This window comes from Synechocystis sp. FACHB-383, assembly GCF_014698605.1.
GTDB classification, from domain to species: domain Bacteria; phylum Cyanobacteriota; class Cyanobacteriia; order Cyanobacteriales; family Microcystaceae; genus Synechocystis; species Synechocystis salina.
In genome coordinates this window covers 1-57,367 of sequence record NZ_JACJTJ010000058.1, presented here as the reverse complement: position 1 = coordinate 57,367, position 57,367 = coordinate 1, and the positions used below count along the sequence as shown (strand labels likewise).

The following is a 57,367-nucleotide window of genomic DNA, read 5'->3' as shown; positions in this document are numbered from 1 at the left end:
GGAGACCTTAGCCCTGTTGGAATGGCCGAGGCTCTGTCAGCATTTGTCCACTTTTACCCAAACTCCCCTGGGGGCGATCGCCGCCCGCTATTTGTTGCCTCCCGACCAATGGCAAGAAAGTCAGGCCTTGCTGGCCCAGACCCAGGCGGTGGAGCTGATTGAAAATTCCCCGGAGAGCAACTGGCATTTTAAAGGCATTGCCGATATCACTGAACCGTTAGCCCGAGTAGAACGGGGCGGCTTGACCACGGGGCTGGAACTGTTGGCGATCGCCAGCACCTTGGCCGGGGTGAGAAGATTGCGACGGGTCATTGAAGAACGGGATGACCTGGAAATTTTGCAAACCTTGGTGGCAGAAGTAAGAACCCTGCCGGAGTTGGAACAGGCCATCCACCATTGCCTTGGGGAAGATGGCAAAGTGGCGGAGCGGGCCAGCCCTAAATTAGGGGAAATTCGTCAAAAATTAAAAGCCATACGGGAGCAAATCCAGCAAAAACTGCAAAAAATTATCCAGCGCCAGGGCAATGCCCTCCAGGAGGCGGTGATTACCCAACGGGGGGACAGATTTGTTTTACCCATCAAAGCGGGTTACAAAGAACAAATGCCCGGTATTGTCCACGATAGTTCCGCCAGTGGTAACACCCTTTATGTGGAGCCTCAAGCCATTGTGGAATTGGGCAATAAGCTACGGCAAACCCGTCGCCAAGAGCAAACGGAAGAAGAACGGATTTTAAGGCAACTCAGTGACCAAGTGCTGGAAGTGTTGCCGGATTTGGAACATCTGTTGGCGATCGCCACCCGCTTGGATTTAGCTACGGCCAGGGTTCGTTATAGTTTCTGGCTGGGGGCCCATCCCCCCCAATGGTTAACTCCAGGGGATAACAAACCAATTACATTACGACAGTTACGCCATCCCCTGCTCCATTGGCAAGCGGAAAAGGAAGGGGGACCAGCGGTGGTCCCTATCACGTTGACCATTGATGCCCAAATTCGGGTCATTGCCATTACGGGGCCCAATACGGGGGGAAAAACCGTTACTCTCAAAACCCTGGGCTTAATTGCCCTGATGGCCAAAGTGGGGCTATATATTCCCGCCAAGGAGCCGGTGGAATTACCTTGGTTTGCCCAGATATTGGCAGATATTGGGGATGAGCAGTCTTTGCAACAGAATCTTTCCACCTTTTCGGGGCATATTTGCCGCATTATCCGCATTTTGCAGGCTCTTCCCCATCAATCGGATGATGTTGACCAGGCAATTGAATCCCCAGCCCAGGTTGTGTCCCCTTCCTTAGTTTTGCTGGATGAAGTGGGGGCCGGCACCGATCCCACCGAAGGCAGTGCCCTGGCGATCGCCCTATTGCGTCACTTGGCCGACCAGCCCTGTTTAACGGTGGCCACCACCCATTACGGGGAACTGAAGGCGCTGAAATATCAAGATGCCCGCTTTGAAAATGCGTCGGTGGAATTTGATGACCAAAGTCTTAGCCCCACCTACCGTTTACTTTGGGGCATTCCCGGCCGCTCCAATGCCCTGGCGATCGCCCAACGTTTGGGATTGCCCCTGGCCATAGTTGAAGAGGCTAAGGACAAATTAGGCGGTTTTTCTGAAGACATTAACCAAGTCATTGCCGGGTTGGAAAGTCAGCGGCGGGAACAGGAACAAAAGGCGGCCAATGCCCAAAAATTACTCCAAGAAACGGAAATCTTTTATGAACAGGTTTCCCAAAAAGCGGCTAGTCTGCAGGCCAGGGAAAGGGAATTAAAGTCCTACCAAGACCAGGAAGTGCAACAGGCGATCGCCGCTGCCAAGGAAGAAATCGCCAAAGTTATCCGCCAACTACAACGGGGTAAACCCAGCGCCCAAAAGGCCCAACGAGCCACAGAGGCCCTGGGGGAAATCCAAGCTGAGCAAAAGGCCATGGTGGCCATTAAACCCTTGGGTTATCAGCCCATGGTGGGGGAAAGAATTCGTATTCCCAGCTTTGGCCAAACTGCGGAAGTGACCCAGGTCAATGGCGCTGCCCAAACCGTTAACGTCACCCTCGGTCTGATGAAAATGACTGTGCCCATGGCAGACATTGAATCCCTCGACGGCAAAAAGGTGGAACCTCCCCCCAAGCCGGAACCGACACCGAAAAAAGTTAAAGCTGGGCCCCAAGCAACGGAAGCTAAATCCCCCCTGGCGGTGGTGCGGACAGAAAAAAATACCCTAGATTGCCGTGGCGATCGCCTAGAACGAGCCGAATCTCGGGTGGAAAAGGCCCTGAACCAAGCCTTAGATTCCGGAGTATTGTGGATTATCCATGGCAAAGGCACCGGCAAATTACGCCAAGGGGTGCAGGAATACTTGTCACACCATCCCCTGGTGAAAAGTTATGCCCTAGCGCCCCAGAATGAAGGGGGATCGGGAGTAACCATTGCCTATTTGCGGTAGTGGGTTTTGAGAAACTCAGTAAAGAGTTTAACTTTGGTGGCCAGGTGGCGGTTAACCGGATAAACCATGGAAACAGTTAATTCCCGTAGGCAATAGTCCGGCAAGATGACCTGCATTTTTCCCGCTTCCAAATAGGGTTGGACAATAAACTGGGGCAACAGCGCAATGCCCAAACCCTGGGCCACGGCGATCGCCAAAGCCTCCCCATTATTGGAGCAAAAACTACCGGAGACCGATACGATTTCTTCCCCCCCTTGATTGAGCAACCGCCACTGACTGCCCGTGCTGAAATAACCATAGAGCAAGCAATTATGGTTTTTCAAATCCCCCGGAGTTTCAGGCATACCTGATCGAGCTAAATATTCCGGTGACGCACAAAGCAGTAACTTAGTCTGGCACAAGGGCTGGGAAATCAAACTAGCCGATGCCATCGGTTGGGCAATGCGAATTAAGAGGTCGTATCCCTCGGCAATCGCATCCACAAATCGATCCTCCAAAGTTAACTGGACTTCTACTTGGGAATGTAAAGCCATAAACTTCGCCACCAGCGGCGCAACGTACATAGTGCCAAAGGTCATGGGCGCATTAATCCGCAACAGACCCTTCGGTTCCCCATGGAGTTGGGACACTGACAATTCCGCCTCCTCCAAATCTGCCAAAATTTGCACCGATTTTTCATAAAAGGCTAGCCCTGTGGGAGTAAGGGTAACTTTACGGGTACTGCGGTGGAGAAGCTGTATTTTAAGTTCATTTTCTAGGGCAATTACCATCTTATTCACTGCCGATCGCCCCAAATTCATTTTCCTCGCCGCCGCCGCAAAACTGCCCTCCCGCACCACCTGGGTAAAGGCATAAATACTTTCAAGTTTGTCCATTGATTTCCTTATTGTCCCTATTCTAGATACAATCTGCATTTAAATTAGCATATTGTCTTTATTGGAGATGCAAACTAGAATGGGAACCAAGGTCACAAACCTCAACCGACAAAAATAACGGAGGTCACCATGATCACACTCCGCCCCTCCGAAGCCCGGGGTCGTGGCAAACTCGACTGGCTAGATAGTTATTTCAGCTTTTCCTTTTCCCATTACTATGACCCCGCCCACATAAATTTCTCTAACCTGCGGGTCATTAACGAAGACTACATCGCCCCTGGTAAGGGTTTTGCCACCCATGGCCATCAAGACATGGAAATTATTACCTATGTCTTGGAAGGGGAACTAAAACATCAGGACAGCATTGGCAATGGTTCAATTATCCGTCATGGGGATGTGCAGCGCATGAGTGCCGGCACCGGTATTCTCCATAGCGAATTTAATCCCTCCCCCGACCAGTCTGTTCATCTATTGCAAATTTGGATCACTCCCAACCAATTGGGGGTGGAACCCAGTTATGAGCAAAAGTTTTTTTCCACCGAGGACAAACAGGGCAAATTACGACTAGTGGCATCCCCCGATGGCCGAGATGGTTCCGTCACCATCCACCAAGATGCTTACGTTTACGCCTCGGTCCTAGGAAAGGGGGAAACGATTAGCTACAGCCTATCGAACCGTCAGGCTTGGCTACAGATTGTCCGAGGTCATCTGACATTAAATGGGAAAACCTTCAAAACCGGGGATGGAGCAGGCATTAGCGGAGAGCAAACCATCACCTTTACTGGCCAAGAAGGGGCAACGGAATTTTTGCTGTTTGACTTACCTTAGTTTTGTCAACTTTAGCCAATTTCACTAACATCCTGAGAGGAGAAAATAATGACTGAACCAACAGTTGCAGATACAAAACCCATCGTTATGGAGCTTGAAGCAGGAGACTATTATTGGTGTGCCTGTGGCAAGTCTGCCAATCAACCTTTCTGCGATGGCAGCCATAAAGGTACGGGTTTTACTCCGAAAAAGTTCACCCTGGAGGAATCCCAAAAAGTCACTCTCTGCCTTTGTAAACACACAGATAATCCCCCCTACTGTGATGGTAGCCATACCAAACTTTAACCATTGATCAATTGACCTAGCCACTAATTTTTTTGGTACATCTTCTATTTTTGAGAATTAACCTTGCAAGGGGAAGATGTGCCCCGGCGGGTCGTCAAGGTTATTGTAATATTGACTATGCTGCTCGATTCTTCTCTGTCTAGATTAGCAACGATGGCTAGTTTCCGTCCAATAGGATATTGAAATATTTCTGCGATGGTGAGCCCTAGAATTATGATTTGAATGGAGCAGATTTTTTCTGCTTGTTCCTGACGTAAATTGCCCTATTTTTGCGCTCAATTTCAAATAGGTCGATCGCTTCAAACAAACTACTTAGTTTGGCGTAACCATAGTTGCGGGAGTCAAAGGATGCCTGATTTTTAATGTGGCCACCGATTTCCGCTAAGCTTGACCAGCCATCGTCATCAATGGTGCTGGAAATAGCACTCCTGAGTAAACTAATTAATTTTGCGTCCTGTTTCAATTCCTTCCCAGTTTTTTTAACACTGGTGGAATTTTGGAGGGCCCCTTCAGAATTTTCAATTTGATCAATACTTTCTAGGTATAAAAATGTTGAACAAGCATAAACAAAGGGCAAAGGCGTTTTTTTCTCACCAAATCCATAAACCTTGAGTCCATTGGTCAAAATTCGCATCACTAAGGGGGTAAAGTCACAATCACTTGATACAATGGCAAAAGCATCTAACCGCTGGGTATAGAGTAAATCCATGGCATCAATAATCATGGCAGCATCAGTGGCATTTTTACCCTTGGTGTAATCAAACTGTTGCACGGGACGAATGGCATATTCATGTAAACACTCTTCCCAGGCTTTTAGGTTAGGGCTTTTCCAGTTGCCATAGGCTTTACGAATATTGGCCACTCCATACTTGGCAATTTCCGATACGATCGCCTCAATTTTGGACGCAGGGGCATTATCCGCATCAATTAGCAGGGCAATGTTTGATTCCGATTGCGGCATACTTCTCCAAAAAGGGACAATTACCTAGGAATTCTAACTCTAATAATAGTCAAGCAATTAATGGAATTATCTGAAAGCCTATGTTTTTGTCGTCCTGGAGAGGTTTAGAGCAAAAGTGTCTGGGCGGGCGGTATGTCCTACAGTCTTTACTGGGCACTGGCGGCTTTGGGGCAGTGTTTCTGGCGGAATGCGTTGACGATCCGGCGATCGCCTGCAACACCCTCAATGCAACGGTGGTAATCCACGGTGCCATCAAATATAGACCCCACAGAAAGCCGGGCTTTAGCCGGTTATACTTTCCCGCCAATCAGCACCCATAATGCGCAGCCGGTTATCGTCATACCGAATTACTGGATCTTTTTCTCCAATGGCGATCGCCAGTAAAATTTCGGTATGTTTGATAATCTCTGTAAATTCCTCGCCGAATCATTTTCCGAAGACTATGCCGCGTGGTTGTTGGGACGACCAATCAAATTGACCAAGCTCAGTCCGACGGAACTATCTTTGGAGCCAATTCGGGCTGATTCCCTGATTTTGGAGCAATCGGAAGACTTAGTGTTACATCTGGAATTCCAAACGGAGCCTGACCCCACCATGGGTTTTCGGATGCTGGACTATCGGGTGAGGGTATATCGTCGTTTTCCCCAGAAGACGATGCACCAATTTGTCATCTACCTAAAACGTAGTAGTAATGACTTGGTTTATCAGGATAGTTTTCAGGTAGGGGAGACTTTGCACCGTTATCAATCGATTCGGCTCTGGGAGCAGCCATCGGAAGCATTTCTCCAAAGTCCAGGACTATTGCCCCTAGCGGTATTGACCCAGACCTCTGACCCCGCATTAAAATTAAGGGAAGTGGCGACTGCACTGGATCAGATTGAGGATAATCGAGTTAAGGCAAATCTTATGGCAGCAACCTCGGTTTTTGGAGGAATTCTGCTGGCCCCTGAGCTTATTAGAACAATTTTAAGGAGTGAAATCATGAAGGAATCTGCTGTCTATCAAGAAATCTTACGGGAAGGGGAACAACGAGGCTTACTCAAAGGCAAATTAGAGGGCAAACTGGAAGGGAAACTAGAAGGTCGGCTGGAAGCAAAACTGGAAACCATACCCTTGCTGAAGAAATTAGGCCTGACGATCGCCGAAATTGCCAAGGAATTAGATATTGATGTTGAACTGGTTAATAAATTCGTTGCTAACCAAAATAATTAAGGGTTGAAATGGTCATTCGCCGGAATATGGCTTATTTATCTTTTGGCGATCGCCTTTTCAATGGGGAACTCAGAAAGACTATTCCTTAGTTTTGGCCACAAAAAGCCATACCTTCCCCCATTCCCCTTGTTCGACTACCATGATGCAGACAGTCAACTAAACCAATCCATCGTCCCTGCCCCTAATGTCCCTGTTAGTCCAGAAACCCGAAATTCCTTCCTGCGCTTGGCAACGACCCATTGGTAAGGATTGGGAAAAGCCCTACACTGTCCGCTACGCTAGTAACCTTGACGATGGCCCGGACCATGGCATGCCCCTAGGGGGGTTTGGGGCCGGTTGCATTGGGCGATCGCCGACGGGCAAGTTTAACCTCTGGCATCTGGACGGGGGTAACCACGTTTTTAAAAATTTGCCTGCCTGTCAGTTTAGTATTTACGAACAGGTGGCAGGGGAAGAAGCCCAAGCCTATGCCATGGCCACCGAAGCCCCGGAGGATGGGAGTCTAGGCCGTTGGCAATGGTATCCCAACGAGAAAGGGCGATACAGCGCCCTCTATCCCCGCAGTTGGAACGAGTATCAGGGCGTTTTTAAAAGTGAATTAATCTGTGAACAGTTTTCCCCGGTGTGGGGCGGCAATTACCAAGAAAGTAGCTATCCCCTCGCCATTTTTGACTGGACTGTCCATAACCCCACCGATAAAACCATCACCCTGAGCATTATGCTCACCTGGCAGAACACCGTGGGTTGGTTTACCAATGCCATCAAATCCCCCACTGTCAAACTGCGGGACGATGGTAGCCCTGAGTATGAATATCAACCCCGCTGGGGCGACAGTACGGGCAATTTTAACCAGTGGATCCAGGATGGTTTCCGGGTCGGCTGTTTATTTAATCGGGTGCAACCCCACGACGCTCTCCGGGAAGGGGAAGGGCAAATGTGCATTGCCAGTGTCAGCAATCCCAGCGTGGAAGTGTTTTATCACAATCGTTGGAATCCCAGTGGGGACGGAGCGGACGTGTGGGACTGGTTTGCGGGCAATGGTTCCTTACCGGATATCCAGGATGAAACGGCGGCGGAACCGGGGGAACAAATTGCGGGGGCCCTTTGTTTACGGTTCACTGTGCGACCGGGAAAAACCAAAAAAATTCCCTTCCTGTTGGCTTGGGACTTACCCATTACCGAATTTGCAGAGGGGGTGACCTATTACCGTCGCTATACGGATTTCTATGGCCGCAACGGCAAAAATGTTTGGTCCGTGATCCGCACTGCCCTGAAACATAGCGACACTTGGCGGCAAAAAATCGAGGCTTGGCAGGGCCCTATTCTGGACAACCCCCAGTTACCCAATTGGCTCAAAATGGCCCTTTTTAACGAATTATACCTGTTAACCCAGGGGGGAACTCTGTGGACAGCGGCAACGGAAAATGATCCGGTGGGACAGTTTGGGGTCTGTGAATGCATGGACTACCGCTGGTATGAAAGCCTAGATGTGCGACTCTATGGCTCCTTTGGGCTATTGATGCATTGGCCTAAGTTGGAGCAGGCGGTCATGCTGGCCTTTGCCCGGGCCATTCCCACCGCAGATCCGAAGGAACGGGTAATTGGTTATAACCTTTCCCTCGCTCCCCGCAAAGTGAAAAATGCTACTCCCCACGACCTGGGGGCTCCCAACGAGCATCCTTGGGAAAGGAGTAATTATACTGCTTACCAGGACTGTAACCTCTGGAAGGATTTGGGCAGTGACTTTGTTTTACTGGTCTACCGAGATTTTTTACTTTTGCCCGATGCGGATGGGGAGTTTTTGGGGGAATGTTGGCCTAGTGTCACAGCGGCGTTGGATTATTTGAAGGAATTTGATCTGGATAACGATGGCATCCCGGAAAATTCCGGCGCCCCGGATCAAACCTTTGATGATTGGCGTTTACAGGGCATTAGTGCCTACTGTGGTGGTTTATGGATTGCGGCCCTGGAAGCGGCTTTGGTGATGGGTAAATATCTGTTGGCAAATCCTCCCCAACAAACGAGTTTGGACACCGGAGCAATGGCAACGGCGATCGCCAGGTATGAAACTTGGTTAGCCCAAGCCCGTAGTTTGTATCACGACACCCTTTGGAATGGCGAATACTACAACCTGGATAGTCAAAGCGGTTCCAAGGTGGTGATGGCGGATCAACTCTGTGGGCAATTTTATGCTCGGTTATTAAATCTGCCGGATGTGGTGGAAAATAAGTACGCTGAGAAAGCTTTGGCCAAAGTGTACGACACCTGTTTCCTCAAATTTTCCCATGGGGAACTAGGGGCCGCCAATGGTCTTTTGCCCGACGGTTCCCCCCAAAATCCCAACGATACCCATCCCCTGGAAGTATGGACGGGCATTAACTTCGGTTTAGCGGCCTTTTTGATCCAAATGGGCAAAAAAGAAGAAGCTTTAAAAATGACCGAGACGGTGGTTAACCAGGTGTATAGCAATGGTTTGCAGTTCCGCACTCCAGAGGCAATCACTGCGGTGGGGACTTTCCGGGCTAGTCATTATCTGCGGGCCATGGCAATCTGGGCTGTGTACGGTTTGCTGGAGGGTTTTGCCAATTTACCCATTGCTCCAGCCGATGACGAGGTGCCCACTAGCGATTTTTATTGAAATCCGCAGGCAAAAGTCCAGTAATTAACCCCGCCCTTGTCATTTAATTCCATGGAAAAATCCCGTCAGTTTGACCTCGCCCCCTACATCGACCACGCGGCCCTAGACCCCGCCACCACCAGTGAGGCGATCGCCGCCTGTTGTGCCCAAGCTCTGCACCATAAATTTGTTGCGGTTTGTCTTTACCCCAGTGCCCTACCCAAGGCAGTGGAATTGTTGCGGGGCAAAAAAGTGGAAATTTGTGCGGTGATTGGTTTTCCCTCCGGGGCTAGCACCAGCAGCAGTAAACTTTATGAAGCCCAGGAAGCAACGGAATTGGGGGCCACCGAATTGGATGTGGCAATTAATTTGGGGCTATTGAAAGACGGCAATATGGAAGCCGTTTACAACGACATTGCCCCCATTGTGGAATCCACAGGGCTAACGGTGAAAGCCATTCTAGAAATGGGTAGGCTAACGGAATCGGAAAAAAGAGTAGCGGCGGAAATTTGTTTGGATGCGGGGGTGCAATATCTCAAAACCAGCACCGGCTGGGGTAAAGGGGCTACCGTTGCCGATGTGCGATTGTTACATCAAATCAGCCAAGGACGGGTCGGAATTAAAGCGTCCGGAGGGATTCGCACGGTGGAGCAAGCCATAGACTTAATCGAGGCTGGTGCCACCCGCTTGGGCACTTCCCGGGGAGTGGATTTGATTCAGCAGCAACGACAATTATGGGAACAAAGTTAACTAAACCTAGCCCTCCAGGAATGCTACCAACTGTTGTAGTTTGTCCCAGCCGGCCCCTTGCTTCAAAATATCTTTGGCCAAATCAATACCTTGGCCATGGTCGCCCCAGGGCACAGCATTGCCCACCTGGAAAGCTAAAGAAGCATTGAGGGCCACCGCATCAATCTGGGCCTGGGTTCCTTTGCCTTGCAAAACCTGGCTGAGGATGGCCTCATTTTCAGCCAATTCCCCTCCCTTTAAGGCGGTCAAAGGAGCCGGAGTTAAACCAAAATCCTGGGGATCCAGCACTTGGGTGGTTACTTCCCCCTGGTTGAAACTAGCTATGTCTGTGGGAGCCCCCAAGCCGGCTTCATCTAATTTCTCCCGACCATGGATCACCAAGGCCCTAGCAGTACCCAAATTTTTTAAGGCGATCGCCATCACGGAGAGAAAATCCGGAGAATAAACCCCAATTACCTGGCCGGTGGGACGGAGAGGATTAACTAACGGCCCCAACAAATTAAATACGGTGCGAACTTTAAGCGTTTTACGAATGGGAGCCACACTTTTAAGGGCCGGATGCCAACCCGGCGCAAACAGAAAAGTAATACCCACCGCCGACACCGCTGCCGCCACCTGCTCGGGCCCAGCTTGGAGGTTGAGACCTAACGCTTCTAAGACATCGGCAGAGCCAACTTTGCTAGAGGCGGAACGGTTACCATGTTTGGCTACTTTTACTCCTCCAGCGGCCACTACAAAAGCCACCGCCGTGGAAATGTTAAAGGTTGAAGAACCATCTCCCCCGGTGCCACAGGTATCCACCAATGGATCTACCATCTCCGGTCTTTGGGCCCCCTGGGACTGTCCCTGGAGTACCTGGGCCATGCCCGTTAACTCTTCAGGATCTAACCCCTTAGCTTGGATCGCCGCTAGTATGGCTCCGGAAAGGGCCGGGGGAATAGCATCGTCAAGCCAACCCTCCATTAATTGCACTGCCTGTTGGCGGGTGAGGGACTGCCGGTCCAACAACTGCTGGAGAAAGAGGGGCCAATGGGGGGAAGCCGTGGTGTTCACAACAATGAAAAAAATACGAGAAAACTAATTGCCACCCATTTTACGGGGTTAGGCGGCCTTTACTGTGGGAGTGGCAGAATTTCCAGGTGACTTCCAGGTAAATGACAGCCATTGTCCATACCTTCCGCAAAAAAATTTACCTATGCTGAAACAATTAACCGGTCAAACCTACATTCCGCACGTAGTACACCTTCGTCTGAAGTCGAGTACGACGGCAAGCCTATTTCGGAGTTTGCCTCTTGACCCCCAGTCAGCCAATACGCAAAAACTACGCTATCTGTAGTGTTTTTCCGAAAATTTAGTAACTATTGGTAGAGCCTGCGGAATGTAGGGTCAAAAGGACAGGATAGACCCCAAAGTATCTGCTTGCTTCAGACCGTTGCGCTAGTTTTATTTATTAATTGATGGAATCCCATGAACAATAGTTTATTTATCATCTAACCCTATTGGTTAGGCCATACTTGGCTTTTTGATGCACCGGAGGTTGGGCTTTGGGCAGAACCATTTGTGGCTGGAGCTTATGCAGTTTTAACTCAGTTAGCCAAAGCTCGTCTCGGCCTTGAATCAAGGGATAGCTCAACGTTTCAGTTGATTTTTAGTGCCCAGGGTTTTCCTGGTTATCATCTGCAGTTTGAAAATCGAGAAGAGGAATATGGAGGCTATTGGTACACCAGCAAAGATAAGGATTGGGGCTGGCTTTGTCTGGCGACTCTACATTTTTTTACCAATGGGCATTCGGAAAATTTATACATTAGGGTTTGTCCCATTTTTGATAGCCGCAAAATTGATGCTGTTTCTGCCAAAAAAAAGCTTGATTTCCTGTATTTAAAATACGTTCTGTAAATTTAAAGGTGGCCATCTATGCTTCTGATTTTATAACTTATTAGGGAGATGATTTAAAATCAAAATTTAATCAGTAATAAACAGAGGGAGGCCACTACAATAAACACCAGACCACCAACAAATAATTGCCCAGCACGGAACCTTGCCAATTGAAATACTTCAGCCTGCTGAACTTCCACCAGTAAGGCAAAGCGATAAGTTGGCAACCAACGGTAAACTCCCAAAACAGGAATTTGTTCATAGTTTAAATACAAGCCTTGACCACTTTCCATTCCTAAAGCATTATTAATACCATCGCTTTTCAAGGTGGGAATTGAGATAGTATTTTCAGCAAAATTAATTTGATTTCCCTCTCGATGAATATTATGGCTGACGAAGGTGTTAGTAGTTAAAGACAATTTTCCCACTAAGTAACTATCTATTTTTCCTAATAATTCGCCGACATTTTTCTTCGGTTTTATAGGTTGGCGAATCCACCGGTCAAGATCAGATAAATTTAAATCTATGGTCAACACTCCAATTCTTGTTTCTGACTGGTCTAATAATGGACTTGCCAGGGTTATCATTGGCAGTTGGTCGGTGGCAGACTGGTAAAAATTTGGTGTCAAATCATCAATATTTTCCAGCTTAAAATAGGTTGTAGTATTTTGTAGGGGACGATATTGTCCTTCCTGATTAGGGTCAGTGGAAAAAATCACTATGCCACTATTGGTAATTAAGGAGGTAGCTAGGCGTTGCTGATATTTTTCACTAAAGCGTTTATGTAGGTAGTGGTAAGCTTGTTGATAGTCTGGACTAATATTCAGTCTTTCAGTTAATAAAACAATGGCATTTTCTCTGACTTGAGTATCTGTTAAATCTATTTTAAAATCAGTTTTTAATTGACCAAACCAATGATTTGATTGCTCAATTTTGGCTTCTGTTACCTGTGCTAAAAATTCAAAAGTGGGTTGAATTACAGCTTGGCGTAGACTAATGTAGGTAATGAAAGCAGTAAAACTAATGCAGGATAAACAGGCTAGAAGCATATAACTTAGGAACCTGCGTCGCCAGCTTTGCATAGGGAAATTATTTCCATTGACTAAAAATATCAGTTATTTTTTCTATGGCTTGGTCAGCTCCTTTTTCAGGCGTTATTTGATTGGTAGCAATGGCATGGATAACTTCTCCCCAGACGTTTTGGGCTAAGACTTCACTGTAGGCCGGGTTAAGCACGACATAAGAACTACGGGCGTTGTCGAATTGGGTGATGGCCACTGCAATATGGGGATCTTTTCCACTAGACCAAAATTCATTAGCGGCGATCGCCGGCATGACAGGTAAAAATCGTCCCTGGGCTCCCTGCAAATATGCTTCCAAATTTTCTGTTTCGACCAAGAACCCCACCAAACTTTTTGCTTCCTCTAGGCGATCGGTCTCGGCTAGGATAGCAATTTGTTTAATAGAGGTGACATAGCGCATGGGGGTATTGTCCGGCTTATTAGGCCAGGGAATTGTCCGCATTCTTCGGAAATAATTAATTGGATCTCCCTTTTGAGAGCCAGGAATTGAGAGGGAACCGTTGGCAGTCATCAAGGTACCATTGCTCAGAAAATTAATATTATTGTCCGGGTCTCCCCATTCTATGGCATTGGGAGGAACAAAATTTTCTAAATAGGGATTAGTATAGGCTTGCAATGCTTTAATAATGCCTTGACGGACTTGGGGATCATCAAAGCGGAGCTTGCCTTGATCATCTAAAAGTTGCACATTGTAGGCTTCTAAAAACTGTTCAAATACCGTAAAAGTATCGGTTGCCACCGCGGACATAGGCAAACCAATCGCGTAAATGTTGTTAATATTCTGCTTAGTCAAATTTGTTTGAGCAACTTCCCAGAGGCGCCAAAAACTATCCCACTCCTTAGGAAGCTTATCATTACTAACTCCTGCCTGGTCTAGTAAATCTTGCCAATAATGGATGTAGGTTGTTTGTTGAGAAATGGGGACAGCGTAATAGGAACGCTTTTGAATTTGATTATTGAAATAATTGACGTTTTTAAGCGCTTCTGGATCATAGGATTGTTTAATCGGCTCAATGATGCTAGAAACGTCTGCCAATTTTCCCTCCCAGGCTAGCCGGGGTAAGAGCACCAGATCAATACTGTAACTATAGATAATATCCGGTGCATTGCCTGCTTTAATAGCATTTTCTACCTGTTGCACTAAATCTTTTTCACTGAAAAAAGTTATTTGAACATCAACATTATTTTTAGTTTGCCAGGCATTAATTGAAGATTGAATTGCTTCCGTTTCTTCTGGATAATAACCTTCACTCCACCATACATTTAATACGTTATCATCAACAGGGGTTAAAACCGTGTTAACTGAATTAGAATCACAGCCAAATAAAACGAAAGAACTGAAAGTTACCAGGCAAATGGTAATAGGAAAGGATAAAAATCTTGGTAAAGTTTTATGCAAAATGTTGATACCAGTCAGTGATTAATGGAGAGTTTTAGGTAACCAAACTTACCAAGTGGTAAAACCCCATAGCCAGAAAGGCAGGGTGAAAAACAACATCAACGAGCTTAGCCCCAAGCACGTTACTACCAAATCCCGGTCTAGATCATAAGCTTCTGCTAATATGAGGCTGGCAAAAGCAGAGGGCATGGCGGATTGCAACACCAGGACTAGGCGAGGCGGTCCACTCAGTCCAGCGGTGGTCAGGGCCATGGCTATAACTAGGGGAACTAAAAGCATTTTAATCGAGACGGCGCTGAAAGCGATCTTAATGTTGCTCCATGAGTCAAGTTGTTGTAGTCTCATACCCATTAATATTAGGGAAAGCATGATTATTGACCATGCAAACCATCCTAGGGAAATATCTAGCCAGGGGGGAAAGACTATAGAACGCAAGGTTAAGCCGAGAATAAAAGCAATTAGAGTAGGATTTTTAACTAAGATGACTAGGTTATTTTGTAACCAGCGAACAATTTGCAATATAGATGATTTGATGGAATGGAATATAGTGGTTTGATCAATGGAAACTATTGATAATCCAGAGCCAAAGTTTATTACTTTATTGCGGGTAAGTAAATTGCGACTTGCTAAAATCGTCCCCAAACCATAAGCTGCCAAGAAGGTTCCCAAAAGATCATATAAAATTGCCCAACCAAAATAATCTGGTCCCAGTTGGGGAAGCAATAAAATAATGGGAAAGCCGATGTAGCCAGTATTGCCTACTGTGCTAACGAGAGTAAAACTAGTTTGGGAAGCAAGGGAAGGTTTTGGGAAAAGGGTTTGGATCCAGAGCCAGCTTAAAAAGAGTCCCAGTAAAACCGCGCACCACGCCACGATGGGAGAGAGCCAAATTCCTCCAGATAAATTTGCTTTGTGAATGAAATTGATTACCCCGAGGGGAACTCCAAACCAAAACAGGAACTTACCTAAATAATTAGGAATAATTAAAGAAAGATGATTATTTTTGAAAATTTTTACCTGTGATTTTTTAAGCAAAAAACTCAGTAAAATACCAATTAAAATTGCCACACCGATGGGTAGATAGAGACGGAAAATAATAATCAATAATGAATTCATTAGTTAACCATAACTAGTGGTAAACAATTAATGGTTCTTGCAAGAAAGCAATACGTAAATCTTGAGACTGGTGATTATAATATTGCCCATAGCTGATTGCTAACTCCAAACATTGTTGGGGTGAGTAAACCTTTAAATCAATGCCCCAAATACCTAGTAAATTTAGATGAATTTTGTGTTCACTTAATTTTTTTCTTAACGCTGAAGGAAGATAGTTGTCCAAATTTGGATCAAGCTTTGCTAAATAATTTAATACGGTTTGATTATCTGTGGCCAGCAAGAACGTTTCAAATTTATGCAGTAGCTTTAAACACCGCAAAGCCCTTTGCCCCCCTTCTCCTAAACCCTCAGAAAATTGATAATACTCTTGGAATTGATCAATTTTAGCAATCACTGCCATTAAATTTTGCTGGTTAAGATAAATATCAAGTAATTCTTGAACACATTTTCCTTCTTCACTGTAGTCACTGGCATAATTTGCCAAAGTTGCCTGCAGAAATTCCCTAGTATTAATTTGATGTTTAGATAAGCTGGATAGTTCTTGGATTATCAACACTAGATTCTTGACCATTACAAGAAAATCATCAAATTCACTAATCAATTGTAAATGGTGATGCCAAGCGGTCAAAACTTGTCGACGGTAACTTTTTATAATACCGATAGCATCGTCTAAATCTTTACAAATCTGTAACTGTTTATCAAGCAAATTTATTTTATTGCAAACTATTTTTTGTAAAATATCTAATTGTTTTTTTGTCCCCTGATTACCAATGCCGCCATGGTTTTGCTGTTCTCGACAAGGGTTAAATAGTAGGGCAACTCTTTGACGTGGAGTATCCGCTAACAGACAATTTTCCTCACTATCCCACTCGCAGAAGTATTGTAGAGCCCTAGCCCCAGCTAAAATATCCGTACCTTTCTTCTCGTCTGTATCCGCCACCAAAAGATGAATTTTTTCAGGTAAGTGAACAGTGTTACTTTCTTTGGCGATCGCCGTGAGAGCTTGCCGATTTTTATCCTTTTGACCGAACCAAAAACCGTTAATATGCTGATTTTGCAAGGAAACAATGGAAAAACCAAGGGGATAGGTACGGGCAAGGGAAGGAGTATGGGTTAATAGCGATTGATTAAAACACTCCACTAAATGATCCAAGGTATGAACGAAGGCATTTTCTGCTGTGTTGAGGTTGATTGGCGCACTAAGCAAAACTTTAGTGCTGTGACTACGGCGAATGGCCTGAATATTGGCTAAACCCACCACCAACATTTTATTCAAGCCGCCACTTCCGCTCCTTCTTTCGTAGGGGTGTAGCTCTGTGTCTCCTGCCACAATGGTGAGATGGTGTTGCCATAATTCTTCAGGCAAGGAAAGATAATACTCTTGGGATAGACTTAAATTGTCAAATAAATCTGTGGTGATTGGTTGAGATTCTTTATTTAATTCATTCGCTTGATTAGTGAATTCAAATTGATTTTTTATTAATAAATTTTCATCTAAATCCGATAAGTTAACTGTATTTAAATGAGCTATCGTTTGATGTAATTGTTGTTGTAATTGGGTAGTGTTCCTATTCAAACTGGCAAAGCTATAATCAGAAACTTCGTCCAGCTTTAACTGGTCTTGCACCTTAATTTCAACTTGAGGTTTCACTGGAGAAATTGTAGTTTGTTGACGAATAGCAACCCCTAGATCAATCAGTTTTTGATAACGCTCCTCTCCCAAATATTGGCTGACACTTTCGTCTCTCATAGGGGGATGGGTACCTAAACCAAAAAGTATAGTAAATTTTAAATGGTTATAGGTTTCTTTGAAGTAAAAAATAACGTCTAAAAGTAGACGGGTGGCAATGGCAGTGCGGGTGTGGTCAGGAAAAACTAGCAGTAATTTAGCTGAAGTATTGCTGTCTAACAGTCCTAATTTTTCTAAGGCTTTTGCCAGATAATCAATGCAAGCATTAAATACTTGATTATGGTTAAACTGTTCATACAAATATTTTCTAGCCGTTAAATAATAGCCTCCTTCAGGCAAACTTAAACTAAGTCCTGGAAAACTTTGCAAAGTAATAGGCCGCTGGCTATGACATTCTTGCAATGGCTCTGGTTGGCGGGGGGCAATTCGGCAATAGTTTGGCAGAGGTAACATCGCCATGGGTAGGGGCGCAATAACAAGGGAAGGACTACAGTGGCCAAATCAAATATTCAAATGTTAGGAATTTTTGTAATTATTCAATTAATTTGCTTCCCATTGCAATATTAGCCATTGCCTGGGGAGTCTAGGTTCATCACCAAACAACTAATATTTTTATCATCCCTCGCTTCATAGGTAAATTCATCTACGCTTTGCAGGGCCAAAAAAATTCCTAATCCACCAATGGGTCGGTCCTCGGCCTCCAAGCTCAGAATTGATTGATCAAATTGGCGATCACGGGGATCATAGGCGAGACCAGTATCCACCATAGTGACCTTTAATTTACGCTCATCCGCTTCTACTTGGATACTAATTTGATTGTGTCCCGGTGCATTAGCATAGCCATAATTAATAATATTAGTTGCCAATTCATCCACTGCCAATCTCAACTTATAAGCTCTTTTTTTTGGTAATCCTACCACTTGAGCTTGATCTAAAATATGTTTTCCAATACTATTTAAAGCGTCTAAATCAGCGGGAAAATTTAAAATAGTCATGGCACTTAATTACGATAAACAGCAATCATAGTAATGTCATCGAACTGAATGGAATCATCAATATGACTGATTAATTCTTGTTTGACTATGTCTAGAATTTTTGTTCCTGTCGAAAAATTTGTTGTTAACGTTTCCGCTAGTCTTTTGCGTCCAAAAAATTCCTTAGTTGGCGATCGGGCATCGGTAACACCATCAGTATAGCCAATTAATATTTCTCCAGGGTCGATTGTTAGACTATCAATTGTGAAAGTGGAGTCGGGCATCATCCCCACAGCGGGACTAGTGGATTTTAATTTGTGCTTAATACCCTCAGAATTTAAAATAAAAACTGGTTCATGACCAGCATTGATATAACTTAGATTGCCATTACTAATATCAATTACACCAAAAAATAAAGTGGCAAACATGGCCATGTCTCCATGTTCAGTGGCAATGTAATCATTAGTAAGTCGCACTGCATTTAAAAATTGTATAATAACCTTTTTTTTGTCATCACTATCACTGACACTACATTTATAGTTAACGTCACGAATACAGGTATCTCCTGGCATGGTTTCTCCAGAAAATACCCTTAATAAACTACGGAATAGACCCATAAACATGGCGGCTCCTACTCCTTTGTCGCATACGTCACCAATGACGATCGCCAAATAGCCATTGCCTAGCAAAAAAGCGTCATAAAAATCGCCAGAGACGGTTCGAGCCGGTTCAAAAACAGCATTTATTTGCCATTGGGGTAACTGGGGTAAGCTAATGGGCAAAAAGTTCTGTTGGATTTGTCGGCCTTTTTCCAGCTCCAAGCGGTTCATACCATCTTTAATTTCCTGGGCAATCAAGGTTTTAATTTGATTTCTCATATGGATGAAGCTGTTACCCAAAATGCCTATTTCATCCTTGCCCTGAACTGTGATGGGATAGTCCAAATTTCCTTCGGCGATCGCCTGGGAGGCCTTAGTAAGTTCTAAAATAGGAATTGTGCTGTGGTGGACGACACTCCAGGAAGCATAGGCCACAATCACCCCAATTACTAAAAGCAACAGATAGCCAATTCTATTAACATTCAAAATAGCTGTTTGAATATCAGATTCTGAATTTTCTACAATTAGCCCCCAGGTTTTTGTTCCACGTAAATGAACGGGAGAAAGATAAGAAAACCGGCCTTGGCTATAAACAAATCCACCTTGGTTATTGAGCAATTGATTAACAAGAAGAGAGTTTTTTCTGTTTTCTAGTACGCTATAGTTTTTGATGTCGGTATCGGCATAAACATATCCTTGGTAATTGACTAACAAGATACGCTCAAGCTCAGCATCCTTTAGAATTTTTTGAACAAAATCAGCAATAATTGGTAGGGGAACACAGCCCACAACAATGCCAATTTGAGTTTGATCATTTTTGTTGTGGATAGGCACAATTAAACAATCCTTACTCTCTGCATAGGTCTTTCCAGGAAATAAACGGTTTACATGCCGCTTTGCTTCTTTTACCTCTTCAAACCAACGTTTCAGAGGCAATTCTTTTTCTTGATTGGCACCATCACTGCCGGCAACTAACTCTCCCTCTTGGTTAGCAACGACGAAGAAGCCATTCCATTGATGAAATTTAACGAACTCGTTTAAAAAATACCGGGATTCTTCGACATTGAATTCAGTTATTACTGGTTCGGAAGCAACAAAAGCAGTACTTTGTTGCCGCTCCCGATCTGCACGGGAAATTAATTGGGTAATCAACCTTGCACGGCTTTGAAGATCTTTTTCTGCAATTTTTTTTAATTGTCTTCCCGTATAGGAATCGATGAGAAAAATCCCTCCCAGTGTAGGAGGAATCAGACAAAGTAGTAGAAGCCCAACAATGCGAAACCGAATTGATTGCATGAACGGTTGAATCAGTTTCATGGGGTGCTGTACCAAGAATAATTTAGGTTTCTACCAATGCGGTTTCTACTTTATTGTTAGGCAATTAGGTCCTCTCTCCCCGAGTTAATAAAAGGATTATGGGTATTTAGCGGCCTCAGACTGCAAAATCGTAACTATCTACCATGTGAAAGCTTTGATGTAACCCTGTTTGCTCAATGGTATCGTTAACCATTTCCTGGGTTCCCACCAAAAAAATCTCTACCCCCATTCCCATTTTTTGTTTGGCGAACACCAAAACCCTTAAACCGGCGCTAGACATGTATTCTAACTGATCCATCATCAAAACTAATCTGGTGATATCAGCTTGGGCCGCTGTTTCGATTTGTTCTTTAAACAAGGGAGCCGTACCCCCATCTAGTTCGCCGATGAGGGTTAATTTTGCCTGACCATTAATGGTTTCCAATTCAATGCTAAATGCCATGGTTAATAAGAAAAGAATAATTGAATAAAAGTAGATTTGCCTTGGCAATTTACTTCGCCAATAAAATTACTACACTCCGATCGCCAATGAGCATGGACGACTGGCATTCCAGAGGGGGTTCCTGGCCAGGGGGATGAATATCTTCCGGGGGCATAGCTCCGGTGTTGGCAAAAACGTGCCAAGTAGTGCCCACCGGGGGGGCTGGCAGTTCAAACCAAAGACTTTCGTAGTGCATATTCATGGCCACATAAATTTGATTGTCCTTAACTTTGCCTCCTTTAGCATGTTGACCACAGAGCATAAAAGCTAAAACCCGGCTATCGGCGGACCAATCAGCATGCCAAGCACTTACTCCATGCCAACTGATATCAGGAAAACCCGCCCCTAGGTAATCGCAGTTTTGGAAATGTTCACTGTTGCGCAGCACAGGATGGGCCAAACGGAAGGCAATACAGTGTTTAACAAACCGGAACCAGTCCTGATTTTGTTGGAGTAAATTCCAATTGAGCCAATTCAAGGGGGAATCATGGCAGTAGGTATTATTATTGCCCCCCTGGGTTTTGCCCATTTCGTCCCCCATCAGTAACATGGGCACTCCCTGACTCACCAACAAAATGGCGATCGCGTTACGCATTTGGCGCGCCCGCAGTGCGAGAATTCCCTGGTCATCCGTGGGGCCTTCTACGCCGCAGTTCCAACTGTAATTATCGTTGGCTCCGTCATTGTTATTTTCCCCGTTGGCGTAGTTATGTTTGTAGTTATAGGCCACCAAATCCGCTAGGGTAAAACCGTCGTGGGCCGTAACAAAATTGATGGAAGTGGAAGGAGGTCGCCCTGCCCCTTGGTAAAGATCGGGGGACCCCTGGAGCCGTTGGGCCATTTCCCCAATGACCCCTACATCCCCTTTGATAAATTTCCGCACCGTATCCCGGTATTTGCCGTTCCATTCCGCCCAGCGGCCATAACTAGGAAAACAACCCACTTGGTATAGTCCCCCTGCGTCCCAGGCTTCGGCAATTAATTTAGACCGGGCCAAAATGGGATCAAAAGCCAGGGTTTCCAATAGGGGCGGATTGGCCAAAGGATAGCCCCAGGGATCGCGACCCAAAATGGAGGCTAAATCAAAGCGAAAACCATCAATGTGAAATTCCGCTGTCCAGTAACGCAGACAGTCCAATACCATGCCCCGCACAATGGGGTTATTGCAATTGAGGGTATTGCCGGTGCCACTGAAATTGAAATAGTAACCCTCCGGAGTGAGCATGTAATAGGTTTTGTTATCTAATCCCCGAAAGGAAATGGTGGGGCCCCGTTCATTGCCTTCCGCCGTGTGGTTAAATACCACATCTAAAATCACGGAAATGCCCACTTTATGCAGTTCTTTGACTAGGTTTTTCAGCTCGTCAATCTGCATGCCAAATTTGCCTGTGGCCGCGTAGCCTGCTTTGGGGGCGAAAAAATTAACGGTGCTATAGCCCCAGTAGTTAACCAAAAACTCCCCTGTTTCTGGGTGGTAACGGCTATGTTCAAACTCGTCAAACTCAAACACCGGCATCAATTCGATGGTGTTGATGCCTAATTCCTGCAGGTAGGGAATTTTGGCCAGAATGCCAGCAAAGGTCCCCCGATGGTTTTCCTTAACTCCGGAGGAAGGGTCTTTGGTGAAGCCCCGCACATGCATTTCATAGATGACCATGTCTTCCAGGGGAACCTCTAGGGGAGAGTCATTTTCCCAATCAAAATCGTCAAAGCTTAGGCGTCCCCGGTGTTGGTAAACGTCATCCCAATTGGGTTGGGTGCCCCAGACGTCCCGGCCGCTGACTACTTTGGCGTAGGGATCAAGCAAAATTTTACTGGTATCGAACCAATGGCCTTGCTGGAAGTTGTTGGGGCCGTCCATGCGGTAACCGTATTCCAGATTTTCGAAATCCAGGTCAAATACCACCATGCAGTAGACATTGCCAATGCGAAAAGATTCTGGAAAGGGAATTTCCACAAAGGGTTGGGAGCCCTGTTTCTCGAATAGCACGAGGGTACAGTCGGTACTATGGCTGGAATAGATGGAAAAGTTAACTCCCCCCGGCACAATGGTGGCCCCAAAGGGGAAAGGCTGGCCACAGCGGAGCTGATAACCGTTAATGGTGTGGGTCGGATGGACATCAATGCGTTCCATGGTGGCCTAAGAAAATGCGTTCTTGCCTTCAGCAAGGGTGGGACAAATCGAAAAAAAGTCGAGAAAACCAGTTACGGCCATGGTGTCCAGCAGTTCCTCCGACAGGCCGACTAGAACCAATTGGGCGGAGTTACCTTTTGTTTGGCGATAGAGGTAGAGCAAAAGCCTTAACCCGGCGCTGGACATGTAGGGCACCCCGGTCATATCCAAGAGAATTTTTGCCCCTGGCTGGGCATGGGGAAGAATGGCTTGGTGGATTTGAGGCGCAGTGTTGGCGTCTACTTCCCCCCCTAAGGTGACAAGGACAATGTCTTCCTGTTGGTCAATCTGAATGTCCATGGATTTCGGTTAGTTGGTGGGAATTAAACGGACTTTTACTTTGACCCTTTCCTGGGTGTCGGGAAGCTGGACTGTCAGCTGTTGGGCATCAAAATTTTCGTATGGTTGGCCGTCAATTTCCACACCGGCGATCGCCACACTGCCTGGAGGAAGGATATCGGGGGAGACCCTCAAAATTCCGTCGGGGAAACCATTGGGTAGGGGCTTAAAGTAAAAGTCCATGGGGTGCTTGGCGATCAAGAAATTGGTGTACACCGCCGCCAGATAGCACAATTCAAAGGAGTGGTAACCACTCATGGAATGACTCCCCTTAGCCCGTTCGTTACCACCAGCTAGGTAGGGAATGCCGTTGGCGAGAACGTTAAAATAAATGCCCCCATCTTCCAAATCTAGGAACCAAGCATTGTAAAAAGCCGCCGCTTCCCGACCATGGCGATGGTATTCGTCGCTATCCAAAGCTCCCCCCATGATCAGGTAAGCCAAAATGGCCTGTTCCTGCTGCCACCAGGCCTTGCGGTCATGCCAAACAAATTGATGGTAACCACTGTTGTTGTCCAGGAGGCGCTCCACTACGTCATACCAGCCGCCCCGCTGTTGGTCACTGCCCACCCCCGGCATAAGGTCAGAAATTTTCTTGGCCAACTCCACATATTTTTCCTTGGGTTTGAGGCTATTCATGCGCATCAAATTCCAGGCAATTTTGAGATTATGGCCCACCACGGCCCGATTTTGCTGCCACCCCCAGGTAGTGTCATGGCTCCAGTCCTCGTAAAATCTTTCCTGCACAAAGGGGCTGTTGTCGTAGTCGGGAAAGTACTTTTCAATGGTGTCGAAGGTATATTCCAACATGTCTGCATATTTTTGTTCACCCGTGGCCAGCCAAAGGTTAATCAAATAAGCCGGAGCATGGTCCCCGACGGAATTCCAGTTTTTTCTGGCTTGGTTGCGCCCCAAGGATTCACTGCGGGGATCTAACATTAACGGGTCGAGGTGGGAGAAGTAACCACCATATTCACTTTGATCGAGGAAAAATTTATCGAACAATTTGATGGTCTGTTCGGCATCGTGGAGAATGCGGCGATCGCCAGTGCAACGGTAGGTTTGGATTGGCCCAGCCAAAGCATAGATTTGTTCGTAGGCGGGAATGGCATCGTAGTCATCACCAAATTCCGAAGCAAAGATTTTCTGTTCCTTTTCCCCCTGCACATCAATGGCATGGTACCAATAAATAATATCTTCGTCCTTATCGACAAAGCGCATATGCTCCCGCAAATATTCCGTCCCTTTCTCCGCCGCTTCGAGGAATTGGTCTTCACCGGTCATCATAAACGCCGTGGCAAAACCATAGACTAGGCGAGAAATGGTATCGGTTTCCTGGCGAAAATTAACGCTGGATCGTTGCCCACTGACGGAAAGATCAGTGCGGTAATAACGATAATCAATGGCATCTTCGCCAAATTGAGCCTTGATATAAAACTTACCCAGGGCATAAACCTGTTTAATCCACCAATCTTGTTTTTCAAAAACATATTCCTCGGCTTTTTTCCCTGCAAAAACCACCTGTTTACCGTCAAAAACATCGCTGTCTGGATAAAAAACACCGTAAACAAACAGAAATCTGCCGGGAGTTAACCATGCCCCCATGGTCCCCGTCGCATCAATATAGGCCTCATCAAAGTTTTGGATTACTTTGGCATAGGCCATGGGACTGAGCTTAACTTTGAATTCCCGGCGATCGGAGGTGTGGAGGACAAAAATGCCATCCTCGGCGTCATAGCTCACCACATAACCAGCAATCAGATCAGAAACGGGGAAATTAATTTGAGCATTCATGGGGATTCAGTACCGATTTAAAATCTAAGCTTCGATTTGCTCAACAAAAACTTTGACAAATTGTTCAATCATGCCGGGATGTTTGCCGGTAATTAGATCGCCGTCAATCACTAATTCGGAGGTTTGGTCTCCTTCGTACACCACATCAGCCCCAGCATTTTCCACGTCACAAATAATGTTATGGGCACAGGTAACCTTTTTCCCCTTGAGTAAATCGGGATCAGCACAAAATAGCCACAAACTATGGCAAATGGTGCCTAATTTCAAACCTTTAGTGCCCACCGCTTTGCGTAGAAAAACCACCCCTGGGGCCTGATTTTTTTCTCCTTTTTTTACCGTGGCTTGGTAACGCAGGCGGTCCATGGCATAGGCCCCAATGGCAATGATGCCTTTGTAATCTTTGGGGTCTATATCATTGACTTCCGTTGTGACGGTGACATGGTATTCCACTTGATCATTTTCTGGGTTAGAACCAAATTTAAGTTCTGGTTGACCCCAAAGGTGGCTGATGTATTCAACTTCATAACCATGGGCGGGAAAATATTCGTTGAACCAGCGGTATTCAGTGCCGTCAAAGTGTTCTTCGATCAAGACACCAATTTTGCCTTTTACTGTGGTCATAATTATTGTTTTTCTATGAGCTAATAAGCTAATTAATTTAGTTAGGAATCCGTTTCAAAGATCGCCTTTAAAGCAGCAAAAGCACCGGCGGCTTTATTAAATCCACCATAGACACACATCAATAAAAGCACCTCTTCAATTTCCTCTTTGGTTGCCCCTTGTTTAAGGGCCATATCCACATGGGCTGGGAAGGGAACATCAAGGGTCTGATTTGCCACATCCACCGCAATCAAAATCAAAGCTTTGGTCTTTTGATCAATTAAAGGCAATCCCCAGGCTTCTCCAGCAACCCTGGTGCAGAAGTCACCAAATTTAGGATTAATGCCGCTTAAACCTGCCTGTAAATCCTGATCGTCCAACACGGCATTTTTAAACTTGCTCATTGGGTCCAACTCCTATCCTAGGTGGTAATAAGTTTCAGCAAATTATCCGGAGCAAACACATCCCGGTAAAAGGTCAGTTGCTCGGTTTTTAAATAACAACCGCCCCGGTGACCTCGACGCACCCAGGTGACATTCCCCTTCGCAATGGTTTCATGGGTTTCGTCGTCCACACACTTCCACTCAAAAAAAGTATGCTCGCCATAGAACATGACAATGGGCCAGACCATAGTTACCCCGGGCTGGGCTATGAGGGCCCACCAGTGCTTTTCCCGTTCCTGTTGTTGTTCCAAACCGGAGTAAGGGCCGTCCTGGCAAAAATACACCAAATCCTCTCGATACTCCCCGGTGAGAATATCTCCCCGGCCCTGGCGGAGAGCTTCACAGTGGGTAGGCCACCAGTCTTTATTTTCCTGCTCAATGATTCCTAAGGTGTAATTGGCATCAATGGCGGGCAAGGTGGCTTCTTTCATGGCCACATATTTGAGCCCTTCTTCGATTAACTCCTGCCGCAGACTTTCTGGCACCAGCCCTGGTTGGGAATAGTTAGCCTTCAGGTTTAAATAGTAATTTCTTCTTGCTGGCATAGATGACATAAAGATAACCCAAAAGAAATCTAATGACGCGAACAATAGGGCAGAAACAGGATTTTGTCTTCCCTGTCAGCCGATGGTTTGTTGAAAAGCATACCATGGCTTTTTACTATGTGCTCCACTGTGACAAAATGTTACCAAAGCTTCCCCTGAACTGAGTTCATTTACCTTGGATTTCTTCTGCTCAGCCCTACGCCGCAGTCCCATTAGTCAGGAAAGTTTGACTTTGGCGATCGCCGAAACACTTACCTCCAGGACAAGAATTATGGCTAACTCTTGAAATAACAATAAGCTATGCTGATTAATGTGAAAAAATGTTAAAAAAATAATGCCTGTTTAAAGTTTTTCTTATAATGGCTGGGGACAGCCAAGCGTGTTATTGTTTTTGTCAAAGCTCTACGCAGGGTGCCCTAACCCTAGAATTTAAGGGGACGCGGGAAATCCTGAGTTTTCCCGCACTATTTATGTTACTTGTTTTCCGACTGACCTTTAACTACTTTTGCAATTATCGATGCCATGAAAACTAGAGCTTTATTCCGTGGTCAGGGGATGTTGGTCGGGGTACTTTTGACCCTAGTAATTCCACTGTTTTTTTTATTAAGTATCCTTTTTCTTCCCTTGCCGACTTTAGCGGATGGTGATGGCGGAGCCAATCAGTCTATTATTGTGGCGGGTAACATCAAGGTAAAACCGGAGAAAAGGGAAGAATTTATCGCCCTATCCCAGACTTTTATTGGACCTTCTCGGTCGGAACCCGGTTGTATATCCTACAGCTTTTATGAGGATGAAACAGAGAATAACACGTTTCTTTTTTTTGAGGTATGGCGAAATCGTGCGGCCTTAGAATATCATTTTCAGACCCCTTACTTTCACGAATTTGTGGAAAAATCTCCAGATTTACTGGCTAAGGCAGCAGAAATTAAAATTTATAAAATAGCCGAATTTGAAACATTATAAATTTCTGTCAACCTCCATAAAAACATGAAAAGCTTTCCTCTGTTGTTGTCCCAATTATTGCTGGTACTATTGATAGCTCTGGGGAGCCTGACCATAATTTGCCCCAAAGCATTGGCGATCGCCACGTTGGATAATTTTCCTAGCCCTAACATCGAAAAGCCAGAAAAAATATTAGGGCCAGCGGGGGAAATTTTTGAGTTTTCCACCTGTAATGCCGAGGGAATTGGCTTTACCATTGCCAATGCCCAAATTCCAGCGGGGGCTGGCCCATTGCCCCACATTCACCACTACACCAATGAGTGGTTTTGGACTCCCCAGGGGGGCTTGGAATTATTTCAAAGCACAAAAGAATACCCCGATCTAGACAATCCCGCCACTGTGACCCAGGGGGGAAATGCCACCATTTACACAGTGCAAACCGAGCCTAATCAGATTGTCTATGGTCCCAAATATCGAGTGCATGGTTTCGTCAATATCACCTCGGAAACCCGTCCCCTTACTTTCATCTGGCGACAGGATCCCACTTCTCCAGAATATGAATTCCACGACGGTGGTATTCGTGAATATTTCAAAGATGTGGGTATTCCAATTAAAAATATGAAAAAATTGCCGAAAATCACCGACCAAGCCAGGGAAAAATTCGTTACCCATGCCCCTGACTACGGCATTAACCAAAGCTATTATTTTCTTCAATATGTTAATAAGCTTGATAATCAACCACCGGCGGCACTAGCAAACCTCAAAGATGATCAAAGTTTAAACGAGATTATCGAGACAATTAATGCCTATAATCAAGGCGATACTTCTGTTACTTGTTTTTAGCCTTTCGAGAATTTCTAGGGAAAATTTATGAATAAGGAATTAGGGTTTGCTATTCTTGGTGGTTGGATTTTGGGAGTGATTTTTGGTTTTTTCAAATTACCCTTACCCGTTCCTCCTTTTGAAGGTTTGGTGGCGGCGGCGGCCTGTCTTTTGGGTCAAGTTACTTACACCTTAATCAAGCAGAAATTTGGATTTTAGAGATATATTTCTTGACAACTTATCTTTAATTTAAAGGAAATCAACTATGTTCAAACTTAGGAGTTGGGGTTGGGCTCTGGTGTTGGCGATCGCCGTGGGAGGAGTAGTCTTTAGCCAAAGCTTGGCGCTATCCAAAGATTCACTGACCCATAGCATTGAAAATATTCCCATGCCGAAGTTGGAGAATCCATTGCGAATCCTAACCCCCGCCAACGAAATTTTTGAAATTGCCTCCTGCTCCACCAAAGACTTTGGCTTTGCCATTACCAATGCCCAAATTCCCCCCGGTGCGGGCCCTTTGCCCCATGTCCACTACTACATCAACGAATTTTTCTGGCCTCCTCAGGGGGGGATCGAAATTTTCCATAGTGAACGTAAGTTTCCCGACATGGGCAAGCCTCCCACCATGGAAGCCGCTGGCCGAGCTTCGCTTTATGCCATTACCCCCCAACCCAAGCAGGTGATTTATTCTCCCCATACTTTTATGCACGGCTTTGTGAATCCCACCGATGAAACCTTGCCAATTACGATGATTTGGGTGCGGGATGCAATTGCTCCAGACTTTGAATATCACGATGGCGGTATGCGGGAGTATTTCTCCGCAGTGGGGGCCCATATTGAAGACTTGAATAATTTACCCACATTGACCGAGGCACAACGCAATGCTTTTGTCACTGAAGCCCCCAAGTTTGGCATTAATCAAAGCTCCTATATGATGCAGTATGTTTCTGCCATTAGTGACGAATTTCCGAGCAATTTGGCCAAACTAGAAAATACACAAGCCTTGACTAAAGTGATTGAAACAATTGAGGCTTTTAACCGTGGCGATAAATCGGTAACTTGCTCATGATTGCCCCTCCCCAAATCAAATTTGGAGTTCATACCTTTATCTGGAAAAAAGAATTCCTTGGTCAAGAAGAATATATTTTTCGAGATGCTAAGGCCTGGCAGTTTGATGGGGTTGAAATCGCCAGCCATTTCTTTGATCAAATTGATCCTGGACTGCTGAAGGATTTTGCCCACCAATCGGGTTTGGAGTTAACTTTTTGTACTAGTTTGCCTCAGGGCCTATCCCTGACCACCGAGGATGAGGCCCGTTGGCGGGATTCCATTGCCTATCTACAAAGGGCAATTGTATTCTGTCAGCAATGTGGCATCACCCAACTGTCGGGGCCGTTTCCCCATCCCGTGGGTTATCTCAGTGGGGAAGCTCTACAAAAAAAGGAAGCCATCCGCATGCAGGACGCATTTAAGTTGGTGGCAGAAACCCTAGTGAAAACCGATCTTAAATTGGCGATCGAGCCGTTGAATCGTTTCCAGGGTTATGCTCTCAATACCGTTGAGCAGGGTTTGGCGCTACTTGATGCGGTCAATTGTGACCAAGTGGGGCTTTTACTGGATTTATTCCACATGAATATTGAGGAAAAGGACGTACTCCAAGCCTTTCGGCGAGCAGGCAACAAATGCTTTCATATCCATGCCTGTGCTAAAGACCGGGGCACACCAGGTAGTGATTCCTTTGCTTGGAGTGATTGGTTTAAGGTTTTGGAGGAAATTAATTATCAAGGCTGGGTAACCATTGAAAGTTTTAATTTTGAAGATCAAGAATTAGCTTCTGGAGCCCGTCTTTGGCGGCCCCTCGCCCCCACCAGTGCAGATATTGCTAGGGATGGAGTGAAATTTCTGCGGCAAACTTACCAAAACCAATAAATTTATCAAGTACATCACCATGAATCAGCCCTATATTCCCATTACTTTGCCCTCTGGTTTTGACCACACTTATACCACCGTTGGGGATGTCACTCTCCATGCCATAGAAGGGGGAAGGGGAGAACCTTTATTATTATTGGGGGGCTGGCCCCAAACTTGTTACGTCTGGCGACTTTTGTGGGAACAATTGGGGCAACATTTCCACGTTATTGCCTTGGACATGAGGGGTCAAGGGGATTCAGACATTCCTGATGGCCCTTACGACTGTGGCACTGCGGCGAAGGAAATCAAAGATTTTTTAGCAAAAAAGGAGATTAATTCTTTTTACTTAGTAGGTCATGACGTAGGGGCTTGGGTTGCCTTTACTGTGTTGAAACTTTTTCCCGATGCAGTACTGGGGGCTGGGCTCATTGATGCGGCAATTCCTGGCCTGGTCAGTAATGATTTCTTTTCTGTGGTTAATGCCCCCAAGGTATGGCAATTTTATTTCCATATGGTGCCGGATTTAGCCAGTAGCTTGGTAACGGGAAAAGAGAGGGAATATCTCAGTTGGTACTTCACCAACAAGTCTAAACGAAAGGAGAATCTTACCCCGGAAGTGATGGATTACTATGCCCGTTACTATAGTCGTCCTGGGGCAATGAGAGCTGGGTTTCTGTGGTATGCCGCTTTGGAGGAAACAACTAAAGCTAATACGCCGACGGCAGATACCCATTTCAGCCAGCCTATTTTTGCTATGGGGGGAGAGTTTGCCACTAAATCTTTAATTTATAACGGTATTTCTCCCTATTGTGATGACATTACAAGTTATGTAATTGAACAATGTGGTCATTACATTCCTGAGGAGGCACCGGAGGAGATTTTGAAAGCTATTGTCAACACCTTCAAACCCTAAAAAATTAACTTTATTATTAACACAATTTAGTACTAACTATGAGACATTCACGGAGAAATTTTTTAGCTTTGGCTGGGGCCAGTTCCCTGTTGGCGATCGCCGCTCCGAAGTTGTTAGCCCAGGGCATCCCCCAGGAAATTTTAAATAAAATCCTGCCCCTTCCTGGGAAATATGGAGAATATTATGGTCAAGCAAAAATTAGGGCTTTCCACCTCCATAACCAACCCGATACTAGCCCCTTACATAAAGCTTTGGAAGAGTTATGGCTGGAAGTATTTAAGCAAACCGATGGAGAACTATTTGTCTCCCCCCTGCCCGAGGATGCTTCCCTTCCGGCGGGCGATCCCCAAGCAGTGCAATTTATTACTGGCGGACGTTTTGAAATTGTTAGTGTAGCTGGCCCCATTATTGACAAAGTCTGTCCCGATGTTATTGGCATTCAAAATATTGGACTTTTTTATCAATCACCCCAAGAAGTTTTTGAAATTATTAATCAGCCCTTATTTGCTGAAATTCTTAATCAATCCGTCTCCCAATACAATCTCACCTATTTGCCCAATGGCACCTTTGACAATGGCATGAGAAGTGTTACGTCCATAGAGAGCAAACCAATTTATCAACTAGAGGACTTTCAAGGCCTGATAATTCGTACTCCTCCTTCCGCTGATATGATGGCGACCATGGAAGCTTTAGGTGCGGTCCCTAAGCAATTTACCATGAATCAAGTTTTCGAAGTTCTTAAAAATGGTAATGTCCAAGCTCAGGAAAATCCCATGTCTGTAGCCCTAGGCTTTAAGTTATATGAAGTAACCAAATATTTAAACATAACCAACCATGCCTGGTCGGGGTATAACACATTTTTCAATACCAACTTTTGGAACTCTCTCTCTGCTTCGACCCAAGGCGTAATAAAAGAACTGCTCCCCATCTATCAAGCTAAACAAATCAAAGCCCAGGAAGAATATAATCAACAGGCGTATGAACAATTGACTAAAAAATTAGGCATGGTGGCAACTAATCCGGATTTATCCCAGGGCACTGAGAAATTAATGAAAGTTTATCAGTCCCTTTATAGTCGCTTAAATCCCCAAGCCCAATCATTGATCCGAAATAAATTAGAGGAAAAAACTGGCATCAAATTCAGCTAATTTCTGTAACTTTATAAAATTCAAAAATATGAACGAAATATTGAACGTTCTTCCCTGGGGGAAATTGAGGCACAACAAAATTGATTGTTTATTGTTTATTTTATTTCTCCTAATCAGCTTTTGGCTCTTTCCCCACCAGGAAAAGGCCTGGGGACAGGAAAAAGACTTTGTTGTTAAAAAGATTGATCTTAGCCAGTATGGAACATCAGCTTCCATCGCTCAAGATCCTAAGTCGGAACAACTGGCGATCGGTTTTAATAACTGTAATTTGATTTTTTTAGATAATAGTTTAAACTGGAAAGACGAGCTATTTCTCAAGGATTGTAAGAGATTTTTTCGGGCCAGATATGGAAATCTTGAGGGAAAATCATTGCTAATTTCTTCCATTTACACAGGCAGTAGTGTTCTGTCCAACTCCCAAGCAAAATATGATATTCCCCTCCATAAAGCGGCGGTTACTGACTCTCTAATTATCCAAGATTATTTACTATCTTCTTCCGACGATGGTACTGTACAAATTTCCAGGATCATTGATCTTTCTCCGCCCCAAGTCAACACATTAAAACTCTATGAGTCCATTGGTGTAGCTAGAAATCTCGCCTTTTTTCGTGCCCCCAATGCCGAAGTTGACAAGGTAGCTGTTAGCTATGACAGTGGTGAAATTACCATTTTCACCATCGACCGCAACACGTTGCGTAATCCCGTCCAACCAACTACCTTCAGAAATATAAATAGTCGGGTTAACACGTTTAAATTTACCCCTGATGGCTCAAAGCTACTGATTGGTTACTTCACGGGGGAACTGGTGGAAATAGACCTAATTAGCGGTGCCAGTAGGACTCTTTTCAAAGTGGATTCCTGGCTAAATGCGTTAGACATTAATTCCCAAAATTTAGTGGCGATCGCCGATGATCAAGGCTTTGTGAGAATTATCTCTTTAGCCACAGGAAAAGTAGTCGAAGAACATCAAATTTCCTCGACCGGAATTAATGCAGTAATTTTCACAAATGATCAAACTATCCTGGCCGCCGATGCCGCTGGGATAGTCTATCAAGGAAAACTAATGGGTGGTCATTAATTTTCTTCAAAACATTTTTAAGGAATTAAACGGGGCTTGATTTTTTCAATACCTTGGAGGGCACAGGCTTGGTCTAAGTTTCCATTGGGGGAACCAGAAACGCCGATCGCCGCCACTAATTGGTCTCCGACTTTAATGGCCAGGCCGCCGGTGCTATAACTCAGACCGGTGATGGGATTGGGAGCCAGAGGCACGGAACCCACAGGCAACGGAGCTGGGGTCATTTTTTTTGCGATCGCCTCTGTGGAATCTTCTTTGGTGATGGGTCCTAAGGTGATCACAGTATAAGCTTTATAAAGGCTATTTTCTATGGTGTGGGGAGTGGCTCCGTCCCCTCGGATAACAGCTTGCACTAAACCTTCTTGATTGACCACTGTGGCGGTAACGTTATAACCATTTCCCTGACAACTGTTAACAGCTTCCATGGCCGCTTCCACTGCCAAAGAGAATGGCAATTGATAAAGGGTTTTTAAGGCAAAGGCTCCAGGGGAAAACGCCAAAGATAGGCCAAGGGAAACCCCTAATACCAAAAGGGGTTGAAAAACTACTTTTTTCAATTTCATGGAAAGCTCTCTGTAGTGAAACAATCCTAATTCTACTTACATTTACGACCTTATTTTCTGGATCTAGTGCCCACCCAATGTGGTAAAATTCGTAGGGGGTATATTAACAAGGGTTCTGAATATTTTGTTTTTTGACAGCCCGACAACTTGTACTACTGCATTGGTCCCTGCTCAGAAATTTTCTTCCCTTGACTGGAGTCATTTCCAAAAGGGCGATCGCCACTCAGAATTTACTCCCATTGCCATTTTTTCTGCTGATTTTCCCAACATCTAGCAACTTTTGGGACTCCACACTGATGGTTTAAGTTTTCAAATAACATTTCTGGAGATATGCCAATGACTTGCGATATTGCCAACAAAATCATTCTCGTGACCGGTGCTAACCGTGGCATAGGGAAGGTGCTGGTGGAGTCTTTTTTGGAGCACGGAGCCGCTAAAGTTTACGCCGCCGTTAGAAACCTGGACAGTGCCGCCCCCCTAGTCGAGCAATATGGCGACAAAGTAGTCCCTATTTTTATTGATCTGGCGGACCCAGAATCCATTGCTACCGCCGCCCAAACCGCCGCAGATGTGGAGATTGTCGTGAACAATGCCGCGATACAAAAAGTAGCATCTCCCTTGGACGAAGGGGCGATCGCCTGTCTAAAATCTGAAATGGAGACCAATGTGTATGGCTTAATTACCATGGCCCAAGCCTTTGCGCCGGTGCTCAAGGCTAATGGGGGAGGGGCCTTTGTGCAACTTAACTCAGTAGTTTCCCTAAAATCATTTTCCAATGTGGCCACCTACTCCGCTTCCAAAGCTGCTGCCTATTCCATCACCCAGGCATTGTGGGAATTGCTTGGTAAGCAAGGCACTCTGGTTCTGAGTGTCCACCCCGGCCCGTTGGCTACCGAAATGACCCATGCTTCTGGAAGAGCCGATATTGCCGAGCCCCCCACCTTAGCGGCAGATGCCATTATCGATGCCCTCAGATCCGGCGAATTTCATGTTTTTCCCCACGATACTATGGCCAAACAAATGGGTGCTGCCTATCAGAGCTTTGCCAAAAGTGTAATTGAGGTTAATTATGGCTAAAAGCTAGAGTGCTGGTGAGGATTTTAGTTTTTCACAACAACGGTTCAGGGTCAAAATATAGCCAAAATGTAAATTTCATCCATCCATGAAACATTCCCGCAGAAATTTTCTTACTTTGGCTGGGGCCAGTTCTCTCCTGGCGATCGCCGATGATCAAGGTTTTGTGGGAATTATCTCCTTAGCCACGGGAAAAGTGGTAGAAGAACATCAAATTTCCTCGACGGGAATTAACGCTGTAATTTTTATGGATGATCAAACTATCCTTGCCGCTGACGCCGCTGGTATGGTCTATCAAGGAAAACTAACAAGTTCTAACTAAACTAACTGCCGACCAAATGTCCGATTCTGATCAATACTTCCCCGAGACAATTCGAGGAAATTCCTGAGCCATGGTTTATGGCCACTGGTGCGGTGAGGAGGGCAGGGCCCTGGCCATGATCATTTAAAATTCTAGGTGACTTTGTGAATTCGTTGCTGAGAAAGGAGTGTGTAACCAATGGCTAAATATGTACTTTGGGGGACCTATTGCGACAATGTGGAAGAAAAAAGAGCGCCCCATCGTCAAGCCCATCTGGACGGACTCAAAGCCCAAAAGGAAAGTGGCGTGTTGGTTACCATTGGGCCCACCAAGGATTTACGGCAGGTTTTTGCTATCTATGACGCACCAGACCAGGACACAGTGGAGAAGTTGGTGCAAGGTGACCCCTACTGGCAAAACGGTATCTGGACGCAGTACGAGGTCAAGGAGTGGATTCAAGCTTTTTAGCGTTGCTACCACTATTACCCCAAGTCAAGGGTAGGGGCCCATTCCCCCAGGAAAAATTCTAATCTTCGTGGTCATCGAAGGGATCACCCAGCTCGGCGGAGGGAGGACCAAAGGAGGTGTACACTGCCAAGCCAGTGATGGCAATGAGAATGACAGCAAAAGTAATGCTAAGAACTGTTGCGGATTCCATGGGGTAAGATTGATAGTTGTTTCTGTTGTCTTATATTATTACAGAACATTACAAAAACTCATTTAGTCATTTTTACGGGAAATCTATGGCACAGCGCACTCGGTTAGGAGATATCCTCAGACCCCTCAACTCGGAATACGGTAAGGTCGTACCGGGCTGGGGCACCACTCCTGTCATGGGGGTATTTATGGCTCTTTTTCTGGTTTTCTTACTGATTATTTTACAGATTTATAACTCTTCTCTGATTCTTGAAGGCTTCAGTGTGGACTGGGCTGGTTGATTTGGGGTTGTCGACGTATTCCTGACCCAATTTAATCTCAACCTAATTTTGGTTAATCTTTTTTGCATCCCGCCCCGTCGGGATTTTTTTGTCTTCTAAGGCACGGGGGGAAGAAAATTGTTACCGGCAGATCAAGAAATGTAGCCCAAAGCCTTGTCTAGATGGGCTGGTGCGTTTTCTGTCATAATCGAACAGGACTTGTTACATTTTTTATTGCAAATCCCCGGGGTGACGGTAACTTAGCCGGTCTGCCTCTCTGTAACGATGTTGCCGGGCTTCCTCCGGTGAATGTTAGTAAAAATCCTTAAATTTAGACGGTTCATTATGACACAGATTTCTGGCTCCCCTGATGTCCCCGATTTGGGTCGGCGTCAGTTTATGAACTTATTGACCTTTGGTACGATCACTGGGGTGGCGGCCGGAGCCCTCTATCCAGCGATTAAGTATTTGATCCCTCCTTCCAGTGGTGGGACTGGTGGCGGAGTAACTGCGAAGGATGCCTTGGGTAATGATGTTAAGGTGACGGAATTTTTGGCTTCCCATAACGCTGGCGATCGGGTATTGGCCCAGGGTTTGAAGGGCGACCCGACCTATATTGTAGTCCAGGGGGATGACACGATCGCCGACTATGGTATTAATGCGGTTTGTACCCATTTGGGCTGTGTGGTGCCCTGGAATGCCAGCGAAAATAAATTTATGTGCCCTTGCCACGGTTCCCAGTACAACGCCGAAGGTAAAGTGGTGCGTGGCCCGGCTCCCCTCTCTTTGGCTTTGGCCCATACCACAGTTACCGACGATGACAAATTAGTGCTCAGCCCCTGGACGGAAACCGATTTCCGCACCGACGAAGATCCCTGGTGGGCTTAGGTTTAGCTTTGCTATCCGTTGAGTAAGCAACACTGTTGTAATTTTGTGTAATTGTCTGAGACTGGTCTTTTTCCCCTACTGTTTACCTAAACCTAATCCGTTCAACTTAACGATGAGAAACCCTGATACTTTGGGGCTGTGGACGAAAACCATGGTTGCTCTGCGCCGCTTCACGGTGTTGGCGATCGCCACAGTCAGCGTCTTTTTAATCACCGATGTCAGCCTCCCCCAGGCCGCCTCTGCCTATCCCTTTTGGGCCCAGGAAACTGCCCCTTTGACCCCCCGGGAAGCCACTGGTCGCATTGTTTGTGCTAACTGTCACCTCGCCCAGAAGGCGGCCGAAGTGGAAATTCCCCAAGCAGTTTTGCCCGACACCGTGTTTGAAGCGGTAGTGAAAATTCCCTACGACCTCGATAGTCAACAGGTGCTGGGAGATGGTTCCAAGGGTGGCTTGAACGTTGGGGCCGTATTGATGTTGCCCGAAGGATTTAAAATTGCGCCCCCCGATCGCCTGTCGGAGGAACTGAAAGAAAAAGTTGGTGGCACCTACTTCCAGCCCTATCGGGAAGATATGGAAAATGTGGTCATTGTTGGCCCTTTGCCCGGTGAGCAGTATCAGGAAATTGTTTTCCCCGTCTTGTCCCCCGACCCTGCCAAGGATAAAAGCATTAACTACGGTAAATTCGCTGTCCACCTCGGGGCTAACCGTGGTCGGGGCCAAATCTATCCCACCGGTTTGCTGAGCAATAACAATGCCTTTAAAGCGCCCAAAGCTGGCACCATCTCAGAAGTTAACGCCCTGGAAGCTGGTGGCTATCAACTGATCCTCACCACTGCTGATGGTACGGAAACCGTAGATATTCCCGCCGGCCCCGAATTGATCGTCAGTGCTGGTCAAACTGTGGAAGCAGGGGAATTTTTGACTAATAACCCCAATGTGGGCGGTTTTGGCCAGAAAGATACGGAAGTGGTGCTGCAAAATCCCACCCGCATTAAATTCCTGGTCCTCTTCTTGGCGGGAATTATGCTTTCCCAAATTCTGTTGGTGTTGAAGAAAAAACAAATTGAAAAAGTTCAAGCCGCTGAACTTAATTTCTAGTTCATTTCTCCACCGGATTATCCCACCATAGGGGCAGAGCCTAGGTTCTCCCCTGGGGGCCATCGAAGAATGCTCAGCTTGAGTTATGTCGTCGGTGGCCCCATTGATTTTTGCAGAACTACCCTAGCTCGATATGCTGGTAGGAATAGACAACTTTTAGATTTTGCTGACTCTATGCGTGTTTACGTTCTTTTATTCAACGCAGGTACGGATAATGAAGGCATCCACACCGTACAAATGGGGGGACGCAATAAGATTTTGATGTTCGCTTCCGAGGATGATGCCACCCGTTACGCCCTGCTTTTAGAGGCCCAGGATTTTCCGCCGCCCTCCATTGAAGCCATGGATTCCCGGGATATTGAAGAGTTTTGCCAAGAAGCTGGCTACGATTGCGAAGTTGTGGCGGAAGGTATGCTGGCCATTCCCCCGGAAAAAAATGTGGCGGAACCGGAATGGGACCCAGATGGGGTTTTGCAGGCAGCCCGGGAAGCTCAGAGCAATGACCAAGGCCAGGAGGAAGAAAAACCAGACACTGAATTTTCCGATGCGGAGCTAGAAAATATTCGCCGTCGCTTAGAAGGATTGTTGTAGAAAAACTGTGGGTATGCTTGTCCTGACTTTAACTGACCATGGTTTTAAAGCTTAGTCCTGGTTGGTTCACTAAATTTGGTTTGGTTGATTTTGTTTAATTTCTAATTTATTTTTTTTTTACCTAATAACCCTGCCCCCAATCCCCACCCATACCCCATGCCTAGTACGGAAAGCATAGAAGAACGCGGCCATCTATTAACAGAGCAGGCCAATCCCCAAAGCCAAAATTTGGACCAGTTGTCTAGCCTGGAGTTGGTAGATTTATTTAACCAACAGGATCAACTGACGGTAACGGCGATCGCCGCAGCGAGGGAAGATTTAGCGGCGGCCATTGAAATTATTAGTGGGGCTTTGGCTAAAAAAGGCCGTCTTTTCTACATTGGGGCTGGCACCAGTGGCCGCCTGGGGGTGTTGGATGCGGTGGAATGTCCCCCCACTTTTTGTACCCCGCCGGAGTTGGTGCAGGGTATTTTAGCCGGGGGAGCTAGTGCCCTACTCCGCAGTTCGGAAGGGTTGGAAGATATTGCGGAAGATGGAGCCCGGGCGATCGCCGACCATCGCATTACCCAATTGGACGTGGTGGTGGGCATTACGGCCGGGGGAACCACACCCTATGTCCATGGAGCTTTGGATGCGGCCCGGGCCAGGGGGGCAAAAACAATTTTCATTGCCTGTGTGCCGGAAATCCAAGCCCCCAGGCCAGCGGATGTGAATATTCGATTGTTGACAGGGCCAGAAATTTTAGCTGGCTCCACCCGTTTGAAAGCGGGCACGGTAACTAAAATGGCGTTGAACATTCTTTCCACCGGTGCCATGGTCAAATTAGGCAAAGTTTACGGCAATCGCATGGTGGATGTGGCTGTAACCAACCGCAAACTAGAAGACCGGGCAGTGCGTATTTTGCAAGATTTAACTGATTTAAATCGGGAGCAAGCGGGCCAATTACTGAATGCCAGTGGCCAACGGGTTAAGTTAGCGTTGTTAATGCATTGGTCCGGACTCAGTCTGGAAGCCGCCGAAGCCCAACTGCTCAGCCATGGTGGTAATTTACGCCAGGCCATGGATGCCTTGCCCCAGCCCCCTAACCTTGCCCAGAGATAGTTCCACTCCCAACTCCCAACATTGCTTTACCCATGCCCACTACCCTAGACCAGTTTTTAACCCCCATTGTCTTCGTCATTTTTGCCCTGGCGATCGGTGTTTTAGTCTGGGGCTACCGGCGGGCCAAACCCTTCGGTAAGCTTGGCAAACTTGCTTGGCTACAGTCCGTGGTGCTGATGGCCCCTTGGCTGTTGTATTTTGTCCTTTTTAGCTTAGGGTTGTCCCTCAGTTTGCCCGCAGTATTAATTCTGCTTTTGGTATCGGCGGGAATTTACATCTATCTCGGTCGGCAAATGCGGGAAGCAGGGCAAGCGGAACTATTGCGCCAAAAGGCGGCCCAAAGACTGCAAAATTTGGCCAAAGATCAAGATCAGGGCACAACTGCTGGGGATGTCAATGCCACCACTAGCCTCGAAGAGGATGCTTCCCCCATTCCACCGGAAGATTTGGCAATTATTAAAGGGATTTTTAGCATTGATAGTTTTTTTGCCACGGAAACCATTGCCTACCAGGAGGGGGCAATTTTTAAGGGCAATTTACGGACGCAGGCGGAGGAAGCCTTTGGCAAACTTTCGGCTAAACTCAAGGATTTGATGGGGGATAAATACCGTCTCTTTTTGGTGGAAGGTAGCGAAGACCGGCCAGTGGTAGTTATTCTCCCCAGCAGTAATGACCCCCAGCCCAGCACCCTGGCCCAGAAAAATTTGGCGGTGGTATTACTGGTGGCCACCATTGTCACTACGTTGGAGGCAAGTGCGGCCCTGTTGGGCTTTGACTTAGTAGACAATTGGCAACGGGTGGGGGAAACGGTTCCCCTGGCGATCGCCGTGGGCATTATTTTGCTCGCCCATGAGCTAGGCCATCTCTGGCAGGCGAAAAAGTGGGATGTACGCCTCAGTTGGCCATTCTTTTTACCCAATTGGCAAATTGGTTCCTTTGGGGCCATTACCCGTTTTGAGTCCCTGTTACCCAGTCGTAATGCCCTATTCGACGTGGCGATCGCCGGGCCGGCGGTGGGGGGCTTAGTGTCCCTGTTATTCCTGATAGTGGGTTTAATACTTTCCAGGGAAGATAGCCTTTTTCAGTTACCAGTACAGTTTTTACAGGGTTCATTGCTGGTGGGCACTGTGGCTAAAGTCATCCTCGGCGATGCCCTGACTAAGGACATTGTGGCCATTCATCCCCTCACGGTGCTGGGTTGGTTAGGTTTAGTCATTAATGGTTTAAATCTGCTGCCAGCGGGCCAATTAGACGGTGGCCGCATTATTCAAGCTATCTACGGCCGCAAAGTAGCTCGGCGGACCACCATTGCCACGTTGATTATTTTGGGGGGCATCACCCTCTTTAACCCCGCTAATCCCATCCCCCTCTACTGGGCGATCGTGGTTTTATTTTTGCAACGGCAACTAGAACGGCCCAGTCTAAACGAGTTGACGGAGCCCGATGACACCAGGGCCGGCCTGGGACTGCTGGCTCTGCTATTGATGTTACTCACCCTGATTCCCTTTAGCCCCAACTGGGCCCTAAGGTTAGGTATTGGAGCGTGAACTACCCCGATTCGCTTGCGCTGAAGTCGAATCTTTCTACCCCAAGGAGTAGCTAGTCTTACATTCTGACAATAGGCGGAATCCCCCGTTCCAGAGTTAACGGACTTAATTTCGTGAAAATTTCAACATCAATGCCCCATCGCTTAATGCCCGACCAGTGTTTGAGCAAACCCGCCTATCGTCTCTACCAAGCGGGGGTCTATGGTCGTTGGCTGGTGGTGGCGTTAATTTGGTGTACCCTTATCCCCTGGTCCCTCTGGCAATTCCGGGAAGACATTGTTCTATTACAGGACCATTTCACCTGGGTAGCAATTCGTTATGGTTTTGCTTTTCAGTTGGTGCCGGCCTTTACTTTGTTTGCTAGCATCGGTTTCACTGGGGCGGTGTTAATCCGGCAAAGCTGCCATCTTCTTTGGGGTCTATCCATTAAAGAAAGGAATAATCTGATCCGGGGCACCGCCAGAATTCGGAAAATTGGCCCCCGTCATCCCCTCTGGCGTTGGTTATTTCGCTAAAGTTTGGGAGATTGCCGAGATTTTTACAGGATTGCTGAAAGAGCGCAGGGAGAACTGATAGAAGTGACGCAACTCAGTCTTAGTCGGGCTCACCAGGCCCAGATTTATCGCCATGGGGAACTGTGCTACCCGGAGGAATGCTGTGGTTTGTTACTGGGAAAGGTAGTTACTCAAACAAATGGCGCACCGCCCAGCGGATCTCTGCGAGATCGCCATTGGCAAGTGTTAGAAGTTCAACCGACGGAAAATTGCTGGGGAAAAGTGGAGGAATTTGGACAGGATCATAATCAAGGCAGCAAGTTACATTACTTTGCCATTGACCCTAAAGTTTTGCTCACTGCCCAAAAGGATTGTCGCTCCAGGGGTTTAAGCATTATTGGTATTTTCCATTCCCATCCCCATGGCCAGCCCATACCATCCGAATTTGACCGGGCGATTGCCTGGCCAGAGTATGTTTACCTCATTGCTGCCGGTAAGGATGGCAAGTTCAGCACCAGCAGAAGTTGGTACTTAAACGAAGCGGGAAATTTTCTGGAAGTGGACTCAATGTTGTTGCTGTAACCAAGTGGTAATGCCGGTCGCCAAAGCTTGCACCAATTGTTCCTGGGCTTGGGCGTTGGTAATCCACTCAAATTCCCGGGGGCTGATCATAAAACCCAATTCCAGTAGCACCGCTGGGGCGATGGTGGGACGGGTTAAGGCCAAATTGTTCCAATAAACCCCATGGGAGTTTCTACCCAAATTCTCCACTAAATAACGTTGTAAAAAGTTAGCTAAATCGGCGGCCTGGGCATTGTACCAAAACGTACTAATACCGTCGGTTTCATTGGGATTACCGCTATCGGGCAAAGCGTTGTAATGGATAGAAATGGCGATCGCCGGTTGCACTTGGTTAATTTGGGTTTGGCGATCTACCAGGGACACAAATTCATCTCCGGTGCGGGTCAGATGGACATTGGCTCCCTGGGCCCGGAGGCGATCGGCTAATCGACGGGAAATCAACAAGTTAATATCTTTTTCAGGATAACCAGTGGGGCCCACTGCCCCCGCTTCACTGCCCCCGTGGCCTGGGTCGAGCAAAATTTTTACCCCCTGCAAGTTACCTGGTTGGGAAGAAATACGGGGGGGATGGCGTAGGGACAAAATTAACGTGGTGCCCTCATAACGGAGGTCGTAACCCCACTGTTGATCGGTTTTAAAAGTAAAGTAGTAATCAATGCGGTCTGGGCTAATTTGTTGCCAAGTTAAATTCCGGATAATGGGGTCATTATCAATGCGAATAGTATCAGTTTGAGCAGTGGTGTTATAAAGACTTAAAGTGAATCCTGTTTCAGTCTGATGTACTGTGACCGGCACCGGTAATTGCAGGGGGAAACGCATTTCTGTGCGATCGCCAAAAACCTGATAACCCACACTGCGAATGATGGAACGGGGCGGAGCTTGACTGGGTAGAGTGGCAGTTTCATCCGCTTTAATCCAGCCGCCATACTCTAAGCGCAACCAGTCCCCATCCCGGCCAGTAACACTGGCTTGACTCCCCTGGGGCAAAGGGGTCAACCGGGAATAATCAGTGCCAGGTCCTGTGCGGGCCACCCCGGTCTGACTGGTCACTGCAACTACCTGGGGGCGATCGCCGTTAAGTAAGGTAACGCTGCCAAGTCCAGGGGTAGAAAAATTCTGTCCCCGCCATTGCAAATTAAATTGGGGTGTGCCCAAGGAACTAGGAAAATTACTAGCACTGAATCTTTGACAACCTTTATACTGATCCGCTGCCCTTACTTTGGGCTGGTTTTCTCCGTGCAAAATTGTGTTATTGGCCGGCAACTGTACCACATTGCCCTGGGGGGTAAGGGGAATGATTTGGCCTGCCAAAGTTACTGTAGCCGTGGCATCGGTGGGGGCGATCGCCGTAAAGCAAATCGGTTCATCGGCGGGGCGACTAATGGACACAGCGGGGGTAAGGGAACCGGGGGCAAAACCACCCTGGGCCGGCAACGTAGGGCCCGTAGTAATGCGAGTAATGGTGCGCTCAATCCGTTGGGAGCCCGCCTGAAAGATAAATTGATTTTCCCCCATCTGGAGAGGAATAACAGGGGCAAAATTGCCTTGGGCACTGCGTTCAATGGGTTGACCATTCAAGGTAACCGTCACATTGGGAGCGGCGGAACCAATGAAGAAAATTGTCGGGCTACTGGTTTGGTGATTTTGCGGTGGATAAGCTAAAAATAGGGACTGGGTTTGGGCTACAGCCGGCATAGTGAAAACCACCGCTACTCTCGTACCAATCATTGTTCCCAACCAAGATTCCATCACCATTCTTAACAATCTCCTCGATGCGATAACTTTCCAGAAGTTGGCCTGTTTGTTGACAACCATATCACTAGAGCGTTGCAACATTCTGACGTTTTAACGCTATGATGTCAGGTAATTGCTAGATTTTGGCATCGTACTATGAAAACTTTATCAAAAAGATCAACTATCTATTTCGAGCCATCTATCCATCAAGCTTTAAAAATAAAGGCGGCTTCTTCCCATGTTTCCATATCGGAAATTGTGGATGAAGCGGTGCGATTACTAATGTCTGAAGACCAGGAAGATTTATCTGCCTTTGCAGAACGAAAAGATGAGCCGGAATTAAGCTATGAAGCTTTGATTAATGATCTAAAAGCCCATGGCAAAATATAAAATTACGTTCAAACAATCTGTAGCCAAAGATCTTAGAAAAATTCCTAACAGTGATGTCAAGAAAATTCTGACGAGAATTGAAGCTCTGGCTATCAATCCTAGGGGTGAAGGTTGTGTAAAATTAACAGGGGAAGAAAAATATAGGGCACGGCAGGGAACATACCGCATTATCTATGAAATAAGAGAAACGGAGTTAGTGGTGGCTGTAATTAAAGTAGGTCATCGTTCCAGTATTTATAAGGACAAGTGATAATATTTATCGGGCATTACTCCTAGATTAATTTGCCACAGTGTCAGATTTTCTAAAACTTCCTACAATTAAAATTTAAACCTTTCCCTTTTAGCAATGGTAGTCACTGCCAATTCCCTTCCCCTCATACAACAGCCAGATTTACTAGAGCAAAGACTGCAACAAATTCCCCAGGAGCCTGGGGTTTACTTCATGGGCGATCGCCAGGGGGAAATTCTTTACATTGGTAAGGCAAAAAAATTGAGAACCAGGGTGAGATCCTATTTTCGGGATTCCCAACCCCACACTGCCCGCATTGCTTTGATGGTGCAACAAGTGGCGGAAATTGAGTTTATTGTCACTGATACAGAGGCGGAAGCTCTAGCCCTCGAAGCAAATTTAATTAAACAACATCAACCCCATTTTAATGTCCTGCTCAAAGATGATAAAAAATATCCCTATGTGTGTATTACTTGGTCAGAAAACTATCCTCGTATTTTTATTACCAGAAAACGCCGTTTAAATCAGGCTAAAGACCGATATTATGGCCCCTACGTGGATAGTTTCAGTCTAAGGCAAACACTAAGATTAATACAGCGTATTTTTCCCCTGCGACAACGCCGCCAGCCTCTGTTTAAACATCGTCCCTGTTTAAATTATGACATTGGTCGCTGTCCTGGAGTGTGCCAAGAATTAATTACCCCAGAAGAATACCGCCAAACGTTGCAGAAAGTAGCCATGGTTTTCCAGGGTCGTACCCAAGAGCTACACCAACTATTGACAGAACAAATGGAAAAAGCCGCGACGGATTTAAAATTTGAACAAGCGGCCACCATTCGAGATCAAATTAATTCTTTGAGTAAACTCAACGCCGATCAAAAAGTTTCCCTACCCCAGGACACCATTTCCAGAGATGCGATCGCCGTGGCCAGCGATGGACAAATTAGTGCCATTCAATTGTTTCAAATTCGAGCGGGAAGATTGGTGGGGCGGCTGGGATTTTTTGCTGATGGGGTGGAGTCAGTGCAGGAAAAAGGAGAGGTGTTACAGAGGGTTTTAGAACAGCATTATCAGCAGGTGGAAGCGGTGGAAATTCCTAGTGAAATTATTTTGCCCTGTGCCTTACCCGATGGGGAATTGCTCAACGACTGGTTAACAGTTCAACGGGGAAGAAAAGTAACTTTTAACCTGCCCCAAAGACAAACCAAAGCTGAACTGCTAGAAATGGTAGAACGCAATGCCCAATACGAGTTGGAAAGGCTACAAAAACAGACTGCTAAGAACGTTACAGCCTTAGAAGATTTAGCGGAAATTTTAGACCTAGAAACATTGCCAAAACGCATTGAAGGCTATGATATTTCCCACATTCAAGGTTCTAACGCTGTGGCTTCCCAAGTCGTATTCATTGATGGAGTGCCAGCCCAACAATATTATCGCCATTATAAAATCAAAAATCCATCTATTAAAGTTGGCCACTCCGACGATTTTGCCAGTTTAGCGGAAGTAATTAGCCGTCGTTTCCGTCCGTCTGGAAAAAGTCAACATAGTAACCAAGATTGGCCAGATTTAATTATGATTGATGGTGGCAAAGGACAGCTATCTGCAGTGGTTAAAGTGCTAACAGAAATGGATTTACTGGATAAATTTACAGTGGTTAGTTTAGCTAAACAAAGAGAAGAAATTTTTCTACCGGGAGAATCTCAACCGTTGCTCACCCATGCGGAGCAGCCTGGGGTACAATTATTACGCCGCTTGCGGGATGAAGCCCATCGGTTTGCGGTCAGTTTCCATCGTCAACAAAGACTTAGTAAAAGTCGGCGATCGCGCCTAGATGAAATCTCCGGTTTAGGTTTTAGTCGCCAAAAACAACTGTTAGCCCATTTCCGTTCTTTGGACTATATTCGGGAGGCCAGCGTCAAACAATTACAGGAAGTACCGGGAATTGGCCCCCAATTAGCCCAGGCGATTTATGACTACTTTCATCCCACAAGCGAACAAACTGTTATTTCCACAGTGGAATCTTAATGAGTCTTAGTTGTGAACAGCAATGCGGATGGGTTGACAATATGTCTTACTACCAACATTTTCAGAAAATTTGTTGCCCATGAGAGTAAATTACCGTATATTTTTCACCAGAGCAGTAGGAATATTAGGACTTTCAGGATTGACCATAATGGTTTGTGAACGGGGACTAATAACCAAATCCATATCTTCCAAGGGCACAGCCCCCAGCAAGACTGAATCTCCCAAGACTAGGGCTCCAGTAAAACAGTTGCGATTGCCAAACCTCACTTGAATTGGTCCTACATAATCAACTAGTCTTTTTTTGCTGTCTGCGGTGGTGACTTCCCGCTGTTCCAGCTTTTCTAATTTGAGTTGAATGACAACATGCTCAGGAATGCAAAGGGTGATCGCTCCTGTATCAACTAAGGCGTTGACCTTCATTGGTTGTAGAGTTTTTTCTTTGGGATTAATAAGCTCAATATTGGCATAAACTAAACCCATTTTATTGACCTCAAGGAAAATTATAATTTGCTGGCTATGATCGCATAACTATAACCGTTTTCAGGCGAACTAATTATTATTTTAATCTTCCTGATCGCAGAATACTAATCACCAACCAAAAACCAATTACCGTAGCGGCCAAAAACAGAATATTAGCAATTAAAGTCAACTGTTGATCATTGCCAGTGGAAAGAATTGCCGCCCCCATAATTAGGGAGCCAAGCACAATGCTAAAAGATAAACGATTCGCTGATTTATCGATGGTGCGTCGTAAGGGTTCCAGACCCTCAATGCGGACATTCCATTGCAACGTTTCCGTTGTTAGGCGATCGAGCAATACGTCCATCTGCCTAGGGGTTTTGAGGGAAACTGCTTTGAGATCTAAGACTGTCCTTAAGGCTGTTTGCAAAGGGTTAGTGCCAAACAATTGCCGACGAAAAAGATCAGTAATTAGGGGATTAATTTCTGTAAATAAATTTAATTCGGGATTAAATTGTCTTCCCGCCCCTTCGAGGTTTGCTAAGCATTTGGCGTATAGTCCCAAACAAGCGGGAACTTTCAGTTTATTTACCCTGGCAATGCGAAGAAATTCATACACTACTTCACTGAAGTTAAATTCCGACAAGCTTAGGTCATAATATTTCCGCAACATGCGTTCATAATCCACCTCTAACCGCTGGAAGTTAACGTGACCAACCGATTCCGACAACTCCACCGTTAACTGGGCACAACGTTTGGCATCCAAATCAACGATCGCCAATAGCATTTCCGTTAATAACTGCCTGGTGCGGGGATCAAGGCGACCCACCATGCCGCAATCAATTAGAGCTAAACGACCATCTTCTAAGTAAAAAATGTTGCCGGGGTGGGGATCGGCGTGGAAAAAGCCATCGACATAAAGTTGCTGGAAAAAGGCCCGGAATAATAGGGTGGTAATTTCCTTTTTGCGTTCGGTAATATTTTTCTCGCTAGGGGGCTGACTTAAATCCGCCGTTAAAATTGGCACTCCATCAAGCCATTCCAACACGAGAAATTTCTCGTTAGTTAATTTCCAATAAACTTTCGGAATTATTAATTGATTGGGATCAAACCAGGTGGTTTTAGCGAGGTTAGACCGTAGGGTATTGGTATAAATCGCTTCGGTATCAAAATTTAACTCGGCTTTAACCGTTTGGGTAAACTCATCCGCTAGTTTGACAATGTCGTAATTCTGGCCAAATTCTGTCCGGGAAATTAACTCAGCTACATCTTTAATCAGTAAACTATCCTGCTCCACGACGGCATCAATGCCAGGACGTTTAACTTTAATGGCAACGGTTTCCCCACTCTGCAACACTGCTCGATGGATCTGGCCAATGGAACCGGCGGCGATGGGTTCAGGCTCAATTTCTTGAAAGGTTTCCTCCAGAGGTTGGGGAAATTCCCTCTGCAATAAATCATCGATCGCCGACCAAGGTAAGGGGGGAACGTTGGATTGTAGGGCAGTGAGGGCGTTGATATAGCGGGGAGGTAAAAGGTCGGGGCGGGTGCTGAGCAGTTGCCCCAATTTGACGTAGAACGGCCCCAACTCGACGAGGATTTTGGTGAGAACTTCCGGTGTCGGAATTTGTGGTTCCCCCACTTTCCCCATGGTTAAGAGGCCGTTCATGTAGTCCCAGCCGTTGCTGAGCAGTACTTTAATGATCTCGCCACGGCGATCGCCGGCTTGAGGTAAGGCAAACATTAAGTGTCAATAAGAATTGGTCAATGGCGCACTGCTGCTTGGTAAGACCAGTGTAGGAGAGTTAGTCCCAGCGCCAATTTAACTAATTCTAGCCCCCAATAGAGCCAGTGCAAGGGCATCATGGCCGCAGGCATTTCCCCGGTGCTGGTGAAACTCGCCATATCAAAGCCTAAATCCGTGATGGCTGGGGTCAAAATGTAGGTATAAACAATGGCGATCGCCAAGAGAATGATGGCGAAAATTCGACTAAATCTTTGTCCTGGATCAGAGAAAAAGCCCTGTTGATGGAGTAAAAAACAGCCAGAAGCCACTAGACCGGCAAATAAGAGTTCTAAGTGGTTAAAAATGGAAAATAGCAAATGCCCAGCACTGATAAAACCCGGCTCGGCCATCATACCGGCGGCGGAAAGACTGGGCACCACCAGTAAATCCATCACCAAGCTACCGGTGAGCCACATGGCCAAACTGCCCATCACGAGCAGGGGCCAATCCACCATGGCAATGGTTAATTTAGCGGTACGGTTCATAGATCACCTCACTCTGGTTAACAGAGTTGTATTTAAAGTTAAACAAAATTTAATCAAGCTGGAATAATGGGGCAAAAATTACCCAAGAAATAATTGCAGATATCTTTATTATTGGCAGGGGATTTAGTTCCGAGGAAAAAATTGAGATGGATCTTTACAGAATGGGCATAAATTGGAGCTTTTCGTAATCTTTGTTTACGTTGGCTTGAGTAAAAATTCAGCGATTCTTTATCCAATAACTAGCCAGCAGGCCGTACTCCCGACTCTGGGCAGAAGCAAAATTTAACCAACCTTCTCCCTCCTTCCCGACCCGATTGATGGGGACAATTTCCACGCCGCTGTTGCTGTAGGCCAAACCCTGAAAAGTGTGGACCAAATCCTTTGACCACCGATCGCCATGAATGGTTAACCCTTGCTCCTGCAACCATCCCCTTAAATGCTGGAGAGTAATACCCGGTAACTGTTGCCCAGTTAGGGGAGGGGTAAAAAATTCGCCGTCCCGCCAACCCCAGAGATTCCCCGTGGACGTCTCCAACCAATGGCCGTTAGCATCAGTCAAAATAGCTTCCTGGGCCTTATTTTCCTGGGCAATACGTTGGGCTAACCAAGGAGCGAAATAATTGCCCGTTTTCAATTCCGCTAGGGAACGTTGGTAACGACCGGGGGCCATCAGCCAAGCATTAATGCCTAATTCTTGTCGTTGTTCCAAATCTTCCGCCAGGGCCCGCCCTGTTATTAACATCTGTCCCGAAGGAAAACAGGTTAGACGTAGGATCGGATACCGTTGGCTCAAATGCCGAGCCGCTTGGTCCACTTGCCCCCAGTCCGGTGCAGGCCATTGCAGACTAACTAAACTTTGTCGCAGGCGATCGCCATGGTCAACCCAGTGGGAAAAGGGATGGTCAAGACATTGCTGGTAAACCCTCAGAGTGGTGAATACCGTGGCCCCATACAGTAAACCAGGCTCATGCACCGGCAACTGGATTACATCCTGCTCAAACCATTGACCGTCCCACCAGTACACCATTAGAACATCACCATGCCGCCATCCACATTAAAGGTTTGCCCGGTAATGTAGGCCGCCGCTGGGTCCGTGGCCAAAAAACGAATAGTGCCGGCCACTTCCTGCGGTTGACCATAGCGAGCCAGGGGAATAAATTGCAAAATTGGCTCTGCATCAAGATTTTCAGTCATATCCGTGGCAATGAAACCGGGAGCCACCGCATTGACGGTCACCCCCCGACTAGCCAGCTCTTTGGCAACGGTTTTGGTGAAGCCAATTACTCCTGCTTTGGCGGCGCTGTAGTTAGCTTGCCCGGGATTACCCATCATGCCCGCCACGGAGGTGATGTTAATAATGCGCCCACTTTTTTGCTTGAGCATTAATTTAGCCACTGCTTTGGTGCAAAGAAAGACTCCGGTTAAATTCAGATCAATGACCGCCTGCCAATCTTCCAGTTTCATCCTCAACAGCAACGTATCCCTGGTGATGCCTGCATTGTTCACCAACACATCGATGCGACCAAATTTGTCCAGCGTGGTTTTAATCAACTTATCCACTTCCTCACTGTTAGCCACATTGGCCTGCAAGGCGATCGCCTCTCCCCCTTTGGCTATAATTTCCGCTACCACAGCATCGGCGGCCGTACTGGATTGGGCGTAGTTCACCACCACCTTCATCCCCGTGGCGGCCAGGGCCAAAGCCGTTGCCTTACCAATACCCCGGGATGCCCCAGTTACCAATGCCACCTGTGTCGTTAATGCTGTCATAAACTGTTCTCCTATGGAGGCGCAATCGATGGCCAATCAGCCATTACGCCATAATTTCAAGCTAATTTTGTTTTTGTGATGGAAGCCGATGTTAATTCTAAAGGTTAGGTGTCGGTTTAGGGCAAAGATTTAGGTACTCCACCCAGCCCTCATAAGGGTGTCAATACTCCGGCGCGATAACACCTGGGCGCAGTTCCGCCATTCATCTTCCTCCGTGTCTAAGTTTGCGTTGTAACGAATGTCGAAACCGTTCACTCGCTTTTGGGTTTTAATATACTTATCCAGCTTCTCATCTAATCGTTCGATACCCTCAATCCAATCGTCTTGGATAGTGTCAGGTAGAGAACCAAATAGATCAAAACGATCTTTCATCCGAGCTGATAGGGTTTCATAAATCTTTTCATCGACAGTGTCCTGATAAACCAGGTTTAACATGTCAACGGTGGGTCTTACTTGCCCAAAACGTTTAATCCGCCCAATGCGCTGTTCAAGACGGGTGGGATTCCAAGGTAAATCGACATTAATCAATGTTCCCAATCGTTGTAGGTTAAGCCCTTCACAGGCGGCATCGGTGGCAACCATTATCCGCACCGCTTGATCTTCGACTAATTTTTTAAGCGTTTCTCGGTCTTCTTCATTACGATCGCCGGGGCCGCGAAAAAGGGCACTTTTGCCTGCGCCAGCATAGAGACCAATGAGCGTATTGGGAAAAGTGTGAGCCAGTTGCTTGGCGACCCAGGCGGCGGTGTCATAGTACTGGCTAAAAATAATACAGCCATGGTCTACCCATTTTTCGTTAATCAAGAAATGCTTAACAGCTTTCAGTTTGGGATCTTCTACTTGGATTCTTTCCAAGGCGGTAATTAATCGCTCCAGAGCTTCCTGTTCGGCGGTCACGGTGTCAATAATTTGGTCGAAAAATTCATCTGACTCATCTTCAATGGCCTGATCGTCTAAAATTTTACGGGCTGTGTTAATTCCGGCGGCGCAACTGGAACATAACCGCTGTTGCATAAGGTTTTTCATAAATCCCGCTGCCTTTACCCGTTTGCCGTAGGCGGTGCCAAAATCGTTGGCGGCTTCGTAGGCTTCGGCAAAGTTTTCATCGGTTCTCAGAGCTTGGTGCTGAAACAGAACAGTAAAGGCAGTGGGGTCTTGAGATTTTTGGACATCAGGGTGTAGGTCAACGCCGACTTTGGGCAATAAGCCGGCCGCCTCTAGCACGGTGCGTTTACGTAACACCACATGGCGGACAATGGGATTATGACGCTGGAAAAAGCGGTTGTTTGCCTGCTGGGATTCTAATAAATCTTCGAGGTCATCCCGCACGGCACTGGGTAAATCTATCACCGGGGCATAACAGTTAAATTCCTGGGGTTTGAGTCCTAATTCACCACGGATTTCGTGCATAACCCGCCGAAAGTCCTTTTCTTCCGAGGAGCCTAATGGGGGTAATGGTGATCGCAAAAAGCGCCAAGCAGTTTCTGGGTCGTTGGGATTTTCTAGGCCGGTGACGACGGGAAGAACGGAATCGGCATGGTGCCAGGGGCTAAAGTCACTGCCTAGGACAAAGTTTCCGTCCCCTTGATGGAGGATATTGAGTTGATCCCAGAGGTCTTCAACTTTGGTTTGCATGGGCGTTGCCGTACCCAGCAAAACATGTTTTGATCGCCGGGCGGCATCAATCATAAAGCGGAGGAGGGCATTGGGTTCCCCGGCTTTTTTCCCTAGACCTTGCTTGGTGCGAGATTTATGGGATTCATCTTGGATCAGGATCTCGAAATTGACTTGGCTCAGCAGATCCCGTTCAAGGGTGGGTTGGGTGATCAGTCCCGTGGAAATGATGCCAATGCGGAAGGGGCAACGGCTGATATTTTCTGGGCCAGCGGGGGAAATGATCCGGGCTTCGGTATCGAGCCAAACTTTGCGGCGGGAATCCCAACGGGCACAGGGAACCCCCAATTTATCCAGCATTTCCGTTTGCCATTGTTCTGTGAGGGTGGCGGGGGCAAAAATGGCGATCGCCTTGCGTCGAATACGACTTCCTTTTTTGGCCAGTTCTTGTTCGCTTAACAGGGCCAAGGTCAGGGCGGCGGTGCCCAACGATAGGGTTTTGCCAAGTCCCACTTCATCGGCGATTAATAAGCGGACTGTGCCATACCAGCGTAAATGTTTCAGGCATTCCCTTACAAAGGCCCGCTGCCAGGGTTGCAAGGATAATCCTTCTCGATACATAGGACATTCCACCAAGGCCGCTGGCGGTAACATCTCGCTATTCTCAGCTTGGTCGAGGGTAATTTCCTTGCGGTGGGCCCGTCGTCCGAGTTCTTGGACAATGGCCCGGGGTAAGGACACGGCATTTTGCCAGAGGGTATCAAATTCAGTTTGTATCCAGTCCACCCCCTCTTGGCTTTGATCTAGCCAAACAATTTCATAGTGTTCCTGCCAACCGGCTTTCGTCTCATTCATGGAACCAATGAAGCCCAGACGAGATCCGTCTTTTTTTTCGATTACGCCCGCTTTACCGTGGACAAATCCACAATAGTTATCTGGGGCAACGCGAATGGCGTCAGGATGTTGGTGCAAAAAGTCATACAGCCATTGGTATCGGGGGCGGTTTAATAAGGATTCTGCTTCTACGGGTTGGGTGTTTAAGCGACCCAATAATTTTGATTCACAGATTTTGGCAATTTTTATATCTTCGGATCTAACATCAGAGTTACAGACGATTTTGACTTCTTCTATGTCTTCCAAATATTCCCCCGCGATTTCAAATAGGGAACTGGTGAAATACCCGGCGATGCGGTGGTAGCGTTTGGCTCCTTTGAGATGTTCTACTAGAACGGAGCGGTCAATGCGATGGGTGCGGGAGGAATAGCGTTGGATGGGGAAGTTCATAAAGACACTTAAATTTCATGCCAATTTTTGGCAGTTATAAAAAGCGATAAATGTTTCGGATTACTTGTTGCGACAAGTACTTGATGCTCCATTTCGGATAATAGAATTGCCTGGGCAGCTAAAATCACGTCGCCGTCTAGCGCTCTATCATCTGCTGTGGGTTTACCCTGTTGCCTAACCTGTGCCCAAAGTTGAGCCGCTTTTAGCATGACAGCAGTTGTAATTGGTAAAAACAAGATCTCCTCTTTAAGTTGATCTAGTCGTCTAATACCGGCTAGTTTTTTTGCCCGAATCAGTTCGCGTCGTACTTCATAGTCAATAATCTCTGGAAGGACAGGAAGATAGTTTCTTTCTGGGAGATTTTGAAACCATTCTTGACAGTCTTGGGTACTAGAAGAAGCCTTGGGATTAGTGATTAGGCTTAATGGCGTCGAATCTAGCAGAATTAAAATTGCCATTAAATAGACATCTCTTCTGTTTCTACCATTACCTTAAGTGTTTCAAGTTGTTCGGTTTGATCACCTTCTTTAAGCCAGGAAGTTAATAAGTTTTTGAGTTTTTGTTGTTGAGGTAAACTACTTTTTTGAGCAATTTCTTGAGTAAGATTATCCCAGTTGGATGTCTGATAATTCGGAGCTATATTTTTAAGAGATGATAATGAACTATTGTTTAAGTCCTGGGAATCAACAGATTCGTCAATTACAAGGACAACTTTAAATTTGCCAATTGGTAGATGCTCAACTTGGCTGAGTTGAATGTGTCCGTTAGCGCTGATGGTGGCGATCGCCTCGATAGTTTTCATGAAGATTTTTGTTAAAAATGGAATGAACCTTGTTTAGAGCTTTTAAGTAAAAAGTTCTGAAGAAACTTGAAAATGGTATTATTCTTCTGTTTAAATAGCACAGGGCAAAATTATTTTGCATTTAAGGAGATTCTTCTACTTGAATATACTGACGTAAAGCTTCATTGATGAGATGTGAATAATTCTCTCCTTTTAATTTAAACCACTGTATTAAATCCGAATCAATCTCAACCAAATTTTTAGCTTCGTTAGAAGGGATGACTAGCTTGGCTCGTTCAAAAAAGGAGTCAGTTAAAGGCGGAATATCAGAATAATCAATATCTTCATCTGACAAAGATTCTAATGCTGACCAATTAGTGCGAGATGTAGCGTTGGAATCGTTTTTTTTCATGGTTATTTGCCCGTCGTGCTGAGATAATTCGGATAAAATTTTGGAACCGCTCTGTCCAGACAACAACGGCAACGCCAGGGCCTAGAAACCCTATTCCGATCCACCGTTCTTCGCCGTAGTCAGATCGATTGTCAAATTCGATTAACATTTCACTATCAAACATGGCTGGGACATCGGCAAAATCAATTTCATGCTTACGAATATTTTCTAAGTTTTTAGCTTCGTCCCACTCGAACTGCATGACAGTAATAGGTTGTTTCTAGACGTATTTTAACCCCCCAAACCTTCATTTTGGATGCGGCCAGCGATGATCTGAGCTTTTTGGCTCTCCTGGGGTCGTTGATTTTCCAGCATTTCGGCCATGTATTGGGCCATGGCGATCAGGTGGGGTCGTTTGGTGAAGTAGGTGTCATCCAGGCTGGTGCGAATTTGGCTCATGACAACTTTGGGGTCTTTGTCGGCCAGCAGTTCCTGGATCGCCATCAGAATTTCACTTAGGAGGGTTTCCGCTAGATCGCCACTGGCCAATTCTCTCGGTTTAAAGTCTTTGGCTCCCTTGAGGCGAGCGTTATTGGGCTTAACGGAGGCCAAAGCTACATGGAAGGCTTTGGCGAAGTTTTGATAGTTATCAAGCTTTTTGCCCCCAGCTTTTTCAATGGCCAACATGCGTAGATAGAATCGTTCGACGCCGCTAATTTCGCCCCAGGTTTCGGCATTAATGGCTCTGAGGCGATCGGGAATCAGCAGGTTATTGGCAATTTCGGAGGCGTATTGCACGATGTCATCGACGACGGTAGTTTGGCCTTTTTGGCGAGGTTGTAGAGCCAGGGCAGTCACATCCCGGCCATCCACGACCGTGTATTGGGTCAGGACTTTCATGGCGGCGGCGTAACCGGCCATTTGTAGATCGGAATCGGTGAAGACGCTTGCCCCGTGGGCACTGGCCGCTTCATTGAGGTTCAGCATGGCTTCAATTTGGGCGGCCACTTCTTTACGGATTTTGGGCAATAGTCTTTGTTTGAAGGTGCTGGCGGTCTGTAATCGTTTTCGCAGTAGCAGGGTGACGGTTCCTTGGACGTAACCCCCTTGTTTGAGGGCGGAACTGGTTTCGGTGGCGATGTACCAGGCGCTGACCACTTGCAAACCTGCGGCCCAGAAGATGGAGACCATATCCGACCAAACGCTGGTGTCTTGGTGGGTGAACATGACGCACTGCAAACCGTTGTCGGGCATGTGTTCGGTCATGGCTTTGTAAGCATCCACCATGCCTCGCCGAAAGTCTTCTCCATCGCCTTTTATGGCTAAACTGCGGCGGGAATCCCAAATCCATTGATCAAAAGGGGGCGGCGGATTTTTGCGGAGCCAAGCAATAAAAAATTCGGTTATTTCCTCGTAATTGACGGCATCGGCATAGGGGGGATCTGTTATGTAAATTTCACTTGAATAACTTAATTGATGTGCAGGAAAAGATAAAATTTTATTTTTTGAAACAAATGGATAATTTGAAGGATTAATAAATGCAAAATCGTTTAAAGCCAAAAATCCTCGACATCCATAATTCCATAAAGTATTCAATGCTTGATTAGAAAAAACATCTTTTACGCCTTCCCTACCTCTATCGGCAGAATCCCAACGACTGAGTTTTGTACTTCTGTTGAGTGAAGAAGATAGATCGAGTAGAGTGATCAAGTTACCCAATTTATGATGGTTATAATTTAGTAAATAAAAAAGGTATAAATGCCTTGGGCCAAATAAATGATGCCAATAACGCCAACCTCTTTCCCGATGTAGGCGAGTCGTTTCTGAACCTTCTTCAATTGCCATACGGCGGATTCTATGACGAGGTGGTACAATGAGGGACAAATATTCAGGGGAGTTCATCGAAAAGTAAAATGCCAGCTCTATCAGTTGATCTAAGAGAAAGGATAGTCAAGACCTATGAAGGTGGTGGAACCTCAATTAGAAAAGTAGCAGAGCAGTTTCAAGTAAGCAAAACGACCGTTCAGGATTTGCTTAAATTGAAACGAGAAACGGGACA

Annotated in this window: 59 protein-coding genes and 1 pseudogene (1 of these 60 cut by a window edge); 30 read left to right on the top strand and 30 right to left on the bottom strand. The window is 46.1% G+C overall.

All coding sequences use genetic code 11. The annotated features are described in order from the left end of the window. Positions 1-2,434, top strand: partial view of an endonuclease MutS2 gene (locus H6G45_RS17935; RefSeq protein ID WP_190599751.1) — the 3' portion only. The gene continues 32 nt to the left of window position 1, outside the view; the window shows 2,434 of its 2,466 coding nt (coding positions 33-2,466); its start codon lies beyond the left edge, outside the window; its stop codon occupies positions 2,432-2,434. Here H6G45_RS17935 and H6G45_RS17930 read toward each other — a convergent pair. Then, positions 2,422-3,309 carry a LysR family transcriptional regulator gene (locus tag H6G45_RS17930; protein WP_190599750.1) on the bottom strand — a complete coding sequence of 296 codons (888 nt, stop codon included), beginning with the start codon at positions 3,307-3,309 and terminating at the stop codon, positions 2,422-2,424. The genes H6G45_RS17935 and H6G45_RS17930 overlap by 13 nt on opposite strands. Before the next feature lie 129 nt (positions 3,310-3,438). On the opposite strand from H6G45_RS17930, the gene H6G45_RS17925 reads away from it, so the two are divergent. Together H6G45_RS17925 and H6G45_RS17920 are read left to right on the top strand one after the other, a co-directional pair. Next, positions 3,439-4,137: a pirin family protein gene (locus tag H6G45_RS17925; RefSeq protein ID WP_190599749.1), complete on the top strand. Its 699-nt coding sequence runs from the start codon at positions 3,439-3,441 to the stop codon at positions 4,135-4,137. A 48-nt stretch (positions 4,138-4,185) separates the two neighbouring features. After that, positions 4,186-4,422, top strand: a complete 237-nt coding sequence (locus H6G45_RS17920; RefSeq protein ID WP_190599748.1) for a CDGSH iron-sulfur domain-containing protein — start codon at positions 4,186-4,188, stop codon at positions 4,420-4,422. A 211-nt stretch (positions 4,423-4,633) separates the two neighbouring features. On the opposite strand, the gene H6G45_RS17915 is transcribed toward H6G45_RS17920, so the two are convergent. Next, positions 4,634-5,383: an NYN domain-containing protein gene (locus H6G45_RS17915; RefSeq protein WP_190599747.1), complete on the bottom strand. Its 750-nt coding sequence runs from the start codon at positions 5,381-5,383 to the stop codon at positions 4,634-4,636. Positions 5,384-5,463: 80 nt separating this feature from the next. Between H6G45_RS17915 and H6G45_RS17910 the strand changes: the two genes are divergently transcribed. The 4 genes from H6G45_RS17910 to deoC all read left to right on the top strand — a co-directional run bounded on the left by H6G45_RS17910 (position 5,464) and on the right by deoC (position 9,962). Continuing rightward, the gene (locus tag H6G45_RS17910; protein ID WP_190599746.1) at positions 5,464-5,703 is read left to right on the top strand and encodes a hypothetical protein; all 240 of its coding nucleotides are present in this window, start codon (positions 5,464-5,466) and stop codon (positions 5,701-5,703) included. Between the two features lie 73 nt (positions 5,704-5,776). Continuing rightward, positions 5,777-6,595, top strand: coding sequence for an Rpn family recombination-promoting nuclease/putative transposase (locus H6G45_RS17905; protein ID WP_190599745.1), 819 nt, complete (start codon positions 5,777-5,779; stop codon positions 6,593-6,595). A gap of 184 nt (positions 6,596-6,779) precedes the next feature. After that, on the top strand, positions 6,780-9,233 hold the full coding sequence (locus H6G45_RS17900) for a GH116 family glycosyl hydrolase (RefSeq protein ID WP_190599744.1): 2,454 nt from the start codon (positions 6,780-6,782) through the stop codon (positions 9,231-9,233). Between the two features lie 51 nt (positions 9,234-9,284). Beyond that, positions 9,285-9,962: a deoxyribose-phosphate aldolase gene (gene deoC / locus H6G45_RS17895; RefSeq protein ID WP_190599743.1), complete on the top strand. Its 678-nt coding sequence runs from the start codon at positions 9,285-9,287 to the stop codon at positions 9,960-9,962. 6 nt (positions 9,963-9,968) lie between these two features. Here the strand turns inward: deoC and trpD are convergent, their stop codons facing one another. Further along, complete coding sequence (gene trpD, locus H6G45_RS17890; RefSeq protein WP_190599742.1) at positions 9,969-11,015, bottom strand: anthranilate phosphoribosyltransferase; 1,047 nt, start codon at positions 11,013-11,015, stop codon at positions 9,969-9,971. A gap of 507 nt (positions 11,016-11,522) precedes the next feature. Here trpD and H6G45_RS17885 point away from each other — a divergent pair. Beyond that, a complete protein-coding gene (locus H6G45_RS17885; RefSeq protein ID WP_199309850.1) occupies positions 11,523-11,858 on the top strand; it encodes a hypothetical protein in 336 nt (111 codons plus the stop codon). A gap of 59 nt (positions 11,859-11,917) precedes the next feature. Here H6G45_RS17885 and H6G45_RS17880 read toward each other — a convergent pair whose 3' ends face one another. From H6G45_RS17880 to H6G45_RS17820, 13 genes are all read right to left on the bottom strand, one after another. Beyond that, the gene (locus H6G45_RS17880; RefSeq protein ID WP_242018242.1) at positions 11,918-12,886 is read right to left on the bottom strand and encodes a cache domain-containing protein; all 969 of its coding nucleotides are present in this window, start codon (positions 12,884-12,886) and stop codon (positions 11,918-11,920) included. A gap of 40 nt (positions 12,887-12,926) precedes the next feature. Then, entirely contained in the window at positions 12,927-14,318 is a 1,392-nt protein-coding gene (locus H6G45_RS17875; protein WP_242018241.1) for an ABC transporter substrate-binding protein, read from the bottom strand. 48 nt (positions 14,319-14,366) lie between these two features. Next, a complete protein-coding gene (locus H6G45_RS17870) occupies positions 14,367-15,434 on the bottom strand; it encodes an AEC family transporter (protein WP_190599740.1) in 1,068 nt (355 codons plus the stop codon). Between the two features lie 13 nt (positions 15,435-15,447). Next, positions 15,448-17,157 carry a hypothetical protein gene (locus tag H6G45_RS17865; RefSeq protein WP_242018240.1) on the bottom strand — a complete coding sequence of 570 codons (1,710 nt, stop codon included), beginning with the start codon at positions 17,155-17,157 and terminating at the stop codon, positions 15,448-15,450. A gap of 530 nt (positions 17,158-17,687) precedes the next feature. Next, complete coding sequence (locus tag H6G45_RS17860) at positions 17,688-18,119, bottom strand: anti-sigma regulatory factor (protein WP_190599738.1); 432 nt, start codon at positions 18,117-18,119, stop codon at positions 17,688-17,690. A 5-nt stretch (positions 18,120-18,124) separates the two neighbouring features. Continuing rightward, positions 18,125-20,014 (bottom strand): SpoIIE family protein phosphatase, encoded by a 1,890-nt coding sequence (locus tag H6G45_RS17855; RefSeq protein ID WP_190599737.1) that lies wholly within the window; start codon positions 20,012-20,014, stop codon positions 18,125-18,127. Between the two features lie 115 nt (positions 20,015-20,129). Beyond that, a complete protein-coding gene (locus H6G45_RS17850; protein WP_190599736.1) occupies positions 20,130-20,456 on the bottom strand; it encodes an anti-sigma factor antagonist in 327 nt (108 codons plus the stop codon). A gap of 49 nt (positions 20,457-20,505) precedes the next feature. Next, complete coding sequence (gene glgX, locus H6G45_RS17845) at positions 20,506-22,629, bottom strand: glycogen debranching protein GlgX (RefSeq protein ID WP_190599735.1); 2,124 nt, start codon at positions 22,627-22,629, stop codon at positions 20,506-20,508. Between the two features lie 6 nt (positions 22,630-22,635). After that, positions 22,636-22,968: an anti-sigma factor antagonist gene (locus tag H6G45_RS17840; protein WP_190599734.1), complete on the bottom strand. Its 333-nt coding sequence runs from the start codon at positions 22,966-22,968 to the stop codon at positions 22,636-22,638. 9 nt (positions 22,969-22,977) lie between these two features. Then, positions 22,978-24,801, bottom strand: coding sequence for an AGE family epimerase/isomerase (locus H6G45_RS17835; RefSeq protein ID WP_190599733.1), 1,824 nt, complete (start codon positions 24,799-24,801; stop codon positions 22,978-22,980). Positions 24,802-24,825: 24 nt separating this feature from the next. Beyond that, positions 24,826-25,422 (bottom strand): DJ-1/PfpI family protein, encoded by a 597-nt coding sequence (locus H6G45_RS17830; RefSeq protein ID WP_190599732.1) that lies wholly within the window; start codon positions 25,420-25,422, stop codon positions 24,826-24,828. A 41-nt stretch (positions 25,423-25,463) separates the two neighbouring features. Continuing rightward, entirely contained in the window at positions 25,464-25,805 is a 342-nt protein-coding gene (locus H6G45_RS17825) for a carboxymuconolactone decarboxylase family protein (RefSeq protein WP_190599731.1), read from the bottom strand. A gap of 17 nt (positions 25,806-25,822) precedes the next feature. Next, positions 25,823-26,389: a hypothetical protein gene (locus H6G45_RS17820; RefSeq protein WP_190599767.1), complete on the bottom strand. Its 567-nt coding sequence runs from the start codon at positions 26,387-26,389 to the stop codon at positions 25,823-25,825. Between the two features lie 555 nt (positions 26,390-26,944). Here H6G45_RS17820 and H6G45_RS17815 point away from each other — a divergent pair. From H6G45_RS17815 to H6G45_RS17780, 8 genes are all read left to right on the top strand, one after another. Beyond that, complete coding sequence (locus H6G45_RS17815) at positions 26,945-27,352, top strand: putative quinol monooxygenase (protein ID WP_338116553.1); 408 nt, start codon at positions 26,945-26,947, stop codon at positions 27,350-27,352. 24 nt (positions 27,353-27,376) lie between these two features. After that, entirely contained in the window at positions 27,377-28,174 is a 798-nt protein-coding gene (locus tag H6G45_RS17810) for a cupin domain-containing protein (protein ID WP_190599729.1), read from the top strand. A 27-nt stretch (positions 28,175-28,201) separates the two neighbouring features. Further along, complete coding sequence (locus H6G45_RS17805) at positions 28,202-28,372, top strand: hypothetical protein (RefSeq protein WP_190599728.1); 171 nt, start codon at positions 28,202-28,204, stop codon at positions 28,370-28,372. Between the two features lie 46 nt (positions 28,373-28,418). Then, positions 28,419-29,222 carry a cupin domain-containing protein gene (locus H6G45_RS17800; protein WP_190599727.1) on the top strand — a complete coding sequence of 268 codons (804 nt, stop codon included), beginning with the start codon at positions 28,419-28,421 and terminating at the stop codon, positions 29,220-29,222. Then, the gene (locus H6G45_RS17795) at positions 29,219-30,082 is read left to right on the top strand and encodes a sugar phosphate isomerase/epimerase family protein (RefSeq protein ID WP_190599726.1); all 864 of its coding nucleotides are present in this window, start codon (positions 29,219-29,221) and stop codon (positions 30,080-30,082) included. The genes H6G45_RS17800 and H6G45_RS17795 overlap by 4 nt, the downstream gene beginning before the upstream one ends. 19 nt (positions 30,083-30,101) lie before the next feature. Then, entirely contained in the window at positions 30,102-30,977 is an 876-nt protein-coding gene (locus tag H6G45_RS17790) for an alpha/beta hydrolase (protein WP_190599725.1), read from the top strand. 38 nt (positions 30,978-31,015) lie between these two features. Further along, positions 31,016-32,125, top strand: a complete 1,110-nt coding sequence (locus H6G45_RS17785) for a TRAP transporter substrate-binding protein (protein ID WP_190599724.1) — start codon at positions 31,016-31,018, stop codon at positions 32,123-32,125. A gap of 370 nt (positions 32,126-32,495) precedes the next feature. After that, complete coding sequence (locus H6G45_RS17780) at positions 32,496-33,203, top strand: hypothetical protein (RefSeq protein ID WP_242018239.1); 708 nt, start codon at positions 32,496-32,498, stop codon at positions 33,201-33,203. Between the two features lie 17 nt (positions 33,204-33,220). On the opposite strand, the gene H6G45_RS17775 is transcribed toward H6G45_RS17780, so the two are convergent. After that, positions 33,221-33,766 carry a heme-binding protein gene (locus tag H6G45_RS17775; RefSeq protein WP_190599722.1) on the bottom strand — a complete coding sequence of 182 codons (546 nt, stop codon included), beginning with the start codon at positions 33,764-33,766 and terminating at the stop codon, positions 33,221-33,223. 336 nt (positions 33,767-34,102) lie between these two features. Here H6G45_RS17775 and H6G45_RS17770 point away from each other — a divergent pair, with 336 nt between their 5' ends. The 3 genes from H6G45_RS17770 to H6G45_RS17760 all read left to right on the top strand — a co-directional run bounded on the left by H6G45_RS17770 (position 34,103) and on the right by H6G45_RS17760 (position 35,609). Continuing rightward, positions 34,103-34,843 (top strand): SDR family oxidoreductase, encoded by a 741-nt coding sequence (locus tag H6G45_RS17770; RefSeq protein ID WP_242018238.1) that lies wholly within the window; start codon positions 34,103-34,105, stop codon positions 34,841-34,843. 85 nt (positions 34,844-34,928) lie between these two features. Next, complete coding sequence (locus H6G45_RS17765; protein WP_242018237.1) at positions 34,929-35,162, top strand: hypothetical protein; 234 nt, start codon at positions 34,929-34,931, stop codon at positions 35,160-35,162. A gap of 177 nt (positions 35,163-35,339) precedes the next feature. Continuing rightward, complete coding sequence (locus tag H6G45_RS17760) at positions 35,340-35,609, top strand: YciI family protein (RefSeq protein ID WP_190599720.1); 270 nt, start codon at positions 35,340-35,342, stop codon at positions 35,607-35,609. Between the two features lie 58 nt (positions 35,610-35,667). Here the strand turns inward: H6G45_RS17760 and psbN are convergent, their stop codons facing one another. Further along, the gene (psbN, locus tag H6G45_RS17755) at positions 35,668-35,799 is read right to left on the bottom strand and encodes a photosystem II reaction center protein PsbN (RefSeq protein WP_010872260.1); all 132 of its coding nucleotides are present in this window, start codon (positions 35,797-35,799) and stop codon (positions 35,668-35,670) included. 85 nt (positions 35,800-35,884) lie between these two features. On the opposite strand from psbN, the gene psbH reads away from it, so the two are divergent. The 8 genes from psbH to H6G45_RS17715 all read left to right on the top strand — a co-directional run bounded on the left by psbH (position 35,885) and on the right by H6G45_RS17715 (position 42,360). Further along, on the top strand, positions 35,885-36,079 hold the full coding sequence (gene psbH / locus H6G45_RS17750) for a photosystem II reaction center protein PsbH (protein ID WP_010872259.1): 195 nt from the start codon (positions 35,885-35,887) through the stop codon (positions 36,077-36,079). A 324-nt stretch (positions 36,080-36,403) separates the two neighbouring features. Beyond that, a complete protein-coding gene (petC, locus tag H6G45_RS17745; RefSeq protein WP_190599719.1) occupies positions 36,404-36,946 on the top strand; it encodes a cytochrome b6-f complex iron-sulfur subunit in 543 nt (180 codons plus the stop codon). 112 nt (positions 36,947-37,058) lie between these two features. Further along, positions 37,059-38,045 (top strand): cytochrome f, encoded by a 987-nt coding sequence (gene petA / locus H6G45_RS17740; protein WP_190599718.1) that lies wholly within the window; start codon positions 37,059-37,061, stop codon positions 38,043-38,045. 174 nt (positions 38,046-38,219) lie between these two features. Further along, a complete protein-coding gene (locus H6G45_RS17735) occupies positions 38,220-38,636 on the top strand; it encodes a DUF3110 domain-containing protein (RefSeq protein ID WP_223342983.1) in 417 nt (138 codons plus the stop codon). Between the two features lie 156 nt (positions 38,637-38,792). Further along, the gene (gene murQ / locus H6G45_RS17730) at positions 38,793-39,737 is read left to right on the top strand and encodes an N-acetylmuramic acid 6-phosphate etherase (protein WP_190599716.1); all 945 of its coding nucleotides are present in this window, start codon (positions 38,793-38,795) and stop codon (positions 39,735-39,737) included. 32 nt (positions 39,738-39,769) lie between these two features. Next, a complete protein-coding gene (locus H6G45_RS17725; RefSeq protein ID WP_190599715.1) occupies positions 39,770-41,284 on the top strand; it encodes a site-2 protease family protein in 1,515 nt (504 codons plus the stop codon). 131 nt (positions 41,285-41,415) lie between these two features. Next, a complete protein-coding gene (locus H6G45_RS17720) occupies positions 41,416-41,799 on the top strand; it encodes a hypothetical protein (RefSeq protein ID WP_199309849.1) in 384 nt (127 codons plus the stop codon). A 63-nt stretch (positions 41,800-41,862) separates the two neighbouring features. Further along, positions 41,863-42,360 carry a Mov34/MPN/PAD-1 family protein gene (locus H6G45_RS17715; RefSeq protein ID WP_190599713.1) on the top strand — a complete coding sequence of 166 codons (498 nt, stop codon included), beginning with the start codon at positions 41,863-41,865 and terminating at the stop codon, positions 42,358-42,360. Here the strand turns inward: H6G45_RS17715 and H6G45_RS17710 are convergent. Continuing rightward, positions 42,343-44,115: an N-acetylmuramoyl-L-alanine amidase gene (locus H6G45_RS17710; RefSeq protein ID WP_242018236.1), complete on the bottom strand. Its 1,773-nt coding sequence runs from the start codon at positions 44,113-44,115 to the stop codon at positions 42,343-42,345. The two genes, H6G45_RS17715 and H6G45_RS17710, sit on opposite strands and share 18 nt — an antisense overlap. Positions 44,116-44,250: 135 nt before the next feature. Here H6G45_RS17710 and H6G45_RS17705 point away from each other — a divergent pair, with 135 nt between their 5' ends. From H6G45_RS17705 to uvrC, 3 genes are all read left to right on the top strand, one after another. After that, positions 44,251-44,484, top strand: a complete 234-nt coding sequence (locus H6G45_RS17705) for a CopG family transcriptional regulator (RefSeq protein WP_190599712.1) — start codon at positions 44,251-44,253, stop codon at positions 44,482-44,484. After that, positions 44,471-44,734 (top strand): type II toxin-antitoxin system RelE/ParE family toxin, encoded by a 264-nt coding sequence (locus tag H6G45_RS17700; RefSeq protein ID WP_190599711.1) that lies wholly within the window; start codon positions 44,471-44,473, stop codon positions 44,732-44,734. Before H6G45_RS17705 ends, H6G45_RS17700 begins: the two co-directional genes overlap by 14 nt. A 96-nt stretch (positions 44,735-44,830) precedes the next feature. Next, complete coding sequence (uvrC, locus tag H6G45_RS17695) at positions 44,831-46,738, top strand: excinuclease ABC subunit UvrC (RefSeq protein ID WP_190599710.1); 1,908 nt, start codon at positions 44,831-44,833, stop codon at positions 46,736-46,738. Positions 46,739-46,828: 90 nt separating this feature from the next. Here uvrC and H6G45_RS17690 read toward each other — a convergent pair whose 3' ends face one another. The 11 genes and pseudogenes from H6G45_RS17690 to H6G45_RS17640 form a co-directional block, all read right to left on the bottom strand. Next, the gene (locus tag H6G45_RS17690; protein WP_190599709.1) at positions 46,829-47,218 is read right to left on the bottom strand and encodes a clan AA aspartic protease; all 390 of its coding nucleotides are present in this window, start codon (positions 47,216-47,218) and stop codon (positions 46,829-46,831) included. A 499-nt stretch (positions 47,219-47,717) separates the two neighbouring features. After that, positions 47,718-48,941 (bottom strand): annotated as a pseudogene (locus H6G45_RS17685) (AarF/ABC1/UbiB kinase family protein); the annotation flags it as partial. A gap of 20 nt (positions 48,942-48,961) precedes the next feature. Continuing rightward, positions 48,962-49,468, bottom strand: a complete 507-nt coding sequence (locus H6G45_RS17680; protein WP_190599707.1) for a hypothetical protein — start codon at positions 49,466-49,468, stop codon at positions 48,962-48,964. Positions 49,469-49,685: 217 nt separating this feature from the next. Continuing rightward, on the bottom strand, positions 49,686-50,495 hold the full coding sequence (locus tag H6G45_RS17675) for an aminotransferase class IV (protein ID WP_190599706.1): 810 nt from the start codon (positions 50,493-50,495) through the stop codon (positions 49,686-49,688). Continuing rightward, positions 50,495-51,238 (bottom strand): 3-oxoacyl-[acyl-carrier-protein] reductase, encoded by a 744-nt coding sequence (gene fabG, locus H6G45_RS17670; RefSeq protein WP_190599705.1) that lies wholly within the window; start codon positions 51,236-51,238, stop codon positions 50,495-50,497. The genes H6G45_RS17675 and fabG overlap by 1 nt, the downstream gene beginning before the upstream one ends. Before the next feature lie 129 nt (positions 51,239-51,367). Then, positions 51,368-54,136: a phospholipase D-like domain-containing anti-phage protein gene (locus H6G45_RS17665; protein WP_190599704.1), complete on the bottom strand. Its 2,769-nt coding sequence runs from the start codon at positions 54,134-54,136 to the stop codon at positions 51,368-51,370. An 8-nt stretch (positions 54,137-54,144) separates the two neighbouring features. Further along, a complete protein-coding gene (locus tag H6G45_RS17660; protein WP_190599703.1) occupies positions 54,145-54,594 on the bottom strand; it encodes a nucleic acid-binding protein in 450 nt (149 codons plus the stop codon). Beyond that, positions 54,594-54,938 carry a hypothetical protein gene (locus tag H6G45_RS17655; protein ID WP_190599702.1) on the bottom strand — a complete coding sequence of 115 codons (345 nt, stop codon included), beginning with the start codon at positions 54,936-54,938 and terminating at the stop codon, positions 54,594-54,596. The genes H6G45_RS17660 and H6G45_RS17655 overlap by 1 nt, the downstream gene beginning before the upstream one ends. Positions 54,939-55,059: 121 nt before the next feature. Continuing rightward, entirely contained in the window at positions 55,060-55,329 is a 270-nt protein-coding gene (locus H6G45_RS17650) for a BrnA antitoxin family protein (RefSeq protein ID WP_190599701.1), read from the bottom strand. After that, a complete protein-coding gene (locus H6G45_RS17645) occupies positions 55,292-55,570 on the bottom strand; it encodes a BrnT family toxin (RefSeq protein ID WP_190599700.1) in 279 nt (92 codons plus the stop codon). Before H6G45_RS17645 ends, H6G45_RS17650 begins: the two co-directional genes overlap by 38 nt. Before the next feature lie 29 nt (positions 55,571-55,599). Further along, positions 55,600-57,153 (bottom strand): hypothetical protein, encoded by a 1,554-nt coding sequence (locus tag H6G45_RS17640; protein ID WP_190599699.1) that lies wholly within the window; start codon positions 57,151-57,153, stop codon positions 55,600-55,602. Between the last annotated feature and the right edge of the window lie 214 nt (positions 57,154-57,367).

Coding starts and splice junctions, on each gene's coding strand:
- fabG (WP_190599705.1), bottom strand. CDS start 51,238: ATGACAGCATTAACGACACAGGTGGCATTGGTAACTGGGGCATCCCGG.
- H6G45_RS17830 (WP_190599732.1), bottom strand. CDS start 25,422: ATGACCACAGTAAAAGGCAAAATTGGTGTCTTGATCGAAGAACACTTT.
- H6G45_RS17905 (WP_190599745.1), top strand. CDS start 5,777: ATGTTTGATAATCTCTGTAAATTCCTCGCCGAATCATTTTCCGAAGAC.
- H6G45_RS17700 (WP_190599711.1), top strand. CDS start 44,471: ATGGCAAAATATAAAATTACGTTCAAACAATCTGTAGCCAAAGATCTT.
- H6G45_RS17860 (WP_190599738.1), bottom strand. CDS start 18,119: ATGACTATTTTAAATTTTCCCGCTGATTTAGACGCTTTAAATAGTATT.
- H6G45_RS17640 (WP_190599699.1), bottom strand. CDS start 57,153: ATGGCAATTGAAGAAGGTTCAGAAACGACTCGCCTACATCGGGAAAGA.
- H6G45_RS17840 (WP_190599734.1), bottom strand. CDS start 22,968: ATGGACATTCAGATTGACCAACAGGAAGACATTGTCCTTGTCACCTTA.
- H6G45_RS17665 (WP_190599704.1), bottom strand. CDS start 54,136: ATGAACTTCCCCATCCAACGCTATTCCTCCCGCACCCATCGCATTGAC.
- uvrC (WP_190599710.1), top strand. CDS start 44,831: ATGGTAGTCACTGCCAATTCCCTTCCCCTCATACAACAGCCAGATTTA.
- H6G45_RS17915 (WP_190599747.1), bottom strand. CDS start 5,383: ATGCCGCAATCGGAATCAAACATTGCCCTGCTAATTGATGCGGATAAT.
- H6G45_RS17795 (WP_190599726.1), top strand. CDS start 29,219: ATGATTGCCCCTCCCCAAATCAAATTTGGAGTTCATACCTTTATCTGG.
- H6G45_RS17800 (WP_190599727.1), top strand. CDS start 28,419: ATGTTCAAACTTAGGAGTTGGGGTTGGGCTCTGGTGTTGGCGATCGCC.
- psbH (WP_010872259.1), top strand. CDS start 35,885: ATGGCACAGCGCACTCGGTTAGGAGATATCCTCAGACCCCTCAACTCG.
- H6G45_RS17690 (WP_190599709.1), bottom strand. CDS start 47,218: ATGGGTTTAGTTTATGCCAATATTGAGCTTATTAATCCCAAAGAAAAA.
- H6G45_RS17655 (WP_190599702.1), bottom strand. CDS start 54,938: ATGAAAACTATCGAGGCGATCGCCACCATCAGCGCTAACGGACACATT.
- H6G45_RS17810 (WP_190599729.1), top strand. CDS start 27,377: ATGAAAAGCTTTCCTCTGTTGTTGTCCCAATTATTGCTGGTACTATTG.
- H6G45_RS17820 (WP_190599767.1), bottom strand. CDS start 26,389: ATGCCAGCAAGAAGAAATTACTATTTAAACCTGAAGGCTAACTATTCC.
- H6G45_RS17765 (WP_242018237.1), top strand. CDS start 34,929: ATGAAACATTCCCGCAGAAATTTTCTTACTTTGGCTGGGGCCAGTTCT.
- H6G45_RS17680 (WP_190599707.1), bottom strand. CDS start 49,468: ATGAACCGTACCGCTAAATTAACCATTGCCATGGTGGATTGGCCCCTG.
- H6G45_RS17785 (WP_190599724.1), top strand. CDS start 31,016: ATGAGACATTCACGGAGAAATTTTTTAGCTTTGGCTGGGGCCAGTTCC.
- H6G45_RS17645 (WP_190599700.1), bottom strand. CDS start 55,570: ATGCAGTTCGAGTGGGACGAAGCTAAAAACTTAGAAAATATTCGTAAG.
- petA (WP_190599718.1), top strand. CDS start 37,059: ATGAGAAACCCTGATACTTTGGGGCTGTGGACGAAAACCATGGTTGCT.
- H6G45_RS17790 (WP_190599725.1), top strand. CDS start 30,102: ATGAATCAGCCCTATATTCCCATTACTTTGCCCTCTGGTTTTGACCAC.
- H6G45_RS17805 (WP_190599728.1), top strand. CDS start 28,202: ATGAATAAGGAATTAGGGTTTGCTATTCTTGGTGGTTGGATTTTGGGA.
- H6G45_RS17735 (WP_223342983.1), top strand. CDS start 38,220: ATGCGTGTTTACGTTCTTTTATTCAACGCAGGTACGGATAATGAAGGC.
- H6G45_RS17910 (WP_190599746.1), top strand. CDS start 5,464: ATGTTTTTGTCGTCCTGGAGAGGTTTAGAGCAAAAGTGTCTGGGCGGG.
- H6G45_RS17725 (WP_190599715.1), top strand. CDS start 39,770: ATGCCCACTACCCTAGACCAGTTTTTAACCCCCATTGTCTTCGTCATT.
- H6G45_RS17925 (WP_190599749.1), top strand. CDS start 3,439: ATGATCACACTCCGCCCCTCCGAAGCCCGGGGTCGTGGCAAACTCGAC.
- H6G45_RS17720 (WP_199309849.1), top strand. CDS start 41,416: ATGCCCCATCGCTTAATGCCCGACCAGTGTTTGAGCAAACCCGCCTAT.
- H6G45_RS17770 (WP_242018238.1), top strand. CDS start 34,103: ATGACTTGCGATATTGCCAACAAAATCATTCTCGTGACCGGTGCTAAC.
- H6G45_RS17835 (WP_190599733.1), bottom strand. CDS start 24,801: ATGAATGCTCAAATTAATTTCCCCGTTTCTGATCTGATTGCTGGTTAT.
- H6G45_RS17870 (WP_190599740.1), bottom strand. CDS start 15,434: ATGAATTCATTATTGATTATTATTTTCCGTCTCTATCTACCCATCGGT.
- murQ (WP_190599716.1), top strand. CDS start 38,793: ATGCCTAGTACGGAAAGCATAGAAGAACGCGGCCATCTATTAACAGAG.
- psbN (WP_010872260.1), bottom strand. CDS start 35,799: ATGGAATCCGCAACAGTTCTTAGCATTACTTTTGCTGTCATTCTCATT.
- H6G45_RS17815 (WP_338116553.1), top strand. CDS start 26,945: ATGTTGGTCGGGGTACTTTTGACCCTAGTAATTCCACTGTTTTTTTTA.
- H6G45_RS17675 (WP_190599706.1), bottom strand. CDS start 50,495: ATGGTGTACTGGTGGGACGGTCAATGGTTTGAGCAGGATGTAATCCAG.
- deoC (WP_190599743.1), top strand. CDS start 9,285: ATGGAAAAATCCCGTCAGTTTGACCTCGCCCCCTACATCGACCACGCG.
- H6G45_RS17775 (WP_190599722.1), bottom strand. CDS start 33,766: ATGAAATTGAAAAAAGTAGTTTTTCAACCCCTTTTGGTATTAGGGGTT.
- H6G45_RS17855 (WP_190599737.1), bottom strand. CDS start 20,014: ATGAAACTGATTCAACCGTTCATGCAATCAATTCGGTTTCGCATTGTT.
- H6G45_RS17880 (WP_242018242.1), bottom strand. CDS start 12,886: ATGCTTCTAGCCTGTTTATCCTGCATTAGTTTTACTGCTTTCATTACC.
- H6G45_RS17850 (WP_190599736.1), bottom strand. CDS start 20,456: ATGGCATTTAGCATTGAATTGGAAACCATTAATGGTCAGGCAAAATTA.
- H6G45_RS17710 (WP_242018236.1), bottom strand. CDS start 44,115: ATGGTGATGGAATCTTGGTTGGGAACAATGATTGGTACGAGAGTAGCG.
- H6G45_RS17920 (WP_190599748.1), top strand. CDS start 4,186: ATGACTGAACCAACAGTTGCAGATACAAAACCCATCGTTATGGAGCTT.
- H6G45_RS17900 (WP_190599744.1), top strand. CDS start 6,780: ATGTCCCTGTTAGTCCAGAAACCCGAAATTCCTTCCTGCGCTTGGCAA.
- glgX (WP_190599735.1), bottom strand. CDS start 22,629: ATGGAACGCATTGATGTCCATCCGACCCACACCATTAACGGTTATCAG.
- H6G45_RS17930 (WP_190599750.1), bottom strand. CDS start 3,309: ATGGACAAACTTGAAAGTATTTATGCCTTTACCCAGGTGGTGCGGGAG.
- H6G45_RS17760 (WP_190599720.1), top strand. CDS start 35,340: ATGGCTAAATATGTACTTTGGGGGACCTATTGCGACAATGTGGAAGAA.
- H6G45_RS17660 (WP_190599703.1), bottom strand. CDS start 54,594: ATGGCAATTTTAATTCTGCTAGATTCGACGCCATTAAGCCTAATCACT.
- H6G45_RS17650 (WP_190599701.1), bottom strand. CDS start 55,329: ATGAAAAAAAACGATTCCAACGCTACATCTCGCACTAATTGGTCAGCA.
- petC (WP_190599719.1), top strand. CDS start 36,404: ATGACACAGATTTCTGGCTCCCCTGATGTCCCCGATTTGGGTCGGCGT.
- H6G45_RS17705 (WP_190599712.1), top strand. CDS start 44,251: ATGAAAACTTTATCAAAAAGATCAACTATCTATTTCGAGCCATCTATC.
- H6G45_RS17825 (WP_190599731.1), bottom strand. CDS start 25,805: ATGAGCAAGTTTAAAAATGCCGTGTTGGACGATCAGGATTTACAGGCA.